This is a genomic window from Candidatus Binatia bacterium (genome assembly GCA_036563615.1).
Lineage (GTDB): Bacteria > Desulfobacterota > Binatia > UBA12015 > UBA12015 > DATCMB01.
The window spans coordinates 169,864-227,534 of record DATCMB010000023.1; the positions used below are offsets into that span (position 1 = coordinate 169,864).

At 71.9% G+C, this 57,671-nt stretch carries 43 protein-coding genes (2 of these 43 only partly in view); 28 read left to right on the top strand and 15 right to left on the bottom strand.

Annotated features, from left to right (window positions below):
* A protein-coding gene (locus VIS07_21985) for an SDR family NAD(P)-dependent oxidoreductase (protein HEY8518190.1) crosses the window boundary here: on the top strand, window positions 1–430 show its 3' portion. Its footprint begins 335 nt before the window's first position; 430 of the gene's 765 nt are visible here — the last part of the coding sequence; its start codon lies beyond the left edge, outside the window; it ends in the stop codon at window positions 428–430.
* A 10-nt stretch (window positions 431–440) separates the two neighbouring features.
* Here VIS07_21985 and VIS07_21990 read toward each other — a convergent pair whose 3' ends face one another.
* A complete protein-coding gene (locus VIS07_21990; protein ID HEY8518191.1) occupies window positions 441–2,087 on the bottom strand; it encodes a glycosyltransferase family 39 protein in 1,647 nt (548 codons plus the stop codon).
* A gap of 144 nt (window positions 2,088–2,231) precedes the next feature.
* Window positions 2,232–2,669 (bottom strand): GNAT family N-acetyltransferase, encoded by a 438-nt coding sequence (locus tag VIS07_21995; GenBank protein ID HEY8518192.1) that lies wholly within the window; start codon window positions 2,667–2,669, stop codon window positions 2,232–2,234.
* A gap of 146 nt (window positions 2,670–2,815) precedes the next feature.
* Between VIS07_21995 and VIS07_22000 the strand changes: the two genes are divergently transcribed.
* Complete coding sequence (locus tag VIS07_22000) at window positions 2,816–3,649, top strand: transporter substrate-binding domain-containing protein (GenBank protein HEY8518193.1); 834 nt, start codon at window positions 2,816–2,818, stop codon at window positions 3,647–3,649.
* A 12-nt stretch (window positions 3,650–3,661) separates the two neighbouring features.
* Window positions 3,662–3,970 carry a Dabb family protein gene (locus VIS07_22005; protein ID HEY8518194.1) on the top strand — a complete coding sequence of 103 codons (309 nt, stop codon included), beginning with the start codon at window positions 3,662–3,664 and terminating at the stop codon, window positions 3,968–3,970.
* 78 nt (window positions 3,971–4,048) lie between these two features.
* Here the strand turns inward: VIS07_22005 and VIS07_22010 are convergent, their stop codons facing one another.
* The 3 genes from VIS07_22010 to VIS07_22020 form a co-directional block, all read right to left on the bottom strand.
* Window positions 4,049–4,342 carry a hypothetical protein gene (locus VIS07_22010; protein HEY8518195.1) on the bottom strand — a complete coding sequence of 98 codons (294 nt, stop codon included), beginning with the start codon at window positions 4,340–4,342 and terminating at the stop codon, window positions 4,049–4,051.
* An 84-nt stretch (window positions 4,343–4,426) separates the two neighbouring features.
* A complete protein-coding gene (locus tag VIS07_22015; GenBank protein ID HEY8518196.1) occupies window positions 4,427–4,789 on the bottom strand; it encodes an RNA-binding protein in 363 nt (120 codons plus the stop codon).
* A 283-nt stretch (window positions 4,790–5,072) separates the two neighbouring features.
* Window positions 5,073–7,127, bottom strand: coding sequence for a hypothetical protein (locus tag VIS07_22020; protein ID HEY8518197.1), 2,055 nt, complete (start codon window positions 7,125–7,127; stop codon window positions 5,073–5,075).
* A gap of 166 nt (window positions 7,128–7,293) precedes the next feature.
* Here VIS07_22020 and VIS07_22025 point away from each other — a divergent pair, with 166 nt between their 5' ends.
* Window positions 7,294–8,226: a hypothetical protein gene (locus VIS07_22025; GenBank protein ID HEY8518198.1), complete on the top strand. Its 933-nt coding sequence runs from the start codon at window positions 7,294–7,296 to the stop codon at window positions 8,224–8,226.
* Between the two features lie 84 nt (window positions 8,227–8,310).
* Here VIS07_22025 and VIS07_22030 read toward each other — a convergent pair whose 3' ends face one another.
* The gene (locus tag VIS07_22030; protein HEY8518199.1) at window positions 8,311–8,880 is read right to left on the bottom strand and encodes an NUDIX hydrolase; all 570 of its coding nucleotides are present in this window, start codon (window positions 8,878–8,880) and stop codon (window positions 8,311–8,313) included.
* 17 nt (window positions 8,881–8,897) lie between these two features.
* Entirely contained in the window at window positions 8,898–9,320 is a 423-nt protein-coding gene (locus tag VIS07_22035) for a CoA-binding protein (GenBank protein HEY8518200.1), read from the bottom strand.
* 131 nt (window positions 9,321–9,451) lie between these two features.
* On the opposite strand from VIS07_22035, the gene VIS07_22040 reads away from it, so the two are divergent.
* The 6 genes from VIS07_22040 to VIS07_22065 are packed head-to-tail and all read left to right on the top strand — an operon-like array spanning window position 9,452 to window position 21,038.
* Window positions 9,452–10,780: a sulfatase gene (locus tag VIS07_22040; GenBank protein ID HEY8518201.1), complete on the top strand. Its 1,329-nt coding sequence runs from the start codon at window positions 9,452–9,454 to the stop codon at window positions 10,778–10,780.
* Window positions 10,781–10,839: 59 nt separating this feature from the next.
* Window positions 10,840–12,600: a glycosyltransferase gene (locus tag VIS07_22045; protein HEY8518202.1), complete on the top strand. Its 1,761-nt coding sequence runs from the start codon at window positions 10,840–10,842 to the stop codon at window positions 12,598–12,600.
* A complete protein-coding gene (locus tag VIS07_22050) occupies window positions 12,597–15,698 on the top strand; it encodes a glycosyltransferase (GenBank protein HEY8518203.1) in 3,102 nt (1,033 codons plus the stop codon). Before VIS07_22045 ends, VIS07_22050 begins: the two co-directional genes overlap by 4 nt.
* On the top strand, window positions 15,695–20,221 hold the full coding sequence (locus tag VIS07_22055) for a glycosyltransferase (protein ID HEY8518204.1): 4,527 nt from the start codon (window positions 15,695–15,697) through the stop codon (window positions 20,219–20,221). Before VIS07_22050 ends, VIS07_22055 begins: the two co-directional genes overlap by 4 nt.
* Complete coding sequence (locus VIS07_22060; GenBank protein ID HEY8518205.1) at window positions 20,218–20,817, top strand: hypothetical protein; 600 nt, start codon at window positions 20,218–20,220, stop codon at window positions 20,815–20,817. The genes VIS07_22055 and VIS07_22060 overlap by 4 nt, the downstream gene beginning before the upstream one ends.
* Window positions 20,817–21,038 carry a Uxx-star family glutaredoxin-like (seleno)protein gene (locus VIS07_22065; GenBank protein ID HEY8518206.1) on the top strand — a complete coding sequence of 74 codons (222 nt, stop codon included), beginning with the start codon at window positions 20,817–20,819 and terminating at the stop codon, window positions 21,036–21,038. The genes VIS07_22060 and VIS07_22065 overlap by 1 nt, the downstream gene beginning before the upstream one ends.
* Before the next feature lie 10 nt (window positions 21,039–21,048).
* Here VIS07_22065 and VIS07_22070 read toward each other — a convergent pair whose 3' ends face one another.
* The gene (locus tag VIS07_22070) at window positions 21,049–21,315 is read right to left on the bottom strand and encodes a hypothetical protein (GenBank protein HEY8518207.1); all 267 of its coding nucleotides are present in this window, start codon (window positions 21,313–21,315) and stop codon (window positions 21,049–21,051) included.
* A gap of 107 nt (window positions 21,316–21,422) precedes the next feature.
* A complete protein-coding gene (yedA, locus tag VIS07_22075; GenBank protein ID HEY8518208.1) occupies window positions 21,423–22,355 on the bottom strand; it encodes a drug/metabolite exporter YedA in 933 nt (310 codons plus the stop codon).
* A gap of 150 nt (window positions 22,356–22,505) precedes the next feature.
* Here yedA and VIS07_22080 point away from each other — a divergent pair, with 150 nt between their 5' ends.
* From VIS07_22080 to VIS07_22095, 4 genes are all read left to right on the top strand, one after another.
* Complete coding sequence (locus VIS07_22080; protein ID HEY8518209.1) at window positions 22,506–22,916, top strand: hypothetical protein; 411 nt, start codon at window positions 22,506–22,508, stop codon at window positions 22,914–22,916.
* 94 nt (window positions 22,917–23,010) lie between these two features.
* A complete protein-coding gene (gene ileS, locus VIS07_22085) occupies window positions 23,011–25,884 on the top strand; it encodes an isoleucine--tRNA ligase (protein ID HEY8518210.1) in 2,874 nt (957 codons plus the stop codon).
* Window positions 25,881–26,393, top strand: coding sequence for a signal peptidase II (lspA, locus tag VIS07_22090; GenBank protein ID HEY8518211.1), 513 nt, complete (start codon window positions 25,881–25,883; stop codon window positions 26,391–26,393). The genes ileS and lspA overlap by 4 nt, the downstream gene beginning before the upstream one ends.
* Window positions 26,394–26,589: 196 nt before the next feature.
* The gene (locus VIS07_22095) at window positions 26,590–28,518 is read left to right on the top strand and encodes a hypothetical protein (GenBank protein ID HEY8518212.1); all 1,929 of its coding nucleotides are present in this window, start codon (window positions 26,590–26,592) and stop codon (window positions 28,516–28,518) included.
* A gap of 75 nt (window positions 28,519–28,593) precedes the next feature.
* On the opposite strand, the gene VIS07_22100 is transcribed toward VIS07_22095, so the two are convergent.
* A complete protein-coding gene (locus VIS07_22100) occupies window positions 28,594–29,733 on the bottom strand; it encodes a CAP domain-containing protein (protein ID HEY8518213.1) in 1,140 nt (379 codons plus the stop codon).
* Between the two features lie 673 nt (window positions 29,734–30,406).
* On the opposite strand from VIS07_22100, the gene VIS07_22105 reads away from it, so the two are divergent.
* Both VIS07_22105 and VIS07_22110 read left to right on the top strand, forming a co-directional pair.
* On the top strand, window positions 30,407–31,111 hold the full coding sequence (locus VIS07_22105; GenBank protein ID HEY8518214.1) for a DUF2461 domain-containing protein: 705 nt from the start codon (window positions 30,407–30,409) through the stop codon (window positions 31,109–31,111).
* A gap of 181 nt (window positions 31,112–31,292) precedes the next feature.
* On the top strand, window positions 31,293–33,842 hold the full coding sequence (locus tag VIS07_22110; GenBank protein HEY8518215.1) for a TIM-barrel domain-containing protein: 2,550 nt from the start codon (window positions 31,293–31,295) through the stop codon (window positions 33,840–33,842).
* A gap of 109 nt (window positions 33,843–33,951) precedes the next feature.
* On the opposite strand, the gene VIS07_22115 is transcribed toward VIS07_22110, so the two are convergent.
* From VIS07_22115 to VIS07_22125, 3 genes are all read right to left on the bottom strand, one after another.
* A complete protein-coding gene (locus tag VIS07_22115; protein ID HEY8518216.1) occupies window positions 33,952–34,725 on the bottom strand; it encodes a class I SAM-dependent methyltransferase in 774 nt (257 codons plus the stop codon).
* The gene (locus VIS07_22120) at window positions 34,725–36,296 is read right to left on the bottom strand and encodes a hypothetical protein (protein HEY8518217.1); all 1,572 of its coding nucleotides are present in this window, start codon (window positions 36,294–36,296) and stop codon (window positions 34,725–34,727) included. The genes VIS07_22115 and VIS07_22120 overlap by 1 nt, the downstream gene beginning before the upstream one ends.
* A 78-nt stretch (window positions 36,297–36,374) precedes the next feature.
* Complete coding sequence (locus VIS07_22125) at window positions 36,375–37,241, bottom strand: ABC transporter substrate-binding protein (protein ID HEY8518218.1); 867 nt, start codon at window positions 37,239–37,241, stop codon at window positions 36,375–36,377.
* 197 nt (window positions 37,242–37,438) lie between these two features.
* Between VIS07_22125 and VIS07_22130 the strand changes: the two genes are divergently transcribed.
* The 7 genes from VIS07_22130 (at window position 37,439) to VIS07_22160 (ending at window position 47,433) form a co-directional block, all read left to right on the top strand.
* Complete coding sequence (locus VIS07_22130) at window positions 37,439–39,352, top strand: hypothetical protein (protein ID HEY8518219.1); 1,914 nt, start codon at window positions 37,439–37,441, stop codon at window positions 39,350–39,352.
* Between the two features lie 65 nt (window positions 39,353–39,417).
* Window positions 39,418–40,464: a glycosyltransferase family 9 protein gene (locus VIS07_22135; protein ID HEY8518220.1), complete on the top strand. Its 1,047-nt coding sequence runs from the start codon at window positions 39,418–39,420 to the stop codon at window positions 40,462–40,464.
* Window positions 40,461–41,714: a hypothetical protein gene (locus tag VIS07_22140; protein HEY8518221.1), complete on the top strand. Its 1,254-nt coding sequence runs from the start codon at window positions 40,461–40,463 to the stop codon at window positions 41,712–41,714. Before VIS07_22135 ends, VIS07_22140 begins: the two co-directional genes overlap by 4 nt.
* Before the next feature lie 69 nt (window positions 41,715–41,783).
* Window positions 41,784–43,367: an NAD(P)/FAD-dependent oxidoreductase gene (locus VIS07_22145; GenBank protein HEY8518222.1), complete on the top strand. Its 1,584-nt coding sequence runs from the start codon at window positions 41,784–41,786 to the stop codon at window positions 43,365–43,367.
* Between the two features lie 286 nt (window positions 43,368–43,653).
* A complete protein-coding gene (locus VIS07_22150) occupies window positions 43,654–44,235 on the top strand; it encodes a helix-turn-helix domain-containing protein (GenBank protein HEY8518223.1) in 582 nt (193 codons plus the stop codon).
* Window positions 44,236–44,761: 526 nt separating this feature from the next.
* Window positions 44,762–45,280, top strand: a complete 519-nt coding sequence (locus VIS07_22155) for a hypothetical protein (protein HEY8518224.1) — start codon at window positions 44,762–44,764, stop codon at window positions 45,278–45,280.
* 182 nt (window positions 45,281–45,462) lie between these two features.
* Entirely contained in the window at window positions 45,463–47,433 is a 1,971-nt protein-coding gene (locus VIS07_22160) for a sulfatase-like hydrolase/transferase (protein ID HEY8518225.1), read from the top strand.
* 42 nt (window positions 47,434–47,475) lie between these two features.
* Here VIS07_22160 and VIS07_22165 read toward each other — a convergent pair whose 3' ends face one another.
* Together VIS07_22165 and VIS07_22170 are read right to left on the bottom strand one after the other, a co-directional pair.
* Window positions 47,476–48,732, bottom strand: a complete 1,257-nt coding sequence (locus VIS07_22165) for an LLM class flavin-dependent oxidoreductase (protein ID HEY8518226.1) — start codon at window positions 48,730–48,732, stop codon at window positions 47,476–47,478.
* A 2-nt stretch (window positions 48,733–48,734) separates the two neighbouring features.
* The gene (locus VIS07_22170) at window positions 48,735–49,454 is read right to left on the bottom strand and encodes a TetR/AcrR family transcriptional regulator (GenBank protein ID HEY8518227.1); all 720 of its coding nucleotides are present in this window, start codon (window positions 49,452–49,454) and stop codon (window positions 48,735–48,737) included.
* 175 nt (window positions 49,455–49,629) lie between these two features.
* On the opposite strand from VIS07_22170, the gene VIS07_22175 reads away from it, so the two are divergent.
* The 5 genes from VIS07_22175 to VIS07_22195 all read left to right on the top strand — a co-directional run.
* The gene (locus VIS07_22175; protein HEY8518228.1) at window positions 49,630–51,753 is read left to right on the top strand and encodes a sulfatase; all 2,124 of its coding nucleotides are present in this window, start codon (window positions 49,630–49,632) and stop codon (window positions 51,751–51,753) included.
* Window positions 51,754–51,930: 177 nt separating this feature from the next.
* Window positions 51,931–54,558, top strand: coding sequence for an alanine--tRNA ligase (alaS, locus tag VIS07_22180; protein HEY8518229.1), 2,628 nt, complete (start codon window positions 51,931–51,933; stop codon window positions 54,556–54,558).
* Window positions 54,555–55,559 carry a PhoH family protein gene (locus VIS07_22185; GenBank protein HEY8518230.1) on the top strand — a complete coding sequence of 335 codons (1,005 nt, stop codon included), beginning with the start codon at window positions 54,555–54,557 and terminating at the stop codon, window positions 55,557–55,559. The genes alaS and VIS07_22185 overlap by 4 nt, the downstream gene beginning before the upstream one ends.
* Window positions 55,560–55,614: 55 nt before the next feature.
* Window positions 55,615–56,037, top strand: a complete 423-nt coding sequence (gene ybeY, locus VIS07_22190; protein ID HEY8518231.1) for an rRNA maturation RNase YbeY — start codon at window positions 55,615–55,617, stop codon at window positions 56,035–56,037.
* A gap of 190 nt (window positions 56,038–56,227) precedes the next feature.
* Window positions 56,228–57,671, top strand: partial view of an acyltransferase family protein gene (locus VIS07_22195; GenBank protein ID HEY8518232.1) — the 5' portion only. It continues 521 nt past the right edge of the window; 1,444 of the gene's 1,965 nt are visible here — the first part of the coding sequence; the start codon lies at window positions 56,228–56,230; the stop codon falls past the right edge of the window.

Sequence of the window (57,671 nt, forward strand, 5' to 3'; positions counted from 1 at the left end):
CCTGCTCGGCGCGATGGCGACGGTCGACGCGGCGGTGCGGCTGTTCCGCGCGCAGGGCGGCGGGCAGATCGTCGGCGTGTCGTCGGTCGCGGGCTACCGCGGCCTGCCGGGGAGTGCCGCGTACTCGGCGTCGAAGGCGGGGCTCAACGCCTATCTCGAGGCGGTGCGCGCCGAGGTGCAGGGCACAGGCATCACGGTCACGACGCTCGCGCCCGGCTACATCGACACGCCGATCAACCAGCACATGAAGTCGCGCCCGTTCCTGGTCAGCCCCGAGCAGGGCGCGCGCGCTGCGGCCGACCTCATCGAGCGCGGCGTCAACGAGGCGACGGTGCCGGTGTTCCCCTGGAACGCGGTGTCGTTCGTGATGCGCAACCTGCCGGACTTCGTCTGGTACCGCGCGATGCGCGGCCAGGGCGAGCGCCGCTGACGGGGCGCGCTCAGCGCGCGCGCTCGAGCACGTAGATCGCGCCCGAGCGTCCGAGCCAGCGCTCGTAGGGCACGCGGTCGAGGATCGTCCAGCCCGGCAGCGGCTGGTTCGCGAGCTGGTAGGGGAGGATGCCTCCCTCGTCGGTGAGCCACGGGAAGACGACGCGGCCGTCGGCGGCGCGCGGCTGCTGGTCGGGCTCGCGCACGAAGTGCAGCCAGCCGTTGACGACGTAGCCGCCGTCGATCTGCGCGTCCGGCACGCCGCGCGCGCGTAGCCGCGCGACCCCTTCCCACAAGGCGCCGCCGTAGGCGAGGTGGTCGCGCACGCCGACCGCGCTCACCAGCGCGAAGACGATCACGCCGGCGAGCGCGACCCCCGGGCGCAGCCGCGGCCGCGCCGCCAGCGCGAGCGCGACCAGCAGCGGCAGCAGCGGCAGCATGTAGCGGTCGTAGAACAGCCACAGCACCGCGATCAGACCGAGGTGACCCGCGGCCGACCAGGCGAGGAACGCTTCCTCCGCGCGCAGCGGTCGCAGCGCGAGCGCCAGCACGACGGCGAAGGCGACGAAGGCGACCACGGTCACCGCGGCGCTCGCCCACGCCGGCACGACGAGATCCGGCTTCCCTGCGACCAGCGACTCGCTCGCGCCGAGCTCGGTCCACGTCCAGGTGAAGGTCGGCGCGAGCGGCGGCGGCCAGTCGACGCTCGCGAGCCACGCGACGACGACCGCGAGCGCGAGCACGCCGAGCACCGGCAGCGCGCGGCGCAGCGTCGCGCGATCCGCGATCGCAGCCGCGAGCGGGACGAGCGCGAGCCCGACCGAGCCCGCGGCGAAGAGCAGCGCCTGCAGCGTGAGCTCCGGACGCCCGAACAGCGTCTCGAGGATCCAGCGCCTGCGGAAGGTCGGCGAGCCGACGACGTGCGACAGGTCGGCGACGCGCAGCGCTACCGCGTCGTTCCACGCGAGGAGCAGCGCGAGGAAGACGACGGGTGCGGCCGCGGCGAGGAGCCGCCGCGGGCGCCGTCCCCACGCGCCGGCGTGCAGCGCGAGCGTCACCGTCGCCGCGATCGGCGCCGCGACCGCGACGACGCGCACCGCGCAGGCGACGCACGCGAGCACGACGAACGCCGCGAGCCAGGCGTCGCTTCGCCGCCGCAGCGCGACGACGAAGCAGAGCGACGCCCAGAGCAGGGCTGCGACCATCGGCACGTCGGTCATGAACGTCGTCGCGAGCACGACGAAGACGGGGTTCGCCGCGACGAGTGCCGTGCCGAGGAACGCGTCGCGGCGCGCGACACCGAGCTCGCGCAGCAGGAGCTGCAGCGCGCACAGCCCGAGCACCGCCGCGACCCAGGTCGAGACGCGCAGCGCGACGAACGAGAAGCCGACCGGCCACGCGAACAGCGCGCCCCACAGGGTCTGCGCGACGTTCGGGTGCGCCGACCACTCGAGGATGTGCAGCCCGCGCCCTGCGAGCAGCTCCTCGACCGACCAGGCGTAGACCCAGTCGTCGACGAACGGCGCGTCCTGGAAGGGGCGCAGGACGAGCGCGACGAGAAGCCCGACGGCGAGGATCCAGCCGGCGTCCGCGAGCGCGAGCGGTGAGGGCGCGTGTGCGTCGCGCGGGCGCGCTCCCGCTTCGCGTGTCGTCGTCACGGGCGTCGTGGCCGTCGTCGGCTGCCTCACGGCCGACGAGATAGCGGAAGCGTGCCCGCAGCGCTGCGGCGGTCACGTCGCGCGCGCCGCGCTCCAGCGCTCGGCATGGCGCGACGACGGCGCGCGGCGATCCGCGACGAGCCGCTACAGCTCCTTGCGCATCGGCAGGTGCGGGATGCCGCCCTCGACGAAGCGCTCGCCGCAGACCACGTAGCCGAGACGCTCGTAGAACGACACGACGCGCTCCTGCGCGTGCACCAGCACGCTGCGCAGGCCCTGCGCGCGCGCCCCGAGCTCGAGCACGTCCATCAGCTTGCGACCGGCGCCGTGGCCGCGGAAGTCCTCGAGCACCGCGAGGCGCTCGGCCTTCGCCTGGCCGTCGACGATGCGCAGGCGCGCGGTGCCGATCGGCATGCCGCTCACCCAGGCGAGGAAGTGCGTGCAGGACTCGTCGAGCCCGTCGTTCTCGACCTCGTCCGGCACGCCCTGCTCGTCGACGAACACCGCCTGGCGCAGCGCGCGGCAGATCGACAGGTTCTCGATGCCGACGGCGTCGGCTTCGATCTGGTTCGAAACAGGCATGGCTACAGGCCCAGTGTGGCGCGGATGGCGCGCGATGTCACGGTGGGCGACATCACCAGGGCATGGACGAGCGCATCGGTTCCATGCTTCACCTGAAGGACGACCGCGTCCCGCGGGCGTCGGGTAGCGGAGGAGGAGCATCGAGGATGAGTCATTCGTTCATTTCGCGGCGCGTGCCGCGCGGGTTGCAGGTGGCGCTGGTCGTGGCGCTGGCGCTCGCCGTCGGCGAAGCCTTCGCCGCCGAGCAGAAGCCGGCCGCGGACGCCGCGCCGAAGCCGCCGGCCGAGCTCAGGGTCGGCGTCGCGACGAACTACCCGCCGATCATCTTCGAGGAGAACGGCGAGGTGGTCGGCGTCGAGGCGGATCTCGCGCGCAAGCTCGGCGAGCAGCTGCCGACCAAGATCACCTTCGTGCAGCTCGAGTGGGACGAGCTCTGGCCCGCGCTGCGCGACAAGAAGATCGACGTCGTCATGTCGGGCGTGTCGATCACCGATCGGCGCAGCAACCTGGTCGCGTTCACCGATCCGTACCTGCGCGTCGGCCAGATGGCGCTGATCCGCAAGAAGGACATGGCCGAGCTGTCGGCGCCGGACGCGATGAGCAAGCCCGGGCGCAAGATCGGCGTCGAGAAGAACACGACGGGCGAGGCGTACGCGCGCCGGCACCTCGACGAGGCGGAGATCGTCTCCTACGACTCGGTCGACCTCGCGCTCGCCGGCCTGCGCGGCGGCGAGGTCGACTACTTCATCCACGACGCGCCGACCGTCTGGCGCGTCGTCGGCCGCCCGCCGAAGGAAGATCCCGAGCTCGTCGGCCTCTACCGGCCGCTCACCGACGAGTACCTGGCGTGGGCGATCCGCAAGGAGGACGCGGGCACGCTCGGCGTCCTGCTCGATGAGAAGATCGAGCAGTGGCAGAAGGACGGCGAGCTGCAGGCGGTCATCGATCGCTGGATCCCGGTGACCAAGGTCAGCAAGTAGAGGGAGCCGGACGTGTTCGACCGCGTCGTCCTGGTCAAGCTCAAGAAAGAGTACGCGAACCCGGCGGCGCGCGCCGAGATCGCGCAGCGCGCGCTCGAGGTGCTGCGCCCGCTGCCGGGCGTGGTGTCGGTCACCACGGGCGGCCCGGGCGACGCCGCGAGCGAGGCGTCGTGGGACGTCAACATCACGGTGCGCTTCGCGAGCCTCGCCGACTTCGAGACCTACCGCGCGCACCCCGAGCACCGACGCTTCGCGGACGAGTACCTCGCGCCGCGCAGCGAGGTGCGCAAGGCCTGGACCTTCGAGGTCGAGACGCGCTGACGCGCGCGCACGTCGCGCGCGGAAGCCGCGCGTGACGCAAGCGTGCTAACGAACGACCAGCCGCCCGGCGCCGCGCGCTCAGCGCGCCGCGGCGCCGGGACGCGGCTTGCCGAGCAGCGCGATGAGCTCCTTGTCGTTGCGGCGCACGGCGTCGCGCGCGCCGTTCTTCGACCACATGCGGCGCGTGCCGGCGCACGTCGGGCAATCCGACGGCGTCGCGGTGTCGCGTGCGGCACGCGCAGCGCGCGCCGCCGCGCGACAATCCGGACAGTCGATCTCGCGGTAGCCGTTCTCGCCGGCCAGCACCACGGCCAGCTTGCGGGTCAGCAGGGCCGCGAGCTTCTCGAGCTCTTCGCGCTCCTCGCGCGTCATGCGTCTTCCTCTCCGTGCGTCGCGGACACACGACCTCCTGCGAGGCCGCGACGTCCGCACCGCACGTTTCGTTGGGAGTTCTTCTTAGAAGCGGGTGCCGCGGCCGCCGCCGAAGCCGCCCGCGCTGCGACCGCGACCGGCGCCGGCGCCGCCACGACCGCCGAAGCCGCCACCGCCGCCCATGCCGCGCGGCCGGTCGTCACGCGGCTTCGCCTCGTTCACCGTGAGCGGGCGTCCGCCGTGCTGCTGGCCGTTGAGCGCGTTGATCGCCGCTTCGGCCTCCTCGAACGAGCTCATCTCGACGAAGCCGAACCCGCGGCTGCGGCCGCTCTCGCGGTCGCTGACGACGGTCGCGCTCTCGACCGTTCCGAAGTCGGCGAAGATGCGCTCGAGGGCCGACGAGTCGACGCTGAATGGCAGATTGCCCACGTACAGCTTCCTACCCATGAAATCTGTCTCCCAATCGTGCGGGGTTCGCTGCGGGCCCTGGTTTTACTTTCAAGCCGCGATTGAAAGAGGCCGTTGTTCGTGGCCCACGAAGGCAGGAAAGCGATCAAGTACCGGTGCGGGCAGGAACGACTCTGCGCCGTACGCGACTCGTTCGACGAACCAACCGTGACCGGGCATAGCACGACTTCGCGTCCGGTACAGCAGCCCTGCGCGAGAAAATCGCGCAGGGCTGCTGTCGCCCGTCACGTCGTCTAGCGGTTGTGCCAGCGGCTGTGATTCCTCAGCGGACCGGATCCGCGAAGCACGGCCCGCCGCCGCACACGTCGATCACCGCGCCGTCGACCTTGAGGAACTCCGACTTCTGCAAGCGCGCCTCGGGATCCGCACGCGGATCCTCGTGCGAATCCTCGCCCTCGCGCGGCGGCAGATTGACGAGCGGCGGCACCGGCGCGCCGCTGTCCCAGATGACGATCGCCGAGCCGTGGTACGGGTACGACGGGATCGGCTCGATGCCCCAGTAGTACGGCTCGACGTAGGGCAGGCGTCCCGGCGTCACCGCGGGCTCGTGGATCCGCGCGCCGATCGTGCGCGCCTGGATGTTGGCCGCGTCGGGCGAAACCTGATGATCGCCGAAAGCGACGTGCATCAGCACCGTGTGCGGCGGCGTGTTGGGCAGCGGATCGTCGGTCATGTGCAGCGCGTAGCCGTTCGCCTCGCCGCGATCCCAGAGCATCTGGAGCATCAGGATGCCGATGCCGCGCTCGATCTCGTCGGGGTACGCCGGATCGTAGATCGCGCGGTACGTGTCCCAGTCGACGCTGCGCTGCAGCAGGATCGAGTAGTTCATCGCCGGGACGCCGAGCACGGCGCGCGTCCAGTCGATCGACACCGCCGTCGCGATGCCGCCCATGATCCCGCCCTGGCTGTTGCCGTCGTAGAACAGCGCCGTGCGGTCGATCACGCCCTCGCCGTTCGCCTGGAAGGCCGGGTGCGAGACCAGACCGTCGCGGTGGATCATGAGCCGCCCGAGGAAGAGCGTGTTGAGCACGCCCTGCTGCAGGCGGTCGGCCATCGTCGGGAAGTTCGAGATGTCGCCCAGCGTGACGACCGCGTTGCCGATGTCCTCCTCGGACATGCCGATCCACTTGGTCGCGCAGAACACGAAGTTGTGCTCGTTCGCCATGCGCCGGACGTTGCCCGCGCCGACCTCGCGCTCGCTGCCGAGGAGCCCGTGTCCGTACACCGAGGGACGCGCCGGCACCGCGCTGCCGTTCGGTCCGGCGAGCGCCGCGTGCGGCACGATGCACTGGAACACCGCCTCGTACGTGCCGTTCACCTGCGGCAGGTCGCTGCCCGCGTAGTTGAAGCGCGTCCCGGGCCCGCCGTCGCCCGTCAAGTAGAGAGGCACCTCGAAGGTTCCGTACACGCGCCGGGCGACGAACTCGTCGACGTTCTCCTCGACGTTGTCGACGGTGAACCTCGGCGCCTGATCACCGAGCCGCGCGAACGCGTCGTCGCGGATGTGCAGCATGCGCTCGGTCAGGTTGCGCTGGCTCGCGACCGTGAAGTCCCAGGCGAGGAAGAGCGTCTCGTCGCGCGCCACGCCGGCCGCCTCGAGGTCGGCGAAGATGCGCTCGAAGCGGTCGCGCTGCGCCTCGACCTCGGGCACGTTCGAGATCAGCCGGTCGCGGTAGGCGCGGAACACGTCGCCCGCGTGGATCAGGTCGCCGTTCGCGTTGCGCAGGCGGCGCAGCGCGACGACGTGGCGGTGTCCCTCCTTCAGGTTGCGCGCCGGACGGATGTAGAGCACGCGCGCGTCGTCGCTCTCGACCGACGCGTCGAGCTCGGAGAAGTACGGGATGCGCTCGCCGGTGACGGTGTCGAGGATCACCGCGGGCGAGTCCTCGGCGAGCGAGCCGCCGATGTTGGCGACGCTCACGAGACCCGTGCGCTCGAGGTCGATGCCGGGAATGAAGGTCGAGATCTGCGAGCCCGGGCTGAAGCCGTCGTTGCGGTTCCACTCGGTGGTGTCGACGTGGACGCCGTCCTTGTTGCGGATCGCCGACGCACGCTCGATGTGGATGCGCAGCCCGGTGTCGGTCGACGGGTCGGGACGCGTGAAGAAGTTGCTCGGGAAGGGGAGCAAGCAGTGCCGCTGGTCGAGCGGGTCGCAGCGGTCGGGATGCTCGACGATCAGGTCGATGGTCTTGCTGGAGTCGCTGTCGCTGCAGCCGACGGCGACGAGGGTCAGCACGGCGGCGGTGAGCACGCCGGTGAGCGCGCGGAGCACGCGGTTGTCGTGCCCAAGAAACGGGCGGCAGGCTCGTTCGTTCATCCCGCCCTCATACCCGGGTCGGGGCCAGGGGCGCCAGCCGAATAGCGTAGGGCCTCGCGCGTTGACTCGAAGGACGCGGCGGGCGAAGAGCGGTCCATCAGCCTCGGTTCAAGGGCGCGAGCCCCGCGGCCGTAGGATCAGGTTGGCGGTGGAGGTGGCACGGCCGGTGGAGAGGTCCCGAATCGCAGCGTTCGGCGTCGCGACGCTGCTCGCGATTTGCCTGCTGGTCGCGAGCCCGCGCCCGGCCGCCGCGCAGGTCGACCCCGACGAGGGGCTCGACGTGTCGGTGAACTACGTCTACGCGGCGCAGCTCGGCTTCGGCGGCTACCGGGTGGGCGGGCTCTCGGTGAACGTGTTCTCGCTTCCGCTCCAGTACGTGCTGCACGACGTGCTCTTCGACTGGCGGCTGCGCATCCACTTCCCGATCCAGTACGGCGACTACGACTTCAAGGGGACCTTCGTCTTCGACGACGAGGCCTTCGGCCTGCGCGCGAGCCAGCACACGCTCAGCGCCGAGCCCAAGCTCAAGCTCGAGATCCCGGTGCTCGACTGGTGGACGGTGTCGATGATCGGCGCCTGGGGCTTCGGCGGAACCTTCGACACGCGCGTCTACGTCCGCGACCAAGGTGGACCTTGGCAGCGCTTTCGCGAGCTCGAAGACGACGTTTGGTACTACACCTACCAGGTCGGCGTGAGCAGCCTCATGCAGACGCAGGTCGACCGCTGGACCCTCGGCCTCGGCAACGCGTTCATCTACGCCGGCACGGCGGACTTCACGAGCGATCCCGACGCCGAGGCCTACGGCGCGCTCGAGACCGGCGTCGAGGCGCGTCACCCGCTGGGCTTCAAGGTGTGGGACTACGAGCCCGACGCGAGCCTGTTCTTCATCTGGTACTACTTCACGCCGAGCCTCGAGTTCACCCGCGTCCAGCAGGCGTCGCTGCGGGTCGACAACGTCTACGAGGTCGGCATCTCGATCGGCGCCGACCCGTCGACGCCGTTTCAGCTGCCGGTCCTCGGCAACCCGCGCATCGGCATCAGCTACCGCGTCGGCAATGACCTCGACGCGATCCGCTTGAACTTCGGCTTCCCGTTCTGAGCCGCGCGCGGCGCGCGCTGCGCGCGAATGCGGCGCGCTCAGCGGCCCGTCCCGGCTCGGCGTGGCTCGCTCGGCCTCGCTCGCTCAGCGGCCCTGCTCGCGCCGCCAGAGGTCGAGCAGGTGGAAGGCCGAGACGACCAGCGCGTGCGTGATCATCCCCTCGCGCACGAGCCGCGGGATGTCGGCGAGCGGCACGAGCTCGACCTCGGTCTCCTCGGTGGTGTCGAAGCGCGGGTCGTGCAGCTTGGTGACGCCGCGCGCGAGGAAGGTGTGCAGCACGTTGCCCTGGATCGCGGGGTTCGGGTGCAGCGCGCCGAGCGGGACGAGGTCGTCCGAGTCCCAGCCGGTCTCCTCGACCATCTCGCGACGCGCGGCCTCGCGGGGCGAGGGGTCCTCGTCGTCGACCATACCGCCCGGGATCTCGAAGGTGAAGTCGCCGACCCCGTGCCGGTACTGGCGGACCATCACCACCTCCTCCTGCGCGGTCAGCGGCACGACGTTCACCCAGTCGCACGCCTCGAGGACGAAGAAGTCGTGCTCCGAGCCGGTGCGCGGCGAGAGGCTGCGGTCGCGACGCAGCGAGAACACCCGGCAGCGGTACACCATCTCGGTGTCGAGCCGGCGCCACGGCTTGATCTTGACGGGTCGCTGCATGTCGCGGGAACGAGCGGTCAGAAGAGACGACGGTACTCGATGGCAGGGCAGCGGTCCATGACCACCGTCAGGCCCGCCGCGCGCGCCCGCTCGGCCGCCGCGACGTCGATCACGCCGAGCTGCAGCCACAGGATCTTCGCGCCGATCGCGAGCGCGTCGTCGACCACGCCGGCGACGAACTCCGGACGGCGGAAGACGTCGACCATCTCGACCGGCTCCGGCACGTCGCGCAGGCTCGGGTAGCACGTCTCGCCGAGCAACGAGGTCTCCATCGGGTTCACCGGGATGACCCGGTGCCCGCGCTGCTGCAGCAGGCGCGCGATGCGGTGGCTGTCGCGCGACGGATCCGCCGAGCAGCCGACGACCGCCACGGTGCGCGGCGTGGCGAGGATGTCGCGGATGACGTCGTCCGGCGGGTTCTCGAAGCGCGACGCGCTCACCTCGCCATCCTCCGGTTGCAGGCTGCACGACGCAAGCGTCGCCCGCGCGTGAACGCTGCGCTCCTCGCGTCGCGGCGCAAAATCCCCTTGAGCCATGAAATATCGCGCCGTAAACGACGTCTGTGAGCGCCGTGACTCCCCGACGCAGCAACGTTCTGGGATCGGCGATCCTCGCCGTGCTGCTCGGCTGCGCGCTCGCCGCGTGCGAGATGCGCAAGGCGCCCCGCAGCGCGCCCCCCGACGTGATCCTGATCGTCGTCGATTCGCTGCGCGCCGATCGCGTGCGTCGCGCGCTCGACGGCGACGGTCGCATGCCGAACCTCGCTCGCTTCGCCGAGGACGCGGTGGTCTACGAGCGCGCGACCAGCCCCGCGACCTGGTGCGTCCCCGCGCACGCGGCGCTCTTCACCGGACGCTGGCCCTCGTTCCACGGCGCCGAGCGCCGGTTCCGCGACGGCGAGGAGTGGGTCGCGCCGATCGACGCCGAGGCGCGGACGCTCGCCGAGCTGCTGCGGGAGCGCGGCATGCGCACCGCGGCGTTCGTGCCCGGGCGCACCGATCTCGCGAGCACCCTGGGCTTCGACCGCGGCTTCGACGACTGGGTCGACGACGCGCGGCTCGCGCAGTCCGCGGGCTTCGTCCCGGCGATCGCGCGCTGGCTCGCGCTGCGTCCGGGGCCGGTGTTCCTGCTGGTCGGCATCGACGACCTCCGTCGCGCCAAGGTGCCGGCCGAGGGAGGCGGTCTGCAGCTCGTGTCGCGCGCCGAGCTCACCAACCTGCGCGCCCGTCACGGCGGCATCTCGGACCAGGAGCGGCTCGAGCTGGCCGAGTCCTACGACTCCGGTCTCGAAGCGGTCGACCGCACGATCGGCGAGCTGCTCGGCGCGCTGCAGGCCGAGGGTCGCTACGCGGACGCGCTGATCATCGTCACCGCCGACCACGGCGAGCTGCTCGGCGAGCAGAACCTCGTCGGACACGGCTGGCCGCCGTACGAGGGCGCGGTCAACGTCCCGCTCATCGTCAAGTATCCGCGCGGCGAGCGCGCCGGCGAGCGCGTCGACCGCCGTATCTCGGCGCTCGGCATCTTCGCGACGGTGCTCGAGCAGGTCGACGTGCCGCTGCCCGACGGCGCCCAGGCGCGGCCGCTCGACGACCGTCATCCGGTGTGGGTCGAGGACGTCGACCGGCAGGGGCGCAGGCTGCGCGCGGGCTACGACGGCCTGCGCAAGAAGATCATCCGCGTCACCGACGGCGAGCAGATCGACATCGCCTGCGTCTACGACATGTACAACGATGCGGAGGAGCGCCGACCGGAATGCGGCGGACCCGAGGGGCCGCTGCACGGCGCGATGGCGTCGTTCAGCCAGAAGCCGCGCCCGGGGCAGCCGTCGAGCGGCCTCGCGCGCGCCGGCGACGAGCGTAGGAACCCCCCGGAGCGCCCCGAGCGCGCGCCCAACTGACGTTCTTCGCCGCCCCGTGCCGCTCTGCTAACAGCCTCGGCGGGGGCTCTCCGGAAGACATGCGCGTCCTCTTCGTCAGCGGCATCGACGGCTTCTGCCACCGCTACCAGGTCCTGCACCGCGCCGCCCAGGTGAAGGCCCACGGCGGCGACGCGACCGTGCGCCACTTTGCCGATCCACGTATCGGCGAGGAGCTCGAGCGCCACGACGTGCTCTTCCTTTATCGTGTGCCGACGACGCCGGCGGTTCGCACGACGCAGGAGCGGGCGCGCGCCCTCGGCATCCCCGTGGTCGGCGCGATCGACGACCTGATCTTCGTCGACGATCCGGACTTCCTGCCCGCGCTCGACCACCTGCCGGAGGACGAGCGCACGCTGTGGCGGGCGGGCGTGCGTCGCTACCGCGCGACGCTCGAGGGCTGCGACGCGTTCGTCGCCCCGACCGAGCCGCTGCGGGACGTCGCCGCGAGCCTCGGCTGGAACGCGCACCTGCACCGCAACTCGGTCTCGCCGGCCGAGCTCGCGCTCGCGGACCGGGCGCGCGCGTCGGCGCCGGCTCGCGAAGCCGGCGCGACGACGCTCGGCTACTTCAGCGGCACGCCGTCGCACGACGCGGATCTCGCGGTCGTCGCGCCGGCGCTCGCCGAGCTGCTGGCGACGGACGCGAGCCTGCGCTTGCTGATCGTCGGACCGGTCGCGCTGCCCGACGCGCTCGCGCCGTTCGCGGCGCGGATCGAGCGCCGGCCGCTCGTCGCGTGGCACGAGCTGCCGGCCGAGATGGCGCGCGCCGACGTCTGCCTGGCGCCGCTCGCGCTCGAGCGCCGCTTCGCTCGGGCCAAGGGGGAGATCAAGTACCTCGAGGCCGCGGCGCTCGGCGTGCCGACGGTCGCGAGCCCGTCGGCCGCGTACCGCCACGCGATCGCGGACGGCGCGAACGGCAGGCTCGCGTCGAGCGTCGCGGAGTGGTGCGCGGCGCTCGCCGAGCTCGCGCGCGACCCCGCGCTGCGCGCGCGCCTCGGTCGCACGGCGCGCGCCGACCTCGAGCAGCGCTTCGGCGAGCGCTCGCGCGGCGCCGAGCTGATGGAGCTGCTCGCGCGCATCCGCGCGGACGTGCGCCGTGGCCGTCGCACCACGCGCGCCATCGCCGCGGCCGCCGACGCGTTCGACGCCGAACCGCCGGCGCGCGTCGCGCTCGAGGGGGACGCCTGCCCGGCCTTCCCGGTCGCCTCGCTCGACGACGTCTCGCCGCCGCTCGGGCACGGAAGCCGCCTCGTGCAGCGCTTCCGCGTCGCGGTCGCGGGGCTCGAGCGGGTCGACGTCCACGCCGTGACCTACGGCCAGCGGCTCGACCACCATCTGCGCCTCGTGCTGCGCCGCGACGACGGCACGGTCGCCGCGCAGGCCGTCCTGCCCGCGGGCGAGGCGCCGGACCGGGGCTGGCTCGCGCTCGACCTCGAGCGTCCGGAGCAGGCGTCGCGCGGGCGGGTCTACGCGCTCGTGCTCGAGGCGGACGGCGCCGGCACGGGCAACGCGCTGTCGTTCGGCGCGACGCACGCGTTCTGGCCGAGCGACGCGCACGCGGGCGCGGGCGCATCCGCGGGCGCCGCTGCGGGCGAGACGGCGGTCGCCGGGCTCGTCGGCGCCGCGGAGCTCGACGGCGCGCCGCTTCCGGTCGCGCTCGTCCTGCGCGGCTTCGCGCGCTGGCGCGACGCGCTCGCCGACGGTCGCGGCGGCGCCTCCGTGTCGCGGCTTGCGAAGGCGCCGAGCGCGGTGCGCGCGCGCTGGCACGTCCCGTACGCTGCGGAGGTCGCGTTGCGATGAAGATCGCGCAGGCGATCGCGCTCTACCTGCCGGAGTTCCAGGGCGGGGCGACGCTCGTGTGCGACCGCTTGTCGCGCGCGCTCGCGGCGCGCGGTCACACCGTCGAGATCTTCAGCGGCCGCACCACCGCGGCGGAGCCGCTCGGCGCGCTCAAGCGCGACATGGTCGGGCCGTTTCTCACCTGGCGGGTGAACCTCGGCGGCGCGTTCCATCCCTGGTCGCGCGAGAACTGGGACAACCCGGTCGCGAGCGAGTCCTTCGCCGAGTTCCTCGCGGCGACGCGGCCCGACGTCGTGCACGCGCACAGCCTGCAAGGGCTCGGCGTCGGCGTCATCGAGGCGGCGCGACAGGCCGGCGTCCCCGTCGTCCTCACCATGCACGACTGGTGGTGGCTCTGCCCGTGCCTCTTCCGGCTGTCGCCGGCGGGGAAGATCTGCTCGCCGATCGTGCGCCCGGGCGGCTGCACGGGGATTCCGGACGGCGTCGACCTCGAGGAGCGGCGCGCGCGGCTCTTCGCCGTGCTCGAGCACGTCGATCAGATCCTGACGCCGTCCGCGTACCTGCGCGACAGCCTGATCATGAACGGCCTCGACGCGCGGCGCATCGCGGTGCAGGAGAACGGCACGCCGCGTCCGGGCGACGCGGCGCCCGAGCGTCGGCCGCGCGATCCCGCGGCGCCGCTGCGCGCGGTGTTCATCGGCGGCGCGGGCAACCGCGAGAAGGGGCTCGAGGTCCTGCTCGAGGCCGCGTGCGCGCTGCCCGAGGGCATCGTCGTGCACGCCTACGCCGTGCGCGAGGACGAGATCGCGCCGTACGCGGATCGTCTGAACGGGCGGCTCGTGTGCCATCCGCCGTTTGCCGCGTCGACGCTCGACCACGTGCTGGCCGACGCCGACGTGCTCGTCCTGCCCTCGCTGATGCGCGAGTCGTTCTCGCTGGTCGTGCGCGAGGCGCTGATCCGCGGCGTGCCGGTGGTGACCAGCGACTGCGGCGGCCCCGAGGAGGTCGTGCGCGACGGCGAGAACGGCCTCGTCGTGCCGTCCGGGGTGCCGGCGGCGCTCACCGCGGCGCTGGTGCGGCTGCGCAACGAGCCGGGGCTGCTCGAGCGTCTGGCGTCCGCGCCGTGCCCGCAGCTCGCAACGGTCGAGGAGCAGGCGGCCGACGCCGAGCGGCTCTACGAGCACGTCGTGCGCCGCTCGCGCGAGCGCCGCGCGAGCGAGACCGAGGTCGAGCGCGACGAGTTCGGCGCACGCCGGCTGCTGCGTCGGCTCCTCGCGCTGCGCTCGCTGCTGTCGCTGCGGCCGTCGCAGCCGCAGGCTGCCGTGCAGGAGGCGCAGGAAGCGCACGGTGCGGAGCACGCGAAGGCCGCGCAGGAAGCGCCGGCTGCGTCGACGCCGACGCCTGCGTCCGACGCCGCTGCGCCGTCGCGCGCCGACGCCCCGGCTGCGACGCGCGCCGCGTCGCCGCGTGCGCCGACGCCGCCGCGCTTCGGCGCCGGGCGCCGCGTCTTGTTCTTGACGGGGATCGACGGCGCGCCGCTGCGCTATCGCGTCTGGCACCTCGCCGAGCAGCTCGCCAACGCTGGTATCGAGAGCGCCGCGCTCTACCATTCCGACGAGCGCGCGCTCGCCGCGGCGCGCGAGGCCGACCTGATCGTGCTGTTCCGCGCGCCGTACAGCGTCAGCGTCGCGGCGGTGGTGGCGGAAGCGCGGCGACGCCGTATCCCGGTCGTGTTCTCGGTCGACGACCTGGTGTTCCGTCCCGACGCGCTCGCCGACGCGCCGGCGCTCGACCACCCGCGTCCGGAGATCGTCGCGGGCTTCAAGCAGAGCGTCGAGGCCTATGCGCGCAGCTTCGCCGCGGCCGACTACTTCCTCGGCAGCACCGAGGAGCTGGTGCGCGCCGCGACCGACGCCGGCGCGATCGCGTTCCTGCACCGCAACGGCCTCGGCAGCGCGCTGCTCGCGTGCGCCGAGAATGCGCGCGCCACGGCGCTCGCGACGCGCATCCACGCGGCGTCGAACGGCAGCGGCCCGCACCCGGTACGGCTCGGCTTCCTCTCGGGCACCGACACGCACGACCGCGACCTCGCCGCGATCGCAGCCCCGCTCGCGCGCGTCCTCGAGCGCATGCCGCACGTCAGCCTGGTGATCGGCGGTCCGGTGCGCGTGCCGGAGGTGCTCGAGCGCTTCGGCGAGCGCATCGAGCGCTGGCCGTTCGTCGCCTGGAGCGACCTCGCCGAGCGCGTCGCGCGCCTCGACGTCAACCTCGCGCCGCTCGAGCTGCCGAGCGTGTTCAACCAGGCGAAGAGCGAGGTCAAGTATCTCGAGGCGGGCGCGGTGCAGGTGCCGACGGTGGCGAGCGCGAGCGACGCCTTCCGCATCGCGCTGCACGGCGGCGCGACCGGCGTTCTCGCCCGCGACGAGCACGAGTGGGAGAGGGCGCTCGAGGACCTGATCGTGCGCCACGAGCTGCGCGCGACCTTCGGACGCAGCGCGCGGCGCGACGTCTACCGTCGTTACACCCCGCTCGTGCAGGAGAACGAGCTGCGCGCGATCCTCGACGAGATCGCGGCGCGCGGCGCGTGGCGCGAGGGCCCGGCGCCGTCGCCGATCCCGATGGAGGCGGGTGGCGGCTCGTCGGTGGCGCTCGAGCCGCCGGCCGCGCGCTACGACGTGTATCAACTCGACGCGGAGTACGGCGGCCCGCTGCGTCCGGGGCGCGAGGTCGAGCAGGCGTTCGTCTGCCGTGACGACGGCCTGCGGCGGATCGACGTGCTTGTCGGCACGTACGCGCGGCGCAACCAGCACAAGATCGTGCTCGAGGTGTTCGACGAGGACGGCGTCGTGCGCGGACGGCGCGAGATCGCCGCGGCGAAGCTCGTCGACCGCTCGTTCGTCTCGGTGTCGCTCGCCGAGCCCGCCGAGGACTCCGCGGGGCGAACTTTCATCTTGCGCGCGAGCGCGCCGGAAGCCACCGAGGGCAACGAGATCCTGCTCTGGCACGCGCCGTCGTCGCTCGGCGGGCTGCGCATCGGCGGTGAGGAGGTGCCGGGCCGCGCGCTCTGCTTCCGCACCTTCGGACGGGACGTGCTTTGAGCGTCCTGGTGATCAGCTGGGACCGGATCGGCGAGCGCATGGCGGGCTCGGCGATCCGGACGCTCGAGATCGCGCGGGCGCTCGCCGCCGACGGCCTCGAGGTCACGCTCGCCGCGCCCGAAGGCAGCGAGCTCGGGGACGGCGAGCGCCTGCGGCTCGCGACCTTCGCCGACCACCCGTCGCTCGCGCGCCTCACGCACGACGCGGACGTCGTCGTGGTGTCCGGGCGCGTCGAGCTCATGACGGCGGTCAAGAAGCCGCTCGTCATCGACCTCTACGATCCGTTCGTCCTCTCGAACCTCGATTTTTGGGGTGACGACTTCAACCGCTCGCGCGGACGCTCGCTGCTGTCGCTGCGCTGGCTGCAGCACCACCTCGCAAACGGCGACTTCTTCCTCTGCGCGAGCGAGCGGCAGCGCAGCTTCTGGCTCGGCATGCTCGCCGCCGCGGGCCGCATCAACCACGTCAATTACAAGGACGATCCCGAGCTGCGACGCCTGCTGGCGATCGTGCCGTTCGGCGTGCCGGACGCGCCGCCCGAGCCCGGCGAGCCCGTGGTCAAGGGCGTGCTGCCCGGCATCGGGCCGAACGATCGCGTCGTCACGTGGGCGGGCGGCATGTGGAACTGGGTCGATCCGCTGACCCTGCTGCGCGCGATCGCGCTGCTGCGCGAGCGCCGTCCGGACGTCAACGCGCTGATCCTCGGCACGCGGCACCCGAATCCCGAGATCGGCGAGATGGAGATCGCGCGGCGCGCGCGCGAGCTCGCGTCCGAGCTCGGTCTCGATCAGGGCACGGTGACCTTCGTCGACTGGGTGCCGTACGCCGAGCGCCACCGCTGGCTGCTCGAGAGCGACGTCGGCGTGAGCCTGCACCGCTCGGGAGTCGAGTCGGAGTTCGCGTTCCGCACGCGCGTCCTCGACTACCTCTGGTGCACGGTGCCGATGGTGGTGACGGTCGGCGACGAGCTCGCGGCGCGGGTCGAGCGCGAAGATCTGGGACGGGTCGTGCAGCCCGACGACCCGCAGGCGGTCGCGGCGGCGATCGAGTCGCTGCTCGACGCGCCGGACGCCGCGGCGCGCCGCGCGCGTCTCGAGGCGGCGCGCGACTCGCTCGCCTGGTCGCGCGTCGTGGCGCCGCTGCGCGACTTCTGCCGCGCGCCGCGCTTCGCGCTCGATCGCCGCGGCGACGCCTGGTTCGCGTCCGGCAGCACGCGCGACGAGCTACCGCGCAAGGAGGAGGCCCTGATCGCCGAGGAGATGGTGACCGACGCGCGGACGATCTCGCCCGGGCTCGGTCCGGACTACGCGCCGCGCCAGCGCTTCACCGCGACCTACGACGGCCTGTGCCAGATCGAGGTGCTGTTCTGGGTCGAGCCGCCGGTCGGCGACGCAAACGTCACCTTCGAGCTCTTCTGGGTGGCGGGCGAGGAGCGCACGCTCGCCGCGCGCGTGCTCGTCCCCGCGGCGCAGGTGCCGCACTGCGACTGGCAGCGCTTCGAGTTCCGTCCGCTCGCCGGCTCGCGCGGGCGCGAGCTCGAGTTCCGTTTGAGCTTGACGCAAGCCGCGCCGGTCGCGGGCGTCGAGCAGCAGCCGGCGACCGGCCGGGTGTGCGTGTGGCGCTGCGCGCCGCCGCCGGGCGAGCGTCTCGAAGGCGACGACGTCGCGTTCATCGCGCGCTACCTGGTCGGCGGCGTCGCGGAGGAGGTGCCGGTCGCGCCGGAGGACTTCCTGTTCTCGCACAACACGACGGTGCCGCTGGTCGACGGCACGGTCGCGCCGCCGCTCGAGCCGGCGGCGCCGGTCGCGGCCGCCGAGGCGAGCGTCGACGTCGCGCGCCTGCAGGCCGACCTCGCGCGCGTCACGGCGCAGGCCGCCGCCGCGCAGCAGAAGGCGGACGCGCTCGCGGCGGCGCTCGAGGGAGTCGTCCGCACGCAGGCGCAGCAGGCGGCGCGCGACGCGGTGCGGAGCGAGCTCCGGGGCGGCGGGCTCGTGCTCGCGGCGATCGAGAACCTGGCGCGTGGTTTGCTCGGCGTGGCGCGGCTCGCCAAGCGCGCCGCGGTGCTGCTCGTCCTCGCGCTGCTCGTGATCGCGAGCGTGCCGCTCGCGCTGGTGGTCGGGCTCGGCATCGCGCTCGTCGATCTGCTCGCGCGTCTGCGCACGCCGCAGCCGACCGCGATCCCGGAGGACGCGCCGCGGCCGCGGCCCGACGGTCCGGTGTCGGTCGTCATCCCGACCTGGAACGGGCGCACGTTGCTCGACATGAGCCTGCCGCCGCTGCTCGAGGCGCTGCGCCGCCACGGACACCCGGACGACGAGATCATCGTCGTCGACAACGGCAGCGACGACGACACGATCGCGAGCCTCGAGCGCCGCGCGGCCGAGGCGCCGCAGCTGCGCTGGATCGCGCTGCCGACCAACGAGGGCTTCGGCGGCGCGACCAACCGCGGCGCACGCGAGGCGAAGAACCCGACGCTGATCCTGCTCAACAACGACATGGTCGTCGAGCCGGACTTCGTGCAACCGCTGCTCGACGCGTTCGCCGCCGAGCCAGATCTGTTCGGCGTCTCCTGCCAGATCGACTTCATCGATCTCGGAAAGCCGCGCTGGGAGACCGGCAAGGTGCACGGCGAGCTGGTGCGCGGCATCGTGCGGCTCTTCCACCTCGACCGCTTCGAGGAGGATCTGATCTATCCCGTGTTCTTCGCGGGCGGCGGCGCGTCGGCGTACGACCGCGCGAAGTTCCTCGCGCTCGGTGGCTTCGACGAGGCGGTCTACTCGCCGGTGTACATCGAGGACGTCGACCTCGGGTACCGCGCCTGGAAGCGCGGCTGGCCGTCGGTGCTCGCGCCGAAGAGCAAGGTGCACCACAAGCACCGCGGCACGACGCGGCGGCTGTGGAGCGAGGAGCGCATCCACAGCTTCTTCGTCAAGAACCTCGCCGCGCTGGTGTGGAAGAACTTCGGCTCGCGCCGGCTGATCGCCCGCCACCTCGCAGGTCTCGTGCTGCTGCCGCTGAAGGTGTTCCGCGACGCGGGCGGGCGCGCGGCGGTGGCGACCTTCACCGGGCTCGTGCGCCAGATCGGCGTCGTGCTGCGCGCCCGCGCACGCGAGGCGCGCGAGACGCGCGTGCTGCGCGACGAGGAGATCCTGCACCTGTCGCGCTACCGGCACGCCTACCGCGCGCGCTTCCATCCCGAAGACCGCACGAAGCGGGACGGCGAGCGGCCGCAGGTGCTGATCGTGTCGCCGTACAGCCCGGCGCCCGCGGTGCACGGCGGCGCGGTGCGCATGCTGAACCTGATCCGCGAGATCCGCGAGCGCTGCGACGTGACGCTGATTTCGTTCGTCGACACCGAGGCCGAGCGGCGCACGGAGAGCCTCGCGCTGCTGCGCGATCTCTGTCGCGACGTCGTGCTGCTGCCGCGCGACGTGCACGGCACCGGCGGCTGGCTCGAGCCCAGCAAGACGCGCGGCTTCCACTCGCACGCGATGCACGAGCAGATCGAGTGGTGGCTCGACCGCCGGCGCTTCGACGTCGTGCAGGTCGAGTACACGCACATGGCGCACTACCTGCCGGCGCCGTGCCCGGGACTGCTGCGCGTGCTGGTCGAGCACGACATCACGTTCGTCGCGCAGGCGCGCGCGCGCGCGATGGCCGGGTCGCGGCTGCGCCGGCTCGCGCTCTGGTACGACGGCCTGCGGACGCTGCGTCACGAGATCCGTGCGGTCGAGAGCGCCGATCTGGTCTTGACGATGAGCGACGACGACCGCGACGTGCTCGCCCGCTTCGTCGATCCCGAGCCGATCGTCACGATCCCGAACGGCGTCTCCTGCCGCGACTTCCCGCAGCGCGAGGACGGCACGGAGGAGCCCGCGACGATCCTGTTCGTCGGCTTCTTCCGCCACGAGCCGAACGTCGAGGCGGTGATGTGGTTCGCGCGCGAGGTGCTGCCGCTCGTCCGCGAGCGCGTGCCGGATGCGATCTTCCGCGTCGTCGGCGCCTACCCGCCGCTGGCGCTCGCGGCGCTCGCCGAGCAGGATCCGCGCATCGAGATCACCGGCATGGTGCCGGAGACCGCCGTCCACTACCGGCGTGCGACGGTGTTCGTCGCGCCGATCCTGCGCGGCTCGGGGACGCGGCTCAAGATCCTCGAGGCGATGGCGAGCGGCTGCCCGGTGGTGTCGACGACGATCGGCGCGGAAGGGCTCGGCGCGTCGGCGAGCGAGATCGTGATCGGCGACGACGCGCGGACGTTCGCCGACGGCGTGTGCGCGTTGCTCTCGGATCCGGCGCGGCGCCACGCGATGGCGCGCGAGGCGCGGCGCTTCGTCGAGCGGACCTACGACTGGCCGGCGATCGCGCGCCGCCTGCTCGAAGCGTACGGCTTCGCGCTGCAGGACGGCACGCAGGCGGGCGACGGCGCGCGTGCGGCGGGCGAGGGCCCCGAAGCGGCAGCCGTCACGGCGGAGGCCGGCGTCGACCGCGACGGGACGACGCTGGCTGCGCGGGGGCGCGAATGAGCAGCGCGCTGACCTTCCTGCGACCCTTGCGCTACGACCGCGTGCGCGACGTGCTCGTCGTGCAGACGGGCGACGTGGCTCTCCTCGAGGGGCTCACCGAGGAGGTGCGGCGGATCTTCCCCGGCTGCTCCGTCAAGCTGCTGGTGCGCGAGGCCGACGCCACGGCGGCGAGCGCGCTCGCGGTCGACGAGCTCGAGGTCGCGCGCTGGGAGGAGCGCTACGAGCTGCTGTCGCGGCTGCGGCGATGGCGCTTCGACGTCGTCGCGCTGCAGCTCGCCGGCGGTGCCACGACCGAGCTCCGCCTGCTGCCGTTCCTGCTGCGCACGAAGCACCTGATCGCCTTCAACGACGCGCTCGACTACTTCCCGCTGAACGTCTTTCGCTTGACGGACGTCGCGCGTCACTTCGGGGCGGGCGGCGACGGCGGGCTCGTGCGCTCGTCGTTCTGGCTCGTGCGCCGCACGCTGGTCTCCGCGGTGCGCAACGTGGTCGGCTTCGTCTACCTGCTGGTCGCGGTCGGCTGGCTGCACGTGCGCGGCTGGCTGCGCCGCCGCCGTCGGGCGCGCCTGGGGGCGCGCGCCGCGAGGCACGCCTGATGGCGCGCGTCACGCTGTACACCCGCGACGGCTGCGCGCACTGCGAGCGCTTGCGTGCGGCGCTCGCGGCCTCCGGCGACACGGTGGTCGAGGTCAACCTGTCGCGCGAGCCGCAGGCGATGACCGAGTTCCTCAAGCTGACCGGCGGCCGACGGATCGTGCCGGTCGTCGTCCGCGGCGCGAAGATCGAGATCGCGCCGGACGGCGGCAGCGAGTTCTAGAGCCGACGCTCTAGGGGCGCTCGCGCGGCGTGTGCCACCAGCGCTTGAGCGCCGTCACCCCCGCGGCGAGCACCCACGCGGCGCCGAAGATCGCGCCCGGGATCACGATCAGGCCGACGAAGAGCTGCTCGGTATAGGCGGGCCAGCCGTGGCTCATCCACCAGGTGACCATGTACGGCAGCCAGGCGAGCGCGAGCAGAAGGCCGAGCCCGAGGATCGCGCGCTCGGCGCGCCGGTTGTCGACCTGGCGACGGATCCTGCCTCCTTCGACCTGCACGCTCTCTCTTGTCGTCCTGCGGCGAGAGCGTCGCAAGGCGGCTCGCGCGATCTCGCGTGCTCTCGCGCGCGCTCGCGTTCACGGGGGCGAGCTTCGCGCGCCGTCGCTCAGCGGTCCTGCGCCAGCAGGACGAGCGCGACGCCGGTCACGATGATCGCCATCGCGACCAGCGAGGCGGCGCGCAGCTGCTCGCCGGCGAGCCCGACGCCGAGCAGCACCGCGACGATGGGGTTCACGTACGCGTTGCTGGTCGCGAGGCTCGGCGAAACGTTGCGGATCAGGAAGTTGAACGCGCTGAACGCGACGATCGAGCCGAACGCGACCAGGTAGGCGAGGGCGGCGAGCGACTCGGCGGACGGCGCGCGCGGCACGCCTTCACCGGCGAGCACCGACGCGAGAAAGAGGATCGCGCCGCCCGCGATCATCTGCGACGCGCTCGCCATCGCGCCTTCCGGCAGCGTCAAGCGCCGGTTCAGCATGGCGCCGACCGCCCACGAGATTTGCGAGACGAGCAGCGCGACGGCGGCGGCCGGCGTCGCGCGCAGGTCGCCGTCCCAGTTGAGGAGGAACACGCCGAGGAAGCCGATCGTCAGCCCGGCCCACTCGATCGGCCGCGGCCAGCGCTCGAGAAAGCCCGCGAGCAGCGCGACCCAGAGCGGCGTCGAGGCGACCCCGAGCGCGGCGACGCTCGACGAGATCCGTCCCTGCGCCCACACCACGCCGCCGTTGGCGAGCGTCAGCATGAGGAGCCCGATCACCACCGCGCTGCGCCACTGCGCGGGGTTCGGCGGCGGCGTGCCGCGCAGGCGCAGCACGACGTAGAGGATGCTGCCGGCGAGGAAGAAGCGCGTCGCCGCCATGCCGAACGGCGGCAGCGACCCGAGCGCGATCTTGATCGCGAGGTACGTCGATCCCCAGACGACCCAGACGGCGAGCAGCGCGAGCACCACGAGCCAGCGCGCCGGTCGCCCGGACGCGGCGTCGGGATGCGGCGCGGGTGCAGGTCGCCCGGATGCGGACTTCTCGAGGGCGACGCTCACGACCCGTCGACGCTAGCGACCGCGCGCACCTCGAGCCAGGGTCGTCCCACGCTCGTGCGAGCGCGGAAGCGCGGACGCGCACACGATTTTCGATCCCCCATCTCGCCGCCGGACGCGATCTCCGCTAGGGAGGGAAAGATCGGCTCGACGATGGAGTACTCGGCGGCAGGTAAGCGCCTCTACCTTCGCCTCGGCGACCGCGTGACCCACATCTGGCACGAGGAGTGGGGCGAAGGTGCGGTGGTCGAGGAGCGGACCTCGATCGTGCCCGGCGGCACCTGCCTCGTCCGCCTGCTGTGGGAGGACGGTCAGCAGCGCACGTTCAACAACGACCTCGACAACGAGCAGTGCTGCTACTTCTTCGGCGTGCGCCGCATCCGCTCGTTCGATCCGTTCGAGGCCGCGGACGAGCGCCGCAGCGCGCCGCGTCTGAAATCCGAGCCGACGCCGATCGAGGACTTGCGCGACGAGCCGGTCGGCGCGCCGCCGCGCGGGCGTGGCCGACGCAGGCGGGAGGCCGAGGGGCCGACGACGCGCCGCCGTCGCTTGACGGCGCGCTGAGCGTAGCGAACCGCGCACCAGCGCGCGGAACGCCGCCCGCGCGGCGAAACGGCGCGAATTGAAAGAGTTTTCGGCGGTTGGTACCCGCCCCGGGATGGACTACCGCGGCACCCTGAACCTGCCCGCGACGAGCTTCCCGATGCGCGCGAACGCGCCGCAGCGCGAGCCCGAGATGCTCGCTCGCTGGAACGCGCTCGGCATCTACCAGCGCATGCTCGCGCTGCGCAGCGACGCGCCGCCGTTCATCCTGCACGACGGCCCGCCGTACGCGAACGGCAACATGCACATGGGCCACGTGCTGAACCGGGTGCTGAAGGACATCGTCGTCAAGTACAAGCACCTGTCCGGCTTCCGCACGCCCTACGTCCCGGGCTGGGACTGCCACGGGCTGCCGATCGAGCTCCAGGTCGAGAAGGAGATCGGCCGCGCGAAGAAGGCCGAGCTGCCGGTGACGGAGGTGCGGCGCCTGTGCGACGCGTACGCGCGCCGCTACGTCGACATCCAGCGCGAGGAGATCCGTCGCCTGGGCGTCGTCGGCGACTGGGACAACCCGTACTTGACGCTGGCGCCCGAGTACGAGGCGCAGGAGATCCGCGAGCTCGGCAAGCTCGCGTCGTCGGGCTCGCTCTACCGCAAGAAGAAGCCGGTCTACTGGTGCGCGTCCTGCGAGACGGCGCTCGCCGAGGCCGAGGTGGAGTACGAGGAGAAGCGCTCGCCGAGCATCTACGTGCGCTTCCCGCTGGCGCTCGCGACCGGCGGCGGGGACGCAGGCGCGCAGCCGGTGACGGTCGCGCTGCTCGCCGCCGCGGCGGACGACGCGTCGCGCGAGGTCCTGCGCCGCTACCAGGCGGGCCACGTCGCGATGGTCGCCTGGACGACGACCCCGTGGACGCTGCCGGCGAACCTCGCCCTCGCGATCCATCCCGAGCTCGCCTACGTCGGCCTGCAGGTCGACGGCGAGCTGCTGATCGTCGCCGAGGGCCTTGCCGAGCGCTTCCTCGCCGCGATCGGTCGGAGCGAGGACGCGGGCGCTCCGCGCGCGCACTTCGAGACGGCGAGGCTCGAGGGCGTCGAGTTCCACCACCCGTGGCTCGAGCGCCGCGTGCCGGTCGTGCTCGGCGAGCACGTGACGCTCGAGAGCGGCACCGGCGTCGTGCACACCGCGCCCGGCCACGGCCAGGAGGACTACGAGGTCGGCCTGCGCTACGGGCTCGAGATCTACTCGCCGGTCGACGCGCGCGGACGCTTCACGGGCGACGTGCCGGAGCTCGAGGGCAAGCGCATCTTCGACGCCGATCCGGACGTGCTCGAGCGGCTGCGCGCCGCCGGGACGCTGATGGCGGAGGCGCCGCTCACGCACAGCTACCCGCATTGCTGGCGGTGCAAGAAGCCGCTCTTCTTCCGCGCCACCGAGCAGTGGTTCGTGTCGCTGTCGGCGAACGACCTGCGCGGCGAGGCGCTCGCGGCGATCGACCGCGTGCGCTGGATCCCGCCGTGGGGACGCGACCGCATCCGCGGCATGATCGAGAGCCGTCCGGACTGGTGCATCTCGCGCCAGCGCAGCTGGGGCGTGCCGATCGTCGCCGTGTACTGCGAGCGCTGCGAGCACCCGCACCTCAGCAAGGAGCTCGCGGAGCACGTCGCGGAGATCGTCGAGCGCGAGGGCTCGAACGCCTGGTTCGCGCGCCCCGCGTCGGAGCTCGTGCCGCCGGGCTTCCGCTGCGAGCGCTGCGCCGGGACGGACTTCCGCAAGGAGACCGACATCCTCGACGTGTGGTTCGACTCGGGCGTCAGCCACGCGGCGGTGCTCGAGAAGCGCGAGGGGCTGCACTCGCCGGCCGACCTCTACCTCGAGGGCTCGGACCAGCACCGCGGCTGGTTCCATACGTCGCTCTTGACGTCGGTCGCGACGCGTGGGCGAGCGCCGTACGAGGCTTGCTTGACGCACGGCTTCATCCTCGACGGCGAGGGCAAGAAGATGTCGAAGTCGGGCGGCAACGCGATCGCGCCCGACTCCGTGCTGAAGGACCTCGGCGCGGACGTGCTGCGGCTCTGGGTCGCGGCCGAGGACTACCGCGGCGACGTCAGGATCTCGAAGCAGATCCTCGGGCACCTGGTCGAGGCGTACCGGCGGCTGCGCAACACCGCGCGCTTCCTGCTCGGCAACCTCGGCGACTTCGATCCGCAGCGTGATGCCGTCGCGTACGAGGAGCTGTCCGAGCTCGAGCGCTGGGCGCTCGACCGCCTCGCGCGGGTCGAGCAGCGCGCGCGCGAGGCGTACGAGGCGTACGAGTTCCACACGGTCTACCACCTGCTGAACAACTTCTGCGCGGTGGACTTGAGCGCGCTCTACCTCGACATCGCGAAGGACCGCGCCTACTGCAGCGCTCCCGGCGATCCGCAGCGGCGCGCCGCGCAGACCGTGATGTACGAGATCGTGCGCGCGCTCGCCGGCATGCTGGCGCCGATCCTCACCTTCCTCGCCGAGGACATCTGGCGCGCGCTGCCGGGCGCGCGCGAGGACGACAGCGTGCTGCTCGGCAGCTTCCCGACGCCGCGCGACGAGTGGCTCGACGACGCGCTCGCCGCGCGCTTCGAGAAGCTCCTCGCCGTGCGCGGCGCGGTGACCAAGGCGCTCGAGGAGGAGCGCAAGGCGGGCCACATCGGACACTCGCTCGAGGCCTGCGTGAAGCTCGCGCCGCCGCCCGAGCTCAAGGAGCTGCTCGCCGAGCGTCAAGCATTTCTGCCCGAGCTGTTCATCGTCTCGCAGGTCGAGATCGTCTCGGAGGCGCTGCCCGAGAGCCCGGTGCTCGCCGGGCTCGGCGTCGCCGTGAGCCGGGCCGCGGGCGAGAAGTGCGCGCGCTGCTGGAACTACAAGCTCGACGTCGGCAGCGTCGCGGCCTATCCGGGCGCGTGCGGCCGCTGCGCCGACGTGCTCGCGCGCATCGGCTACGCGGTGGCTTCGTGAGCGAGGGGCGCAAGTACGCCCTGGTCGGCGGCGTGGCGGCGGTCATCGTCGTCCTCGACCAGCTCACCAAGCTCTGGGTCGATTCGACCTTCCGGCTCTACCAGACGATGCACGTCTTCTCGTGGCTGAACCTGACCTACGTGCGCAACACGGGGGCGGCGTTCAGCCTGTTCGCCGATCAGCCGGCGACGTTCCGCATTCCGTTCTTCCTGGTGGTCGCGCTGGTCGCGGGCGCGGCGCTCGTGTTCTACGTCCGTCAGACGCCGCCGACGCAGCGTGGGACGCTGTTCGCCTGCGGGCTCGTGCTCGGCGGCGCGGTCGGCAACTTCATCGACCGCGTGCTCTACGGCGCGGTGATCGACTTCATCGACGTGCACTGGCGCGGCATGCACTGGCCGGCCTTCAACGTCGCGGACTCGGCGATCTCGGTGGGCGTCGCCGTGCTGCTCTTGCGAAGTCTCTTCGTGCGCGACGAGTCGCCCGCCGCAACCGAGCGCAGCGCGGCCTGAGCGCCGCAACACGCCCCAAGCCAAGCAACCGTTCGAGCAGCACTTTCGTCCGGAGAAGCCGAAGGCCGCGGAAATGCGGTTGCGCGCCGGAGACGGTGTCGCACAATCTGCCAGCGTGCCAAGGTGCGCAGGGTTCTGCGCGAGCAAGGCCAGTGACCCTCGGTCGCGACGCGACGCGAGGAAAGGGATCGAGATGATGAAGAGCCAGTTCGGTAGCTCGCTCGTGCGCGCGGCGATCGCGTTCGGCGTCTGTGCAGTCCTGGCCGCCTGCGGCGGCGGAGGTGGCGGAGGCGGCGGCGGGACCACGACGCCCCCGCCCGGCGAGCCGCCGCCGGGGAACCCGGCGTGCGACGAGAACGCGCAGTTCAGCAGCACCTTCGAAGCGATCCAGAAGGTGATCTTCGAGGGGCGCGGCTGCACGCAGCAGGTCTGCCACGGCGGCGCTGCGGCAGGTGGCCTCGATCTGCGGCCCGAGGTGGCCTACGAGAACATCTTCGAGAAGCCCGCGGTCAGCAGCCGCTACAACCTGATCACGCCCGGCGACCGCACGCGCAGCTACCTCTACATGAAGGTGGCGGCGGCGACGGAGCCCGGCAGCTTCGAGATCGCCGGCGCGCCGATGCCGAACGGCCTCGAGCCGCTGACGAAGGACGAGCTCGAAGCGCTGCGCCTGTGGATCTACGCCGGCGCGCCAAAGGAGGGCACGGTCGGCGGCACCGAGGAGCTGCTCGACGCCTGCCTGCCCGAGCCGAAGCCGATCACCATCGAGCCGCTGCCGCCGCCCGCTCCGGGTGAGGGCGTGCAGTTCGTGATGCCGCCGTGGCACCTGCCGGCGCAGAGCGAGCACGAGCTCTGCTTCGCGACCTACTACGACATCACGGACCAGGTGCCCGAGGAGTTCGTCAACAACGGGATGTTCCGCTTCAAGGGCTTCGAGCTCCGCCAGGATCCGCAGAGCCACCACCTGATCCTCTACTACCCGGCCGAGAACTTCACGCCGGAGGGCGTCGACGTGAACCATCCGTCGTTCGGCGCGTGGACCTGCGCGGGCGGTGAGCGCGAAGGCGAGGCGTGCGATCCGACGGATCTGTCGTCGTGCGGCAGCGGCTTCTGCCGCAGCGAGCCGCGGCCGACGTTCGCCTGCATCGGCTACGGTCCGAGCTCGGGTGCGCCGATCCCGGTCGGCGGCGCTCAGCAGGCGCAGGCGTACAACATCTTCCACGAGGGTGTCTTCGCGCAGCTGCCGATGAAGGGCGTGCTGTACTGGAACACGCACGCCTTCAACCTGACCAACGAAGACACCATGATGAACGGGCGCCTGAACTATCTGTTCGCCGAGGACCAGCGCTACCCGGTGAACAACATCTTCAACGCGTCGCGCATCTTCGCGGCGAACGCGCTGCCGTACACCGAGCAGACCGTGTGCAACGACCACGTCCTGCCGCGCGGCGCGCGCCTGTTCGAGCTGACCTCGCACACGCACAAGCGCGGCAAGCACTTCTGGGTCGATCTGCCGGACGGCTCGCGGATCTACGAGAGCTTCGTCTACAACGACCCGGTGCGGCAGCTCTTCGATCCGCCGCTCGCGTTCGACTCGCCGCGGGCCGCGGACCGCACGCTGCGCTACTGCGCGCTGTACAACAACGGCGTCAATCCGGACGGCTCGCCGAATCCGGAGGAGGTGACGCGCGCGTCGCGCATCCCGGCGAGCGCGTCGCAGACGATCGGCCGCTGCAACCCGATCGCGTGCGTGTCGGGCAAGATCGGCGCTCCGTGCAACGGCGCCGACGACGACGCGAGCTGCGACTCGTCGCCCGGCGCCGGCGACGGCGACTGCGACGCTTGCCGCATCACCGGCGGCGAGAGCACCGAGAACGAGATGTTCATCTTGTTCGGCACCTTCTACATCGATCCCGCCGCCGGCGCGGCGAGCGAGGACGACGTGGCGCGCGCGCAGGCGACCACGGCGTACGACGCCTTCGGCCGCTCGACCTGGAGCGAGCCGGCGCTGCCGGGGCACATGGGCTGCTCGGTGAGCGGCCACGTGGCGCACGCGCTCGCGGCGGGATCCGTCGACGGCGCGCTCGCGAGCCACGACGCGCACGCCGGTCACGCCGGACACTGAAACGCGAAGGGGCGCGCGGTCGATCGGACCGCGCGCCCCTCGTGCGTCTGCGTGGCGCTCGCTAGCTGAAGAAGCTCAGCGCCACGGATCCACGGCGTCGCCGAACCACACGACGGCGTAGCCGTTCGCCATCGCGGCGCCCATCGCCGGATACGGGTTCATCGACTTCCACGGGCCGGCGTTGATGATCACCTCGTGGTGACCCGGGCTCCCCTTGAAGGCATCGAGCACCTGCTTCGGCGTCGCGCCTGCGCCGGCGAACGCGATCTCGTAGCCGTTGCCCGGGTAGCGCGGGAAGCCGAGGCCGGCGCTGATCTCGCGCGGCTTGCGCCACATGCAGTCGGCCTTCGCGTGGTCGTTGGTGTAGCAGCAGCCGGTGTAGAGCGGCGCGCCGAAGTTCGACCAGCTGTGCAGGTTGCACGTCCCGCCCCAGGTGCCGGGATGCGACGACAGGTCCGCGACGTGCGCCGCGGCGGTCGCCATCATCGCCTTCGAGAGCTGCAGCGGCGGCAGACCCTTCGACACGCGGTACTCGTTGATCAGGCGCGCGAGCTCCGCGCCCTGCGGACCCGTCGGTAGCGGATCGGGCGATCCCACCGTGGGCGCCGGGGTCGGCGTCGGCTTCGGCGTTGCCGTTGGCTTCGGCGTCGCGGTCGGCTTCGGCGTCGGCTTGACGCCGGGATTGGCGCACGTGCCCGCGTCGCTCGCGTTGATCTTCAGGTCGCCGTTGGTGTCCGCCGCGTCGAAGCAATGGGTCGCGCCGCTGCACACCTGCTCGACGTATCTCTTCGCGACGCTCTTGCAGCGTGCGGCCGCACGGATCGTGCACGACACCGCGCCGTTCGTCAGCGACTCGCGCACGCAGACCACGTTCTTCCCGGGTCGCGTGCCGCACGTCGACTGAACGGTCATCTTGCGCACCGTCGCGGCGCACTGCGAGCGCAGGCGACCTTCCTTGACGAATGCGTCGCGCACCTTCGTCGCGCAAGCGGCGTAGGCGCTCTTTCCCTTCCCCTGCGAGCCGTCGTAGCTCGCGCATGGACAGAGCGCGTCGATCGCCGCACGGACGTCATTGATGTCCGCCTGGTCGGCTGCGATCTGCGCCGGCGTGCCCGTCAAGCAAGCTGCTTTGTTCTGTGCCGATGCCGGCGTCGCGAACGCGCACAGCACCGTGCCGAACAAGGCCGTGACGAGCCACGGTCTCCAACCCCTCATGATCACCTCCTCACAACGTCCCGTGGGCACACGTCGCCCGCGCGGGGTCTTGGACGGAAACGGCCTTCGCGAATGCGAGTGCTCCGCCGATCGGTGTGTGAGACGACGATGAGGGCGCCGTCCTGGCGCTGCCGCTGGATCGAGAGGAGGAAGCGAACCGAGCGAAGCGGACCGGAATCCGTCCGCGGCGCTCTTATGCTGAACCGGTTCTCCGTCGTCAAGCTGCGACGGAAACAAACTGCGGAGACATCCCCACACCATCATCACCCCCCATTCCCTCATTCGGCGCTCGCGCGAGGTGACATGAGGGAGAAACGTGTTGATTGACGCTTTCTTGCGCGTGCGGCGTCGAGTGCTTTGCGCGCTCAGGCGGCACACGCGAAAGCAGCGTGCGGAACGTGACGGTGTGGCAAGTGATTGACGCGGGTCCGTGTCGCGCGACGCAGCAGAGTCCTCATGAAGTTCGAAGCGAGCGAGGCTTCGAGCCGTCGTCGTCGCGACGCGAGCGCGGCCGCTCGCGAACGAGCAGAGAGGCGTGGCGACGAGATGCGGGTGAAGCTCCTCGCGACGGGACGCGTGAGCTTCTCACGACCCCGCATGCGCCGTGCGCCGCGAGCAAGCACCCGCGCATCGGGTTTGGCACCTCTTTGGTGCCGCGCTAACGTCGCGCGCCATGACGGCCGAGCACGCGCTTCGCGTCACGCGCTTCACGGGCTTCGCCGACGAGCGAGCGCGCTTCTTCCACGCGCTCGCGCGCAACCAGAACCGCGAGTGGTTCCTCGCGCACAAGCACGAGTACGAGCAGGGCTGGCGCGAGCCGATGCTCGCGCTCCTCTGGGAGGTGCGCGCCAAGGTGGTGCGCACCTACGGCGAGGACGTCCTCGGCGAGCCGAAGGTGTTCCGCATCTTCCGCGACGTGCGCTTCTCGCGCGACAAGTCGCCGTACAAGACGCACGTCGCAGGCTACCTGCCGCTGGTCTCGACGGGCGGACGCGTGCCGGGACCGGTCGCGCTGTACGTGCACCTCGGAACCGATCGCTACGTCGGCGCCGGGCACTGGATGATGGACGCGGCGCAGCTCGCGCGCTTTCGTAGTGCGGTGCTCGACGAGCGTCGCGGCGCGGCGCTCGCGCGCATCGTCAAGCGCCTCGAGAAGGCGGGCTTCGAGCTCGGCTCGCGCGAGACGCTGAAGAAGGTGCCGCGCGGGGTCGACCCGGCGCACCCGCGCGCAGAGCTCACCAAGCGCAAGGGTCTCGTGGTCGGCTTCCCGCCGCTGCCGCCGAAGCTGATCGTGTCACCCGAGCTCGTGGACTGGCTCGCCGGCCACGCGCGCGCCGCGGCGCCGTTCGTCGGCTGGCTCGCGGACCTCGCCACCTGAGCGTGCAGGTCGAAGCGCACGGAGCGCGTTCGCGCTCGCGAGCGGCGTTGCGCGCCGCGACGACGTCACGTGACGCGCCTCACATCGCGAGGCCGCTCCTCACGCCTTCTCGTTACGGGTACCGACCGCGCGCTGGTTCGCGGTTGCGCGGCGCGGTCGGCACGTCGGAGGATGGAGCCCCATGACCTACGGACACTCGAGAACGCTCCTCGCCGCGCGGCAGGGTCGCGCGCGCTTCGTGCGGACGCTCGCCGCCGTCGCGCTCCTCGTCGCGGACGTAGCCGTCGCGACCGACGGACGCGCCGAGGTGCCGAGCAGCGCCAGCGTCGTCGCGGGTCCGCTCACGGCGCGCGTCGAGGCGAATCCGTTCCGCCTCGTCTTCGAGGACGCGCGCGGCGTGCTGCTCGCCGACGCGCCGACGAGCGACGCGGCGTTTGCCGGCACGCTCGGCTTCCGCGTCGATGACGGTTGGCGGCACGCGACGCAGGCGACGCGCATCCTGCAGCGCAACCAGCGCGCCCTGCGCGCGGCGCTCGCGACCGACGATCCCGCGGGGCGCACGCTCGCGCTACACGTCGAGGCGGAAGGCGACGGCGTCATCGCGGTGACGATGGAGATCGAGGGCTCGTCGGCCGACGTGCGCGCGCTCGGCGCCGCCTGGGCCGCGCGCGACGGCGAGCGCTTCTTCGGCTTCGGTGAGCGCGCGAACGCCGTCGAGCACCGCGGCGCGGACGTCGAGAGCTACGTCTCGGACGGGCCGTACCAGGAGGACGAGTACCCGCTGATGGAGGAGCTGCTGCCTCCGGTGGGCTTCCGACCGCGGCTCGACGCGACGTACTTCCCGATGCCGTGGCTGCTGTCGTCCGCGGGCTACGGCGTGCTCGTGACCAACGACGACACGACCTACCACCACCTCGCGAGCGAGCGCGCCGACGCGTGGAGCTTCGAGGTGCAGGGCGCTCCGGACGACGAGGTCGTGGCACCGCTGCCCGCGCCACGCGAGCTGCGCTTCCTCGTCTTCGCGGGGCCGCGTCCGGCGGACGTCCTCGAGCGCTTCACGCGCGTCGTCGGACGGCAGCCCGAGCTCGAGGCCGCGTGGCCGTTCGGACCGTGGTTCCAGCCCGGCGGCTCGGTCGACCAGCAGGTCGAGCAGGTCGCGGCGCTGCGCGAGGCCGACGCGCCGCTCTCGGTCGCGCAGACCTACCTGCACTACCTGCCGTGCGGCGCGAACCGGGCGCGCGAGCCGGAGCGCACCTCGCGCCTGCACGAGCTCGGCGTCGCGGTGACGACCTACTTCAACCCGATGCTCTGCCAGGACTACACGGACGCCTTCCGTCACGCGACGCGCACGCGCGCGCTGCTCCTCGACCAGGCCGGCGATCCTTATCTTTACACCTACTTCACGACGCGGCCGTTCATCGTCGGGCAGTACGACTTCTCGTTCGGACCCGGGCGACGCGCGTTCCACAACCTGCTGTCGCTCGCGGTGGCCGACGGCCACGACGGCTGGATGGAGGACTTCGGCGAGTACACGCCGCTCGACGCGCGCGCGCACGACGGCCGCCGCGGCTCGGCCGCGCACAACCGCTTCGTGGTCGACTACCACTGCGCGGCCTGGGACTTCGCGCGCAAGCAGCGTCGTCCGATCGTGCGCTACCAGCGCTCGGGCTGGACGGGTGTCGCGCCGTGCGCGCAGGTCGTGTGGGGCGGCGACCCGACGACCGACTGGGGCTACGACGGCCTCGCCTCGACGGTGCGCGCGGGGCTCGGCATGGGGCTCTCCGGCATCGGCGTCTGGGGCTCGGACATCGGCGGCTTCTTCTCCTTCAACGGACGCCTGCTCACCGACGAGCTGCTGATCCGCTGGGTGCAGGTCGGGCTCGTGTCGGGCGTCATGCGGACGCAGCGCGACGGGATCGCGGTCCCGAGCTACGACCGGCCGCAGGTCGAGGACCCGCAGAACATCGGCATCTGGCGGCGCTACGCGAAGCTGCGCACGCAGCTCTACCCGTACGTCGCCGAGGTCGCCGCGGAGTACCGGCGAAGCGGCCTGCCGATGATGCGCCACCTGGTGCTCGCCTACCCGGACGATCCGCGCGTGCTCGACATCGACGACCAGATCCTGTTCGGCTCCGACCTGCTCGCCGCACCCGTGCTCGAGCCGGGCGCGCGCACGCGCCGTCTGTATCTGCCCGCCGGCGAGTGGATCGACTTCTGGCGCAGCGTGCGCTTCGTCGAGGCGGACGGCTCGTTCGAGCCGGTCGGCGCGGAGGTGCTCGACGGCGGGCGCGACGTCGAGGTGCCCGCTCCGCTCGAGGAGCTGCCGCTCTTCGTGCGTGCGGGCGCGATGCTCGTCCTGCTGCCGCCCGACGTCGACACGCTCGCCGACTACGGCGCGGGAACGCCCGGCATCGTGCGCCTCGCCGACCGCCGCGGCGAGCGCCGCATCCTCGCGTTCCCGCGCGGCGAGTCGACGACGCGCTTCGAGCGCGGACGGCTTGCGTCGCGCGAGGCCGCGGACGGCTGGCGGCTCGAGATCGAGGCGCCGAACGTGCGCTGGAAGATCGCTGCGACGCTGTCGTCGCTCGAGCGTCCGTTCACGCCGTGCGCCGTCGAGTGGAGCGGACGCAAGCTCGCGCCGGGGTTGTGGTCGTACGATGCGGCGAGCGGCGTGCTGCACGCGGAGGTCGCGGGCACGGGGACGCTGGTCGTGCGCCGCACGTGTGGCTGACGTCGCGCCGTCGCTGACGTCGAGCGGCGGCTCGTGCCCACGGGCTCGCGCGCGGACGCTTCGCGACGCCGCGGCGTCCGCGCGTCCTGCGTCAAGCATAATCGCAGGATCAAGAGCGTCGTGCGACCAGCAGCAGGTTGCGCGCGAGTATCCGACCGGCGACGCCGCCGACGCGGCGCTCGAGCGCCTGCGACAGCGTGAAGGATGGTAGCGTCCGCGCGCCGAGCTGCAGGTGGAAGCCGTACGGGCGGACGCGCTCGACGGCGAAGCCCGCGTCCGCGAGCGCGCGCGCGATCTCGCGGTAGGCGTAGGGGCGCACCGGATCGCCCGCGGCTTCGCGTGACGGCCCGAGCAGCGTGACGAAGCGCTCGGCGCGGCGCAGCAGGCTTGCGCGGTTGGTGATCGTCAAGACGAAGACGCCGCCCGGACGCAGCACGCGCGCCGCCTCGCGCACGAGCGGCGTCGCGTCGCGCAGACAGCCGAGCAGCGACACCGCGGCGACGCCGGCGACGCTGCGGGCGCGGAGCGGCAGCGCCTCGGCGCGCGCGACCACGAGCACCGGACGCGGAGCACCACTCGCGGCGCTGCTGGTCTCGCGGCGCCCGCGCGCGAGCCGCAGCATGCGCACGTCGTGGTCGATGCCGACGACCGGTCCGAGCGCGGCGAGGATCGCCGTCAGGTGGCCGCCGCCGCAGCCGAGGTCGAGCCACGGCGCAGCGGAAGCGTCGCCTGCGGCGCCGCTTCGCCGCGCGACCCACTCCTCGCGCGCGAGCTCCATGCCGCGGCGGAAGATCCAGGTCGCCGGGCCCGCGTCGGCGCCGTCGTGGAGGAGACCCCAGACCTCGGGATCGAAGCGGTCGCGGTAGGGATTCGGCGCGTGCATCACCGCGCGACCTGCCGCACGACGCGCGGCAGCTTGGCGCTCGGCGCGAGCTCGGGATCCGCCGCGACGATCTGCAGCACGTCCGCGTCGCGCCACAGACGCGCCGCGATCGCGCCCGCCGGGTCGCGTCGCGCGAGCTCGGCGAGGATGCGCTCGGCGACGTGGTCGGCGCGAAACGCGCCCACGCTCGGGCTCAGCTTGACGACGAGGCGTCCGAGCCCGCGCTCGTCGCGCTGGTCGACGAGCTGGTAGGCGTCGGGGGCGCCGCCGAGTTCCTCGACCACGGCGCCGATCGCGTCGTCGAGGATCGCGTGCGCGATCGTCACGCCCTCGAAGGTGAGCTTGTCGTCGCTGCGCACGCCGGACACCGTGAGCTCGAGCCCGAGCTCGCCGAACGGGCAGCCGCAGGTGCGGCGCTCGAGACGACCCGCGTCGCCCAGGTCGGCGTTGAGCAGCACCTTGCCGCTCGCGGGCGAGAGCGTCGTGAACAGCAGCGGCGCGACGCCATCGGCCGCGTGTGTGCCGTCCGCGCTCGGGATCACGGCGAGCCGGTCGGCGTAGACGTGCATGCGATCGGGAGCGTCGTCGCCGGCGTGACGGCAGCTGCCCGCGACGAGGCCGGTCTCGGTCGTCACGTAGCGCGCGTGCACGCGCGCGCCGCTTGCGCGGACGAACGCCGTGCGGCGCGGGCTCAGCGCCTCGCCGCCGGCGAGCACGACGCAGCCGCCGAGGTCGAGGCCGCTCTCGCGGGCCGCCGCCGCGACCCGCACGGCGGAGGTCGCGAACGCCTTCAGCACCGCGCCGCCGCGCTGGTCGCGGGCGCGGGCGAGCCAGCGTGCGACCCGCGTGGCGTCGGCGCTGCCGGTGGGCTCGATGCGCGGCACGCGCAGCCCCTGCGCGCGCGCTCCGAGGCGCAGGAAGGCGAGCCCCGCGGCTTCCGTCGCCGGTGGCGCGAGGTGCGAGAACCAGCGCTCGGGCGCGCGGCGAAACTTGAGCTCGACGAGCAGGTTGTGCATGCCCGAGATGCTGGGCGGGCCAGGCAGCCAGAACGCGCCCGGGAGCTCGGACGCGTCGTGCGCCGCGTAGAGCAGGGCCTCGTTGGCCGCCTCCTCGGCGAAGAAGTCCCAGCCGTAGAGGACGCGCGACGTGCTGCCGCGGCTGCCGCTCGTCTTGCCGACGAGGCCGCCGCCGAGGAGCGGGTTGTCGAAGCTCGCCTGCGTCACGTGCAGCTCGAGACCCGGGCGGCGGATCGGGCGCCGACCCTTCACCTCGTCGAGCGTCAAGTACACGCCGGCGTCGCGCAGCGCGGCGAGCGTCCGCTCGAGACGGTCGCGGCGCACCGCGCGCTCGAGCTCGCCCTGACCGCAGCCGGCCCAGAGCAGGAGTGCGCGCAGCGGGCTCTCGGGCCAGGCGTAGATCAGCTCGCGCGCGCAGCCGAGAAAGCGCTCCTCGCGCTCGGCGAGGCGCTCGCGCAGCCGGTCGCGCGCCGACGCCTCGTCGAGCGGCGTCCGCAGGTAGGAAAGGTAGCCGCCCGCGAGGCGCGCGAGGCGGCGCGCACGCTCGAGCTGCACCGGCTCACCCCGGAAGCGGGCGCGGGCGTGACGGCTCGTGCCGCTCGACGACCTGCGCCGTACGCTCGCCCGCCCGCCTCATCCGCCGGCTGCGGCGTGCTCGGTGCAGCAAGCGTCGAGGAAGCTCAGGTCGGCGTAGCCCGACGGGATGCGCTCGAGGTAGCCGAGGCGCACCATCAAGCTCAAGATCTCGTCCATCGCCGACTGGTTGCGGATCGCGTCGGGGTGCGGCCGGTTGCGCTCGAGCGCGCTCGCGATGAAGCGCGCGTCGACGCCGATGTAGCGCGACGCGATCTCGGCCGACTCCGCGGGGTGCTCCGCGACGAAGCGGGTCGCACGCACGAAGCCGCGCACGACCGCGGCGACGGTGGCGGGATCCTCGTCGCGCTGCGCGACGGTGGTGGTCAGCGAGCAGCCGGGGGCGCCGGACCAGACGTCGCCGGTGCGCCGCACGATGCGTCCGACGTCGAGCATCTCCATCATCGTCGCGTACGGCTCGACCATCGACGCCGCGTCCGTGCCCTGGCCGAACAGCGAGATGATCGCGCCGTCGCCCGACGGCTGGCGGAGGATCTCGACGTCGCGCCAGCCGAGGCCCTCGATGAGCGCCATCGCGGTCAGGTCCTTCATCCCGCCGCGCAGCGGCACGGTGACGCGCGCGACGTCGCGCAGCTCGACACCGCTGCGCACGACGACGGCGGCCTCCTCGTGGCCCGAGCCGCAGACGACGAGCATCGGCACGTCGCCGCCCGCGGCGACGCGCGTCCACGGGATCACCGCGAACTGGCTCTCGCCCGACGCGAGCTTGCGCGGCACCATCCACGCGGTGGGCTCGACCTCGAGCACCGAGTCGATTCCCTCGGACGCGAACATTCCCTTCTCGTGGGCGACGTAGGCCGGGATCTGGCATACGCCGCGCAGCAGCGAGAGCTTCACCTGCTTCATGCCCGAGCCTCCCCTCGCCAAGCGCGTTGGCGCCTCACTCTTCCCGAGTGACGCGCGCGAAGCGAGAGGGCGCGCCGCTCGGACGCCGGCGCCGGTCGCGGTTGCGCTCTCCGCACCCGTACGCCATGCTCGCGCGCTCCCGCTGAACGAGTCCCCGGCAACGTTCCCCGCGCCGGGCCAGCACGGAAGGCGTCGTCATGTCCCGTATCCCTCGTCTCTCGCTCCGCACGGCCCGCGCCGTGCTCGCCGCTGGCGTCGCCTGCGTCGTGCTGGCGGCGTGTGGCGGTCACGGCTCTTCCGGTTTCGCGCCGGGCACGGAGCCCGGACCCGATCCGGGTCCGGGCTCGCCCGCGTGCGAGGGCGGCGAGAGCTTCGCGAGCACGTTCGAGGCGATCCAGCAGGTGATCTTCGAGAAGCGCGGCTGCACGCAGGACGTCTGCCACGGCAGCGGCGCGTCCGGCGGGCTGCAGCTCACGCGCGACGTCGCCTACCGGAACCTGTTCGAGGCGCCGTCGCTCGGCAGCCCGCTCCGTCGCGTCGTGCCCGGCGACAACGACCGCAGCTACCTGTGGCTCAAGCTCGCGGCGGCGACGCGTCCCGGCACCGTCGACATCGGCGGCGCGCCGATGCCGCTCGGCCTCGAGCCGCTGACCGAGAACGAGCTCGAGGCGCTGCGCATCTGGATCTACGCCGGCGCGCCGGAGACCGGGACCGTGATCGGCACCGAGGGTCTCCTCGACGCGTGCCTGCCCGAGCCCGAGCCGATCACCATCAAGCCGCTCGATCCGCCGCCGCCGGGCGAGGGCGTGCAGCTCGTCATGCCGCCGTGGCTGCTGCCGGCCAACAGCGAGCACGAGGTGTGCTTCGCGTCGTACTACGACCTCACCGATCAGGTGCCCGAGCAGTACCGCGACCCGAGCGGGCAGTACTTCCGCTTCAAGGCGAGCGAGCTGCGTCAGGACCCGCAGAGCCACCACCTCATCCTGAACTACTCGCGCGTGCCGGTGGAGGACATCCACCACCCGGCCTTCGGCCCGTGGACGTGCAAGGGCGGCGAGCGCGCGGGCGAGCCGTGCGAGCCGACGGACCTGACGTCGTGCGGCAGCGGGCTCTGCGCGACCGAGTACCGCGACGGCTTCACCTGCACCGGCTTCGGACCACCGGTGCAAGGCGGCGTGGCGAGCATCCAGATCGGCGGCGCGCAGCAGGCGCAGCAGACGACGGAGTACGTCGACGGCGTGTTCGCGCAGATTCCGCTGAAGGGAATCCTCTACTGGAACTCGCACGCGTTCAACTTGACGAAGTCCGACCACCTGATGAACGCGCGCCTCAACTACTGGTTCGCGGAGCCCGAGGAGCAGCGTCACCCGGTGCGCGGGATCTTCGACGTGAGCCGCATCTTCTCCGCGAACGCCGCACCCTTCACGACGCAGACGCTCTGCCACGACCACGTGCTCCCGAAGGGGGCGCGGCTCTTCGGCCTCTCGTCGCACACGCACCAGCGCGGCAAGCACTTCACCGTCGACCTGCCCGACGGCACGCGCATCTACGAGAGCTTCGTCTACAACGACCCGCTCGCCGCGGTTTACGATCCGCCGCTGATCTTCGACTCGCCGAACCCGGCCGAGCGCACGCTGCGCTACTGCTCGCTGTTCAACAACGGCGTCAAGGAAGACGGCTCGCCCGATCCCGAGACGGTGACGCGCTTCTCGCGTCTGCCGGCGAGCGTCTTCATCCCCGGCGTGCCGGGACGCTGCAACCCGGTCGCGTGCGCCGAAGGCAAGGTCGGCGCGCCGTGCAGCGGCGTCGGCGACGACGCCACGTGCGACACGTCCCCCGGCGCGGGCGACGGCTTCTGCGACGCCTGTCGCATCACCGGCGGCGAGAGCACGGAGAACGAGATGTTCATCCTGCTCGGGCAGTACTACGTGCCCGACGAGGATCCCGACGCCGAGGGACCGCGGCCGGGGCAGATCGGTGCGCTCGCGTCTGCGAGCGCGGCGCGGCGCTCGGACTTCGTCGGCTTCGCGGTGCCGCCGGCGCAGGGCTGCGCGTCGTCGCACGCGGGGCACGCCGACCCGGCGGGGCACGCGGCGCACACGGGACACTGAGGATCGGGGCCGTCACGCGCCGCGCGCCTTGCAGGCGCGTCCGAGGCCGCTAGCATTCCCGCGCCATGCCGGCGCCGGAACGCGTGCTGCTCGTTCGCCTGAGCGCGATCGGCGACGTCGTCAACGTGCTTCCGGCGCTGACGCTGCTGCGCCGCGCGCTGCCGCAGGCGTTCATCGGCTTCGCGGTCGAGGACCGCGCGAAGGACGTGATCGTCGGCCACCCGTTCGTCGACCGCGTGCACGTCTTTCCGCGCCGTCGCTGGCGCGAGATGCTGCGCCGACCGAGTCCGAGCGGCTGGGCGCAGCTCGCGCGCGAGGTGCGCGCCTACGCGCGCGAGATCCGGGACGAGCGCTACGACGTCGTGCTCGACGAGCAGAGCAACCTGAAAGGCGCCGTGCACGCGCTCGCGAGCCGGGCGCCGCGCCGCATCGGCTTCGCGCGCGGCCACGACTACGAGCTCAACCATCTGCTGTCGACGGAGCAGGTGACGCCGCCGGCATCGCGTCCGCACCGGGTCGACAAGTTCGTCTCGCTGCTCGGCGCGCTCGGCATCGACGGCGACGCGCGCGAGTACGTCCTGCCGCACGACGCCGCCGCCGCGGAGCGCGTCCGAAGCTACTTGACGCAGTCCGGGCTCGGAGCCAAGGCGTACGTCGTGCTCCATCCCGGGACCAGCGACCACGGCGCGGAGAAGCGCTGGCCGCCGGAGCGCTTCGCGGCGCTCGCGCGGCTCGTGGGTGAGCGGCTCGGACGTCCGGTGCTCGTGACCTGGGGGCCGGGCGAGGAGCCGCTCGCGCAGAAGGTCGCCGAGCTCTCGGGTGGTGCGGCGCGCGTGGCGCCACGGACGGAGTCGCTGCTCGAGCTCGTCGAGCTGATCCGCGGTGCAGCGGTTTTCGTGTCCGCCGACACCGGTCCGATGCACCTCGCGGTCGCAGCCGGCGTGACGTGCGTGGCGCTCTTCGGACCGAAGGATCCGGCAATCTACGGACCGTACGGCGCGCAGCACGTCGTCGTGCGCCCGTCCGGTCCTGCGGCGAATGGACGCTCGATGCTCGGCATCGCGCCGGAGGACGTGTTCGCCGCCGTCGCGGCGAAGGTCGCGCCCGCATGACGGCGGTCGGCGACGTCGCGCAGCCCGGGGTGACGGCGCCGGCGCCGCTCGTCACGACGACTCCCGGATCGCGCGCGGCGCGCATCGTCGGACGCCTGCGCAGCGAGCGTGTCCGAACGATCGCGCTGTTCGCCTTGATCGCGCTCGTCCTCGTCGCGGTCACGCCCGCGGACAACGTCTACGACGGGCCGCTGCGGCTCGCGCGTGAGCTCGTCCAGGGACGCACCTACCTGCCGCAGTTCTACAAGTGGATCGAGATGTACCGCCACGACGGGCGCGACTACCTCGCGTACCCGCCGATGGTGAGCTTCGTCCTCGTCCCGTACGCGTGGCTCACGCGCGGCGAGCTCGGGCAGCCGCCGTTCAACTCGCTGCTGATCTTCGGCTCCGCGGTGCTGCTCTTCCGCCTGCTCCGCGGCCTCGACGGCATGGCGCAGCTCGCGCGTCCCGCGGTGGTCGCCTACGTGCTCGGCACGCCGCTCCTGTACTCCGCGCACCGGGGCGACACCTGGCTGCTGATGCACGACGAGGGGAACTTCTTCCTGCTCCTCGCGTTGCTGCTCGCGTTCGTGCACGAGCGCTGGTTCCTCGCCGGGCTCGCCTTCATGGTGGCGGTGCAGGTGCGCTACGTCATCGCGCTCGCGGGGCTGGTGTTCCTGCTGCGGCTCGCGTCGCTCGCTTGGCAGGAGCGCTCGCTCGCCGTGCTCGTGCGTCGCGGCGCGCTGTTCGCGCTCGGCGGCCTGCCGCCGCTGCTGCTCGTGCTCGCGTTCCAGTGGTCGACGCTCGGCGATCCGCTCATGTCGCCGTACGTCGCGGGCTGGAACCAGTGGGGTCTGCGCGGACCGCAGTTCTCGCTGCGCTACCTGCCGACCAACTGGCCGACCTACACGTACGCCCACCCGGAGCTGCTGCCGACCTTCCCCTACCTGCGCTTCGGCCTCGAGGGACAGTCGTACTTCGTGATGAGCCCGTTCTTCCTCGGCGTCTTCCTGCTCGACTGGCGACGGCGCTTCGTGCGGTGGCTGCTGCCGAGCGCGGTCCTGATGCAGTGCTTCTACCTGGTCTACTTCGGGAGCGGTTACGCGCAGTTCGGCGCGCGCTACGCGCAGGACTTCTACCCGCTGCTGCTGCCGGTGGCGCTGAGCGCGTTCGCGCGCCCCGGACGGTGGTGGCGTCGCGTGCTCTTCGTGCTGATCGGCTACGCGGTCGCGCTCAACGCCTACGGCGTGTACGTCACCTCGCTCGGCTGACGTCGGCATGCGCGCGTGGCGTGCGTTGAAAGGCTATCGGTGAAGCGCGAACATCCAGCCCCTGGCGTCGTGGCGAAAAGTGCGATCATCATCGGCGCGGGGCCGGCCGGGTTGACCGCCGCCTACGAGCTCCTCGAGCACACCGACGTGCGCCCGATCGTCCTCGAGGCGACGGACGACGTCGGCGGTCTCGCGCGCACCGTCAATTACAAGGGCAACCGCATCGACATCGGCGGCCACCGCTTCTTCTCCAAGTCGGACCGCGTGATGGAGTGGTGGGAGAAGATCCTGCCCTTCGAGCTGCCCGGCAACGGCGACGGCGAGGTGCGGATCACCTACCAGAACAGCTCGCGCGCGGTCCGTGCGGCGCGGCCCGCGCCCGATCCGACGCAGACCGATCGCGTCATGCTGCTGCGGCCGCGCGTGTCGCGCATCTTCTTCCGCCGCCAGCTCTTCCCGTACCCGATCCAGCTGAGCGTCGGGACGCTGCGCAAGCTCGGCCTCGCCTCGGCGATCCGCATCGGGCTCAGCTACCTGCGCGTCCGCGTGGCGCCGCTGCGCGAGGAGCGCTCGCTCGAGGACTTCTTCATCAACCGCTTCGGCCGCGAGCTCTACCGCACCTTCTTCAAGGACTACACGGAGAAGGTTTGGGGCGTGCCGTGCAGCGAGATCAAGCCGGAGTGGGGCGCGCAGCGGATCAAGGGCGTGTCGATGGGGCGCGCGCTCTGGCACGCGGTGCGCTCGCTCTTGTTCCCGGATCAGTCGATCGAGCAGAAGAAGGCCGAGACCAGCCTGATCGAGCGCTTCCTCTATCCGAAGCTCGGTCCGGGGCAGCTCTGGCAGGAGGTCGCGCGCGAGGTGCGCGAGCGCGGCGGCGAGGTGCACCTCGGGTGGGAGGTCGATCGCGTGCACACCGCCGGTCGGCGCGTCGTCGCGGTCGAGGCGCGCGAGGTCCACAGCGGCGCGCGTCGCCGTCTCGACGGTGACTACTTCTTCTCGACCATGCCGGTGCGCGAGCTGGTGCGGGCGTTCGACGTCGAGCCACCCGCCGACGTCGCGCGCATCGCGGCGGGGCTCGTCTATCGCGACTTCATCACGGTCGGCCTGCTGCTCCGCAAGCTCAAAATCCGAGGGGAGGCGCGTCCCGGCATGCCGGACGGGCTCGTGCCGGACAACTGGATCTACATCCAGGAGCGCGACGTGAAGATCGGCCGCCTGCAGATCTTCAACAACTGGAGCCCGTGGCTGGTGAAGGACCCGAGCACCGTCTGGGTCGGGCTCGAGTACTTCTGCAAGGAGGGCGACGAGCTCTGGAGCATGTCCGACGCCGACATGCTGCGCTTCGCCGCCGACGAGCTCGCGCGCATCGACGTCATCGACGCGTCCGACGTGCTCGACGGCGTCGTCATCCGGGTGCCGAAGACCTATCCCGCCTACACCGGCACCTTCGAGGAGTTCGACCGCGTGCGCGAGTGGCTCGACCGCTTCGAGAACCTGTTCCTGGTCGGCCGCAACGGCATGCACCGCTACAACAACCAGGACCACTCGATGCTCACCGCCATGGCCGCGGTCGAGAACATCCGCAACGGCGTCGTCGCCAAGGACAACATCTGGGCGGTGAACACCGAGGACGAGTATCACGAGGAGCGCTGAGCGGGCGCTTCTGGCTGGCGGCCGAGGGCGAACTACGCTATGGGCTGAGCGCGAGTCGCCCGGTCCTCCGGGCCGACCGGCCGCCACGAATCGCGGAACTCCGTTGAAGAACGAGAAGACGAGCGCGCCACGCCGGTCGGGCGCACGCCGCATGGGCGCCGCCGCGACTGCGGCCCCCAGATCGCCGCGAGCCGGCGCGCGGGGTTCGACGCGACGCAAGCGCGGTCGGCGGCCGGGCAGCGTCTCCGGCGACCGTCGCGCGAACCGCCTGCCCGGGCGCGAGAGTCTGCTCGCCGCGGCGGCGAGCCTGTTCGCCGAACTTGGATATGACGCGGTGACCACGCGTCAGATCCTCGAGCGCGCCGGCGTCGAGGCGCCGTCGCTCTACCACCACTTCGGCAGCAAGCTCGGGCTCTACCGTGCGGTGCTGTCAGGCACGAGCGAGCCCTTCGTCGAGCGCTTCGCGCGCGTCGCGCGTCGCCTGCAGGCCGACCCGGACGCCGACGTGCACGAGGTCCTCGCGGAGCTCGTCTGGACGCTGTTCCGCGGCGCGCAGCTCAACCCCGAGACCGTGCAGATCGCGATCTTCGAGGCCGCCCGTCCGGGGCCGCGGCGCTACGACGTGATCTCGGTCTGGGAGCAGCTGCGCGACGTGTTCAAGGGTGTCCTCGAGAGCGCACAAGCGTCCGGACGCCTCGTGATGCCCGCCGGAAACGCAGAGCTGGCCGCGAACCTGTTCATCGGCGCGGTCACCGTGCACCTCCAGCTGCGTCCGATGCACAAAGCGAAGGCGTTGACTCGACGGCTCGCACGACAGATCACGGATGCCATCGTCGAGGGACTGACGCCGCGATCGCAGCGCTCATGATCCGCCGCCGCCCGTCCGAAAATCGTTGCGCTGGTCCGCGAGCGCGCTGGCGTCGACGGCGGAATGCATGTAATGAGGGACGAAGCTCTTGACCCCGTCGTTCCCATATCTCGTGCTCGTGACGAGGAGGAAGCAGTAGCGCTCGCCCAACGAGAGCCCGCTCGGGCTCGATGCCGGATCTCGGCGTCAGATCTGGCTCGGGGCTTGCAGCGCACAGCGACTCACCAACGGGATCGGTTTGCCTCAACGAGTGCATCAGCAGCGCCAGCGACCGGCGTCGATCGGTCGATGGCGTCAAGTAGCGCGTCGGGATGCGGCGCGACGGCGTTCGGTGGAATGCCTGCTCACCGCGTCGGGCGTGCGCGGCGCGTGTGCTCGCCGCTCGCGTTGCCTCTGCTTTCGTGATGCACGTGGTGAAACGCTCGTCGCGGGCCGCGGAGCCTAAGCTTGATTTCACCGAATCTTCGTACTTGTCGGCGCTTGAAGCATCGTGCTACAGGCCGCCGATCGTTCCACTGGGAAGGCTGTGAAAGGCAGCCATGTTGCGGAAGCGAAGCCGAAAGGAAGGTTTGTGTCGAGAACCGCGTTTGTGGGTAATCTGAGTTTCTCCGCCACGGAAGAGGAGCTGACGTCGCTCTTCTCCGAGGTGGGTCCGGTCGTGAAAGCGAGGATCGGGACGGATCGCGAGACCGGACGCTCGAGAGGTTTTGCTTTCGTCGAATTCGCCAGTGAAGAAGCGTGCGCGGCCGCCATTCAGAAGCTGAACGGCCACGAGATGGGTGGCCGTCGGCTGCGCGTCAACGACGCCGACGACAAGCCGCCGCCGCGGCCCGCTGGCGCGCCCGCGCCCGGTGGTTTTCGTCCGAACGGCTTCGCGCCGCGCGGCGGTGGTGATCGCTTCGCGCCGCGTAGCTTCGCGGCCGATCCGGCGCCGCAGCCGTACTTCGAGTCGCGCGGCGACGGCTACGACGACGGTCGCCGTCGCTCGAACTCGAAGGGCAGCCGCCGCGGCCTGCGGGCCCGCAAGCGCAGCCTCTGGAGCTGAGCCTGCGCGGCGCGCAACGTCGCAGCACGACGTTGCGCAGCTCGTGTAACGCTTGACGCCCTGATTCAGCGCGGGCGTCGAGAGGGATTGCTCCCGCGCGCGGCCACGTGCCGCGCGCGGGAGGCACGCGTCGTGCTCTCGCACGGCGCGCGATGGAGGCCCAGCCGCAGCCGCCGAAAGGCGTGCTTCGCACGGCGGCCGCCGCTCTGCTGATCGCGGCCGCGGTGCTCGGCGTCGTCGACGCGGCGCTCGCGCTCTGGCACAACCGCGCGATCGCGCCGCACGCGAGCGTGCCGCTATGCTTGACGGCGCCGTTCGTCGTCTGGCTCGTGCTGCTCGCACCGCTCGCGCTGCTGCTCGCTCTGGTGTCGAGCGCGACCCGGCGCGACGCGCGTGCGATGACGTCGGCGCTGCTCGCGCTCGGGTTCGCTGCGGCGCTGCTGCGGGTCGTTGCGGCCGTCGTCGCGAGCTGGCGCGGCGCGGGTGACGTGCGGCTCGCCGATGCGCTCGCGGTCGCGGCGCTGCCGCTCGCGGTGGGCGCGGGGCTCGGCGCGGAAGCCGCGATGCGCGCGCTGCTCGCGCGCTGCACCGGGCGACGTCTGAGGATCCTCGTCGCGCTCGCGCTCGGCGTGCACCTCGCCGCCGCGGCGGGCGTCGCGTGGCTCGTCCGGCGCGAGAGCCACGGCGTGATCGGCGACGTCCTCGCCGCGGCGCTCGGCCTCGGCGACGCGTCCGACGCCGAGGCGGCACCAACACGGCCGCGCCCCGGCGCCACTCCCGACGCCGAGGCGACGTCAGCGCGGGCGCGGCCCGCGCAGGATCGTCCGGCGACGGCGCGCCATCTCGTCCTCGTCACCATCGACACCCTGCGCGCCGACCACCTCGAACCGCAGCACATGCCCGAGGCGAGCGCGCTCGCCGCCGCCGGGACGCGCTTTCGCGCCGCGTACTCGTCCGCACCGTGGACGCTGCCTGCGCTGGCGTCGCTGCTCACCGGCCTGCCCGCCGCCCGTCACGGCGCCGGGCTGCCGATCGGCGACGGACCGCTCGCGCGCAGCGCTCTGCCCGAAGCGCACGCGACGCTCGCGACCGTCCTCCAGGACGCCGGCTTCGAGACGCGCGCCATCGTGACCAACCCGTACCTCGGCCTCGGCTACGGGCTCGGACGCGGCTTCGCTAGGTTCGAGAACGTCACGCTCGAGAGCGAGGCGCTGCTGACGCTGCAGCCGACGCTCGGCTTCTGGCTCGCGAGCCGCGCGTGGCCGCAGCTCGCGATCAGCGACCGCGGCGCTGCGGTGACGTCACGCGCGGCGCGCTTCCTGCGCGCGCGGACGAGCGAGCGCCGACTGTTCCTGTGGCTGCACTACGTCGACCCGCACGCGCCCTACGATGGTGCGACGCGCAGCTTCCGCGACGATCTGCTCGCCGGACCGGACGGCGTCTTGCCGCGCATGGCGCAGCTCCGCGCCGGCGAGATCCGTCCCGACGCGACCGGACGCGCGGCGCTGCGCGCCGCGTACGAGCGTGCGGTGCGCGCGGTCGATCACGAGGTCGGCGACGTCCTGCGTCTGCTCGACGCGTCCGGGCTCGGCGACGACGCCGTCGTCGTGCTGACCGCGGACCACGGCGAAGAGCTCTGGGACCACGGCGGCGTCGAGCACGGCCACACGCTGTACGACGAGCTGATCCGCGTCCCGCTCGTCATCCGCTGTCCCGGCTGTCCGCGCGGCGTCGAGGTCGCTCAGTTGGTCGGAATCGAGGCGCTCGCCGCGACGCTGCTCGAGCTGCTCGGCGTCGCGCCGCCAGCCGCGATGTCGCCCGGCTTCGCCGCGCTGCTGCGCGGCGCGCCCTACGAGCCGCGCCCGGTGGTGAGCGAGAACCTGCTGTTCGCGGAGGAGCGCGTCGCGCTGCGCACCGAGCGCTTCACCTACGTCGCGTGGCCAAACGGCAAGGAGGAGCTCTACGACCGCGTGCGCGACCCGCACGAGCTGCGCGACCTCGCGGCGCGGACGCCGCTCGTGCGCCGCCACCGCGAGCAGCTCGCGCGGCTGCGCGTCACGCCGCCCGACGTCGCCGCGCGCTCTCGTGCGCCAGCGCGTGGCGACGACGACCGCACGCGCCGAGCGCTGCGAGCGCTCGGCTACGTGCAGTGACGTCGACTACGTGTGAAAGATCTCGACGACGAGCGCGAGCCTTCAGCCGCCGACCGGCCCGACCGTCTGCTCGAGCCGCTTGCCGATGGTGTTCTCGTCCACCGGCTGGTTCAGCTTCTGCATCAGGACCGGGTACGAGTCGACCTCGGGAACCGGGTCGAGCTGATCGATCTTCGGCACCTTGGCGAGCGCCTTCTCGATGTAGGGCGCGAGCTCCTCGGCCTTCTGCTTGACGCGCTTCTCGTGGCGCTCCTTGAAGTCCGGCTGGATGCGCTTCGCGAAAAGCTCGAGCGACTCGCAGATGTGCTCGTGGCGGTTGTTGCCGCCCTGCTGGATGAAGATCACCTGGTCGACGCCCATCTCCTCGAACTTCTCGAGGTTCTCGCGCACCTGCTCGACGTTTCCGATGCCGCCGGTGGGCGCGAAGGGCTGGTTCCGATTCTTCTGGAAGTCCTCCCAGACGTTGAAGCGTCCGGGGACGTGCGTCCCGGTGATGTAGTAGTGCGCGAGCGCGTAGCCGAAGAACTGGAAGCCCTCGAGGCCGCGCTTGAGCGCCGTCTCGGAGTCCTCGTGGCACATGAAGCCGGTCACCATGGCCACGTTTGGATTGACGGCCTGTCCGATCGGCTCGCACTCGTTCTTGAAGGTCTCGTAGTACTCCTCGACCCAGTACTTGGCCTCGCTCGGGTCGATGAACGCGAAGGTGAGCGCGCCCATGCCGAGCTTCGCGGCGAGGCGGATCGTGGTGCGGTTCGAGCACGCGACCCACAGCGGTGGATGCGGACGCTGCACCGGCTTCGGCACGATGTTGCGGTGCGGCATCGAGAAGTACTTGCCCTTGAAGCCGGGGTAGGGGTTCGCGGCGAGCATCTTGGCGGTCTCGCGCACCGCCTCCTCCCACATCTCGCGCTTCGCGATCGGGTCGACGCCGAAGCCCTCGAGCTCGAGCCGCGCGCTCGACTCGCCGGTGCCCCACTCGACGCGGCCGTTGCTCACCAGGTCGAGCGTCGCGATGCGCTCGGCGACGCGCGCCGGGTGGTTGTAGCCAGGCGGCATCAGCACGATGCCGTGCCCGAGGCGGATGTTCTTCGTCCGCTGGCTGCACGCGGCGAGGAAGACCTCGGGCGCGGAGGAGTGCGAGTACTCCTCGAGGAAGTGGTGCTCGACCTCCCAGGCGTACTCGATGCCCAGTCGGTCGGCGAGCTCGACCTGCTCGAGCGCGTCCTGGAAGAGCTTGAGCTCGGCGCCCTCGTTCCACGGACGCGGCAGCTGGTGCTCGTAAAAGATGCCGAATTGCATGGCTAGGACTCTCCTTTCGAATCACCTCGCCGCGCGGCCTTGCGCGCGGCGCGCTGCTGCGGCAGCGGCATCGGTGTGGTGAGCGCGATGAGGCCGCCGATGGTGAAGCGCACGAGGCCGTCGATCAGCTTCGCGCGGATCTTCTCGCGCTCGCGCGGCGGACGGTCGAGGTAGTCGAGCACGGTCGCGAACGTGGTCGCGCTGATGAGCTCGGCGGCGAGCCTCAGCACCTCGTCGCCGCCGCGCGGGTGGATTCCGGCGCGCCGGTAGTCGGCGGCCAGGCTCTCGATCCAGCGACGATGGTTGTCGCGCAGGTAGGCGCGCACGCGCGGGTCCTCGCTCTCGCGCTCGCGCATCATGATGCGGAACAGGTCGTCGTTCTGCTCCGCGATGCGGAACACGGTCTCGAAGGAGTGCCGCGCGATCTCGCCGGGCTCGCTTTCCGGACGCGGCCGGTGCGCCTCCTGGATCATCGCGAGAAACGTGCGCGAATGGTCCTCGAGGATCGCGAGCAGCAGATCGGTCTTGTCGCGGAACTGGTGGTAGAACGAGCCGACCGAGACACGAGCGGGGACGAGGATGTCCTCCTTGAGGTTCGCGCCCGCGTGTCCCTTGCGCGCGAAGACGCGGCGTCCGACGGCGAGGAGACGCGCGCGCGTCCGCTCGCGGGACGTCGCGCGGGCTGCCGCACCGCCGCGAAGTGGAGCCGCCTGGCCCGCCATGTTGCTAGAATAAAGGTTCTAGAATCCTCAGTCTAGCAAGGGCGTGCGCGAACGGTCGCTGTGGGCTCGCAACGGCCCGAGAAACGACGCGAGCAGGCCGGGAAAACGAGGACGTCGCGTTGAACCGCGCCGCGCTGGCGCATATTCGACCTCGATGCGCTGCCTTTGCCCCGTGGTGACGCATCCTTCGACGCTGCGGCAGCGCAGCGTCGCACCATCCTCGACGCTCGTGCTCGCCTGCGTCGCGCTCGCGTTCGTCGCGGCGTGCACGTCGTCGCCGCCGCAACCCGAGGCGCCGACCTACGCCGTCGTCTCGACGCTCGCCAAGCCCAAGGAAACGCTCGCGCTGTCCGTACGCTCGCGGAGCGGCGAGGTCCTGGGGCGCGAGTTCAGGCCGACTGCGGAGGTGGCCTGGTCCCGTCCCCTCACGCCGAAGGGGCCGCCGTCGGTGGTGGACGGCGCGCTCGAGCGCGTCTACGAGGTCGGGCCCTTTCTCGTCGACCAGACGGTGATGGTCAGCCGCACCTACGAGAAGAAGGGCGAGGCGACCCAGTCGCTCCCCGCGGTGCTGGCGACGGCGAAGGGACGCGAGCTGGTCGTGCGCTTCGACATCCCGAATTTTGATGGCGACGCAGAAGACTGGAAGGTGCACGCCGTGGCGTTCATCATCCCGCCGCCCGAGCGCGTCACCACCACGGAGCCGATCACGGTGCCGCCGGGCGCCGTGCTCGAGGGCGCCTACGGGCTGAGCCCGGCCTCGGCCGGCGCGAGCACGTCGCCGGTGCGGCTCGAGCTCGTCGCCCTGACGGACGCAGGCTCGCACGTGCTGCTCAGCAAGGAGCTCGCGCAGGACGACGAGCGATCGTTCGAGTGGAGCGACTACCGCATCGACCTCGAGGAGCTCGCCGGGCAGAAGGTGCGCTTCGAGCTGCGCAGCGAGGTCGCGGCGAGCGACGCCGAGCAGGCGCTGCGCGTCGGCTATCCGGTCTGGAGCGTGCCCGTCGTGCTCGCGCCCCGCGCCGCGGACGACACGCGCAACGTCGTGCTGATCTCGCTCGACACGCTGCGGGCGGACTTCGTCGGCGCGTACGGCCAGAAGCGTCCGACGACGCCCAACCTCGACCGCTTGGCCGAGGAGGGCGCGCTGTTCGAGAACGTGTACACGACGTACCCGTCGACGACCGCCTCGCACATGACGATGCTGACCGGCGTCCATCCGTCGGTGCACGGCGTCTACGCCTTCGGCTCGCTGCTGCCGAGCTCCTACGAGCTGCTGTCGACGGTGCTCGCCGCGCGCGGCTACCAGACGGCGGCCGTGACCGAGGACGGGATGATCCACGCGTTCGCCGGATTCGTGCGTGGCTTTCGCTCGTACCGCGAGTACCTGGTCGCCAACATGGACGAGTACGGCGTGGCCGCGGAGGTGATCGACAGCGGGATCGAGTGGCTGCGTCGCCACAAGGACGAGCGCTTCTTCCTCTTCCTGCACACCTACCAGGTGCATTCGCCGTACGCGCCGCCCGAGGGCTACGACGTGTTCGAGGCGGACGGCGACGGCGCGGACGAGCTCGGCGGGCCCTTTCCGCCGGACATCGTCCGCACCCGGCTCGCGTACGCCGGGGACGTGCTCTACACCGACGCGCAGGTCGCGCGTCTCCTCGCCGAGCTCGACGCGCTCGGCCGGCGCGACGACACGGTCGTGATCGTGACCGCGGATCACGGCGAGGCGCTCGGCGAGAACGGCCTGCTCGGCCACAACTGGTTCGCCACCGAGCCCGTGCTGCGGATCCCGCTGCTGATCCGGGCGCCCGGTCGCGTGCCGGCGGGTGCGCGCGTCTCTTCGCTGGTCTCGCTGGTCGACCTGGCGCCCACCGTGCTCGACCTCGCCGGCGTGTCGCAGCTCGAAGACCCGATGCCCGAAGAGCAGCGAAAGATGCAGTCGCAGATGCAGGGCACGAACCTCGTGCGCCTGCTCGACGGCGCGGAGCTCGCCGAGCGCGCGGTCTACGTCGAGCACGACCGTCAGGACGGCCGGAAGGAGGTCATCGTGCGCCAGGGCACGACGAAGTGGATCGCCACCGACGGCCGCGTCCTGGTTCGCTACGACCTCGAGAGCGACCCGCTCGAGCGGGAGCGCCGCGAGGATCCCGAGCTGCTCGCGCCGGGCCAGAAGCTGGTCGACGCCTACGTCGCCGCGAACGACGAGCTGCGCCGCCAGCGCGGCAACCCGCGTCCCACGGCCGTCGAGACCGACGACGCGACGATGAAGAAGCTGCGCGCCCTCGGCTACGTCGAGTGACGCCGGCGCCCCGTCGCCGCGACGCCGTCGGCCGCCGGTGAGCGGTCACCGCTCCCGGCGCTTCTGCCGCACCCCTGCCGCGTCCGGCGTCCGCGCCCCCGGCCGCGCTCGCGCCGCGCTCCCACGCCCGGAAAACGCGGTCGAAAGGCGAAAACCGCTTTGCTAGCGTCTTTCAAGATGACCGGAGCCGACGTCCGACGGGGTTTCCTCGAGTTCTTCCGCCGCCACGACCACCTCATCGTGCCCAGCGCACGCATCGTGCCGGAGAGCGACCCGTCGCTGCTGTTCACGAATGCGGGGATGGTCCCCTTCAAGAACGTCTTCCTCGGCGTCGAGAAGCCGCCCGCGCCGCGCGTCGCCGACGTGCAGAAGTGCCTGCGCATCTCGGGCAAGCACAACGACCTCGAGGACGTCGGGCGCGACGTCTACCACCAGACGTTCTTCGAGATGCTCGGCAACTGGTCCTTCGGCGACTACTACAAGGCCGAGGCGATCGAGTGGGCCTGGCAGCTCCTGACCAAGGAGTGGGGTCTCGACCCGAACCGCATGTACGCGACGGTCTTCGAGACCGACGAGGAAGCGGAGAAGCTCTGGCCCAAGGTGACGAGCCTGCCCGCGTCGCGCGTCCTGCGCTTCGGCGCCAAGGACAACTTCTGGGAGATGGGCGAGACCGGTCCCTGCGGTCCGTGCTCCGAGATCCACTACGACCGCGGCCCCGGCACCTGCGACCAGCCGCCGGGCCACACCTGCGGGGTCAACTCCGGCTGCGCGCGGTTCATGGAGATCTGGAACCTCGTCTTCATCCAGAACAACCGCGAGCCCGACGGTAGCCTGACCGACCTGCCGGCGAAGCACGTCGACACCGGCATGGGCCTCGAGCGCGTCACCGCGATCCTGCAGGGTGTCCAGGGCAACTACGACACCGATCTGCTGCGCGGCATGATCGAGGTCGCCGAGGAGCGCGCGAAGAAGCGCTACGAGGGCGGCACCAGCGACGCCGACGTCGCCTTCCGCGTGATTGCCGACCACGGCCGCGCGGTCGCGGTGATGATCGCCGACGGCATCACGCCGTCGAACGAGGGCCGCGGCTACGTGCTGCGCCGCCTGCTGCGCCGCGCCGCGCGCCAGGGCCGCGTTCTTGGCTTGACGGAGCCGTTCCTCGGCGCCGTCACCGACCGCGTGTGCGAGGTGCTCGGCGCCGGCTACCCCGAGCTGATCGAGCACCGCGACCGGATCCGCGCCGCGGTGACCGCGGAGGAGGAGCGCTTCGGCGAGACGCTCGAGAAGGGCCTCGGCCTCCTCGAGGAGGAGGTCGCGAAGCTGCGCCAGAGCGGCGGCACCGTGCTGCCGGGCGAGGTCGCCTTCAAGCTCTACGACACCTACGGCTTCCCGATCGACCTCACCGCCGACATCCTGCGCGGCGAGAAGATGTCGGTCGATCAGGCGGGCTTCGACGCCGCGATGGAGCGTCAGCGCGAGCGTGCGCGCGAGGGCGCGCGCTTCGTCACCGCCACCGCGGGCAGCTTCGCCGACGCGCACTCGAAGTTCGCCGGCGACCGCATCACGTCGCTCGAGTCGCGCGTCGTCGCGATCGCGTCGGCCGACGGCGAGGCGCGCAAGGAGGCCCGCGAGGGCGACGAGATCGAGATCGTCACCGCCGAGACGCCCTTCTACGGCGAGTCCGGCGGCCAGGTCGGCGACACCGGCAAGATCGTCCTGCCGGGCGGCGGGCTGATCGAGGTGGTCGACACCCAGAAGCCGCGTCCGGACCTGATCGTGCACCGCGGCCGCGTGGTGCGCGGCGGCGTCGCGCCGGGCGACCTCGTGCGTCTCGAGATCGACGCCGAGCGCCGCGACCGGATCCGTCTCAACCACTCGGCGACCCACCTGCTCCACGCGGCGCTGCGCCACCAGCTCGGCGAGCACGTCCGCCAGGCGGGCTCGCTGGTGACGCCCGAGCGCCTGCGCTTCGACTTCACGCAGGACAGCCGGCTCTCCGAGGAGCGCCTCGCCGAGCTCGAGGACGAGGTCAACGAGCACATCCGCCAGAACCTCGAGGTGTTCGCCGAGGAGATGTCCTACGACGACGCGCTCAAGGCGGGCGCGCTCGCCTTCTTCGGCGACAAGTACGGCGACCGCGTGCGCGTGCTGCGCATGGGCGACTACTCGGTCGAGCTGTGCGGCGGCACGCACGTCGCGCGCACCGGCGACATCGGCGTCTTCAAGATGCGCGGCGAGTCGGCGGTCGGCGCCGGCGTCCGGCGCGTCGAGGCGCTGACCGGCGAGGGCGCGCTCGAGGCGGTGCGGCGGCGCGAGCGCGAGCTGCGTCAGGTCGCGGAGCTGCTGCACGGAAACGAGGAGGAAGTCGCGGCCAAGCTCGAGAAGCTGCTCGCGCAGCAGAAGGAGCTCGAGCGCAAGCTCGCGGAGGCGCAGTCGAAGCTCGTCTCCGGCGCCTCGCGCGACCTGCTCGACGACGTGCGCCAGGTCGACGGCATCAAGGTGCTCGCGCAGCGGGTCGACCAGGTCGACGCCAAGGTCCTGCGCGACCTCGCCGACAAGCTGCGCGACCGCATGCGCTCGGGCGTCGTCGTGCTCGGCGGCAGCGACGGTCAGAAGGTGCTGCTGCTCGCGGCCGTCACCAAGGACCTGGTCGGACGCGTCCACGCCGGCGACCTGATCAAGCAGATCGCGCCGATCGTCGGCGGCGGCGGCGGCGGGCGACCGGACTTCGCGCAGGCGGGCGGCAAGGATCCGTCGCGCCTGCCGCAGGCGCTCGAGCGCGTCTACGAGCTGATCGGCGGATGAGCGAGGCACGCTCGGACGAGCAAGCGACGGCGGCGGCGCAGGGGCCGCAGAAGTCGATCCGCGTCGACGTCCCCGACCCGCAGCACCTGCACACGCTGCTCGGGCAGCACGACGAGAACATCAAGGTGATCGAGCGTGCGACCGGCGCCCGGGTGCACGTGCACAACGGCGGCTTCGAGGTGTCGGGCGACGAGGTGCAGGCGGAGCTCGCCGCGCGGGTGCTGCGCCAGCTGCGCGAGCTGCTCGAAGGCGGCTACCCGCTGTACGCGTCGGACGTCGATCACGCGCTGCGCATCCTGTCCGCCGACCGCAACGCGCGCCTCAAGGAGATCTTCCTCGACACCGTCTACATCTCGGCGCACAAGCGGACGATCGCCCCGAAGTCCATCAACCAAAAGCTCTACATCGACTCGATCCGCAAGTACGACATCGTCTTCGGCATCGGTCCGGCGGGCACGGGCAAGACGTACCTCGCGATGGCGATGGCGGTCGCGGCGCTGCTCAAGAACGAGGTCGCGCGCATCGTGCTGACGCGTCCGGCCGTCGAGGCGGGCGAGCGTCTCGGCTTCCTGCCCGGCGACCTCGCGGAGAAGGTCAATCCGTATCTGCGCCCGCTCTACGACGCGCTCAACGACATGGTCGATCCCGATCGCGCGCGCCGCTACATGGACCGCGGGACGATCGAGGTCGCGCCGCTCGCCTTCATGCGCGGCCGCACGCTGAACGACTCGTTCGTGATCCTCGACGAGGCGCAGAACACGACGCGCGAGCAGATGAAGATGTTCTTGACGCGTCTCGGCTTCGGCTCGCGCGCCGTGATCACCGGCGACGTGACGCAGATCGACCTGCCGTTCGGCAAGGCGTCGGGCCTGATCGAGGCGCGCGAGATCCTGAAGGGCATCGAGGGCATCCGCTTCGTGCAGTTCGACGAGCGCGACGTCGTGCGTCACCGCCTGGTGCAGCAGATCATCGCCGCTTACGACCGTGCCCCGGCCCCGTAGCGGAGCCGAGCGGCGACCCGCGCCGATCGTCGTCCGGGTCGCGGCGGAGCGCGGCATGGCGAAGCACGCGCCGCTCCTGCGTCGGATCGCGCGCGAGAGCCTGCGCCACATGGGCGAGCACGGCACCGAGCTCTCGATCGCGCTCGTCGGCGACGAGGAGATGCACCGCCTGAACCGCGACTTCCGCGGCAAGGACCGCACGACCGACGTGCTCGCGTTCGCGCAGCGCGAGGGCGAGGGCGTGCAGGCGCCGCTCGATGGCGCGCCGGCGCTGCTCGGCGACGTCGTCATCTCGCTGCCGACCGCCGAGCGCCAGGCGGCCGAGCGCGGGCACGCGCTCGAGCGCGAGCTCACCGAGCTGCTGGTGCACGGGATCCTCCACCTGCTGGGCTACGACCACGAGCGCTCGCCGGCCGAGGCGCGGCGGATGTTCGGCAAGCAGCGCGAGCTGGTGCAGGCGGTCGGCGGCGCGAAGTAGCGGGCGTCGGCATTCCCGCGCCAAGCGGCCGAGGCAGCTTTGCGTCCGCTCGTGCCGCCCGCTGACAGCGGTTGGCGGTCGTGTGCGGGACGGCGCGACGCCGACGCGGAGCTGGTGTTGCCCGGCGCCGTGGAAGATGGTTGATTCGCGCCCTGCGCGACGCGCAGCGAAGGCGCTCCCCCGTCTCGTCATGGCCGTGCAGACGTCGCCGCGCATCCCGTACGTCGCAGCTCTCGATGGCATCCGCGGCGTGGCGCTGGTCGCGATGCTCGTCTACCACGCCGACAAGAGCGTGGTCGGCGGCGGCTACCTGAGCGTCTCGACCTTCTTCACGCTCTCCGGCTTTTTGATCACGACGCTGCTGCTGGTCGAGACGGCGTCGAGCGGCCGGATCGACCTGGTGCGCTTCTGGGCGCGGCGCCTGCGCAGGCTGATGCCCGCCGCTCTGCTCGGCATCGCGCTTGCCGCCTGCTTCACGCTGCTCGCGGGGACCACGGATCAGCTTTCCCGCTTCCGCTGGGACGGCCTCGGGGCGCTGTTCTACTTCGCGAACATCCGCTTCATGACGACGGGGCAGACCTACTGGGAGATCTTCACCCGCCCGTCGCCGCTCCAGCACTACTGGAGCTTGTCGATCGAAGAGCAGTTCTACGCCGTCTACCCGCTGCTCCTCGTCGCCATGATGGGGCTCGCGCGCCTGCCGCTGCGGAGCCTGCGGCTCGTGCTGGCCGTGCTCGCGTGCCTGTCGACGGCGATCATGATCGGGCTCGCCACGAGCGGCGTCGCGCCCTCGCGGCTCTACTACGGAACCGACACGCGCGCTGCGGAGTTTCTCGTCGGCGCCCTCCTGGCGACGCTGCTGGTCCGCGACGGACGCATCCAGCCGTGGCGCGGACGTGGCTACGTCGCGATCACGGTCGCGGCCATCGCCTACGTCATCGCGTGCGTGCTCCTGGTCCAGGAAGACTCGCCGTTCCTCTACCGCGGAGGCTTCGCGCTGTATGCGCTCTGCAACGCCGCGCTGCTCAACGCGGCGCTGCAGCCCGGCGTCGTGTCGTCGGTGCTCTCGTGGGAGCCCTTCCGGCGCCTCGGGGTGGTGTCGTACGGCGTCTACATCTACCACTGGCCGATCTACCTTTGGCTTGACGAGAGCCGCACCGGCTTGGGCGGGCTCGAGCTGTTCGCGCTCCGCATCGGCGTGACCTTCGCGATCGCGGTGGTGTCCTACGTCGCGCTCGAGAGACCGGTGCGCGAGCGCCGCTGGCCGACGGGCTGGGTGGCGCGTCTCGCGGCCCCGGTCGCGGTCGCCGCGGTGGCCGTGGTCGTCGTCACGACGACGGCCGGTGCGCCCGGCGCGCCCCCGGCGAAGCGCGCTGCACGGGCGAGCAAGATGCCCCCGCTCGGGCCGCCGTTTCCCGAAGGCCCGCTCCGCGTGCTGACGGTCGGCGATTCCATCGCCCACAACGTCGGGATCGGCTTCGCGCGGCAGGCGAAGTTCTACGGCCGACCGGTGACGGTCTGGAACCTCGCCGAGTACGGCTGCGGCATCGGACGCTGGCCGAAGCCCGGCCCGCGCCGATCGGAAGTCTGCACCGATTGGCCCCAGCGCTGGCGGGACGCGGTCGAGCGCTTCC

Coding starts and splice junctions, on each gene's coding strand:
- VIS07_22045 (HEY8518202.1), top strand. CDS start 10,840: ATGCGCGTCCTCTTCGTCAGCGGCATCGACGGCTTCTGCCACCGCTAC.
- VIS07_22100 (HEY8518213.1), bottom strand. CDS start 29,733: ATGAGGGGTTGGAGACCGTGGCTCGTCACGGCCTTGTTCGGCACGGTG.
- ileS (HEY8518210.1), top strand. CDS start 23,011: ATGGACTACCGCGGCACCCTGAACCTGCCCGCGACGAGCTTCCCGATG.
- VIS07_22000 (HEY8518193.1), top strand. CDS start 2,816: ATGAGTCATTCGTTCATTTCGCGGCGCGTGCCGCGCGGGTTGCAGGTG.
- VIS07_21995 (HEY8518192.1), bottom strand. CDS start 2,669: ATGCCTGTTTCGAACCAGATCGAAGCCGACGCCGTCGGCATCGAGAAC.
- VIS07_22050 (HEY8518203.1), top strand. CDS start 12,597: ATGAAGATCGCGCAGGCGATCGCGCTCTACCTGCCGGAGTTCCAGGGC.
- VIS07_22170 (HEY8518227.1), bottom strand. CDS start 49,454: ATGGCGGGCCAGGCGGCTCCACTTCGCGGCGGTGCGGCAGCCCGCGCG.
- VIS07_22095 (HEY8518212.1), top strand. CDS start 26,590: ATGAAGAGCCAGTTCGGTAGCTCGCTCGTGCGCGCGGCGATCGCGTTC.
- VIS07_22115 (HEY8518216.1), bottom strand. CDS start 34,725: ATGCACGCGCCGAATCCCTACCGCGACCGCTTCGATCCCGAGGTCTGG.
- VIS07_22140 (HEY8518221.1), top strand. CDS start 40,461: ATGACGGCGGTCGGCGACGTCGCGCAGCCCGGGGTGACGGCGCCGGCG.
- VIS07_22020 (HEY8518197.1), bottom strand. CDS start 7,127: ATGAACGAACGAGCCTGCCGCCCGTTTCTTGGGCACGACAACCGCGTG.
- VIS07_22110 (HEY8518215.1), top strand. CDS start 31,293: ATGACCTACGGACACTCGAGAACGCTCCTCGCCGCGCGGCAGGGTCGC.
- VIS07_22165 (HEY8518226.1), bottom strand. CDS start 48,732: ATGCAATTCGGCATCTTTTACGAGCACCAGCTGCCGCGTCCGTGGAAC.
- VIS07_22080 (HEY8518209.1), top strand. CDS start 22,506: ATGGAGTACTCGGCGGCAGGTAAGCGCCTCTACCTTCGCCTCGGCGAC.
- VIS07_22030 (HEY8518199.1), bottom strand. CDS start 8,880: ATGCAGCGACCCGTCAAGATCAAGCCGTGGCGCCGGCTCGACACCGAG.
- ybeY (HEY8518231.1), top strand. CDS start 55,615: ATGGCGAAGCACGCGCCGCTCCTGCGTCGGATCGCGCGCGAGAGCCTG.
- VIS07_22105 (HEY8518214.1), top strand. CDS start 30,407: ATGACGGCCGAGCACGCGCTTCGCGTCACGCGCTTCACGGGCTTCGCC.
- alaS (HEY8518229.1), top strand. CDS start 51,931: ATGACCGGAGCCGACGTCCGACGGGGTTTCCTCGAGTTCTTCCGCCGC.
- VIS07_22130 (HEY8518219.1), top strand. CDS start 37,439: ATGTCCCGTATCCCTCGTCTCTCGCTCCGCACGGCCCGCGCCGTGCTC.
- VIS07_22135 (HEY8518220.1), top strand. CDS start 39,418: ATGCCGGCGCCGGAACGCGTGCTGCTCGTTCGCCTGAGCGCGATCGGC.
- VIS07_22060 (HEY8518205.1), top strand. CDS start 20,218: ATGAGCAGCGCGCTGACCTTCCTGCGACCCTTGCGCTACGACCGCGTG.
- VIS07_22185 (HEY8518230.1), top strand. CDS start 54,555: ATGAGCGAGGCACGCTCGGACGAGCAAGCGACGGCGGCGGCGCAGGGG.
- VIS07_22015 (HEY8518196.1), bottom strand. CDS start 4,789: ATGGGTAGGAAGCTGTACGTGGGCAATCTGCCATTCAGCGTCGACTCG.
- VIS07_22010 (HEY8518195.1), bottom strand. CDS start 4,342: ATGACGCGCGAGGAGCGCGAAGAGCTCGAGAAGCTCGCGGCCCTGCTG.
- VIS07_22125 (HEY8518218.1), bottom strand. CDS start 37,241: ATGAAGCAGGTGAAGCTCTCGCTGCTGCGCGGCGTATGCCAGATCCCG.
- VIS07_22065 (HEY8518206.1), top strand. CDS start 20,817: ATGGCGCGCGTCACGCTGTACACCCGCGACGGCTGCGCGCACTGCGAG.